Source organism: Corynebacterium lipophiloflavum DSM 44291 (assembly GCF_000159635.1).
GTDB classification, from domain to species: domain Bacteria; phylum Actinomycetota; class Actinomycetes; order Mycobacteriales; family Mycobacteriaceae; genus Corynebacterium; species Corynebacterium lipophiloflavum.
In genome coordinates this window covers 680,189-735,774 of sequence record NZ_GG667192.1, presented here as the reverse complement: position 1 = coordinate 735,774, position 55,586 = coordinate 680,189, and the positions used below count along the sequence as shown (strand labels likewise).

55 protein-coding genes and 2 tRNA genes (1 of these 57 cut by a window edge) are annotated in these 55,586 nt (G+C 65.1%); 17 read left to right on the top strand and 40 right to left on the bottom strand.

Translation table 11 applies throughout. The features are described 5' to 3' along the window. A protein-coding gene (gene cmk, locus HMPREF0298_RS06655) for a (d)CMP kinase (RefSeq protein ID WP_040422603.1) crosses the window boundary here: on the top strand, window positions 1-308 show its 3' portion. Its footprint begins 388 nt before the window's first position; 308 of the gene's 696 nt are visible here — the last part of the coding sequence; the start codon falls outside the window, past its left edge; the stop codon is at window positions 306-308. Next, window positions 305-1,798, top strand: a complete 1,494-nt coding sequence (der, locus tag HMPREF0298_RS06650) for a ribosome biogenesis GTPase Der (RefSeq protein WP_006840362.1) — start codon at window positions 305-307, stop codon at window positions 1,796-1,798. The genes cmk and der overlap by 4 nt, the downstream gene beginning before the upstream one ends. On the opposite strand, the gene HMPREF0298_RS06645 is transcribed toward der, so the two are convergent. After that, complete coding sequence (locus HMPREF0298_RS06645) at window positions 1,795-2,562, bottom strand: class I SAM-dependent methyltransferase (RefSeq protein WP_157464390.1); 768 nt, start codon at window positions 2,560-2,562, stop codon at window positions 1,795-1,797. The genes der and HMPREF0298_RS06645 overlap by 4 nt on opposite strands. Before the next feature lie 24 nt (window positions 2,563-2,586). Between HMPREF0298_RS06645 and HMPREF0298_RS06640 the strand changes: the two genes are divergently transcribed. Then, a complete protein-coding gene (locus tag HMPREF0298_RS06640) occupies window positions 2,587-3,552 on the top strand; it encodes a diacylglycerol/lipid kinase family protein (RefSeq protein WP_006840360.1) in 966 nt (321 codons plus the stop codon). Between the two features lie 38 nt (window positions 3,553-3,590). Here the strand turns inward: HMPREF0298_RS06640 and HMPREF0298_RS06635 are convergent. Then, window positions 3,591-3,664 (bottom strand) — tRNA-Pro (locus HMPREF0298_RS06635). A 190-nt stretch (window positions 3,665-3,854) separates the two neighbouring features. Between HMPREF0298_RS06635 and secA2 the strand changes: the two genes are divergently transcribed. From secA2 to HMPREF0298_RS06610, 5 genes are all read left to right on the top strand, one after another. Continuing rightward, window positions 3,855-6,146, top strand: coding sequence for an accessory Sec system translocase SecA2 (secA2, locus tag HMPREF0298_RS06630; RefSeq protein ID WP_006840358.1), 2,292 nt, complete (start codon window positions 3,855-3,857; stop codon window positions 6,144-6,146). 150 nt (window positions 6,147-6,296) lie between these two features. Then, the gene (gene odhI / locus HMPREF0298_RS06625) at window positions 6,297-6,725 is read left to right on the top strand and encodes an oxoglutarate dehydrogenase inhibitor Odhl (RefSeq protein ID WP_006840357.1); all 429 of its coding nucleotides are present in this window, start codon (window positions 6,297-6,299) and stop codon (window positions 6,723-6,725) included. Between the two features lie 45 nt (window positions 6,726-6,770). Then, the gene (ftsR, locus tag HMPREF0298_RS06620; RefSeq protein ID WP_006840356.1) at window positions 6,771-7,508 is read left to right on the top strand and encodes a transcriptional regulator FtsR; all 738 of its coding nucleotides are present in this window, start codon (window positions 6,771-6,773) and stop codon (window positions 7,506-7,508) included. A 24-nt stretch (window positions 7,509-7,532) separates the two neighbouring features. After that, a complete protein-coding gene (locus HMPREF0298_RS06615; RefSeq protein ID WP_006840355.1) occupies window positions 7,533-8,093 on the top strand; it encodes a bifunctional nuclease domain-containing protein in 561 nt (186 codons plus the stop codon). 114 nt (window positions 8,094-8,207) lie between these two features. Continuing rightward, on the top strand, window positions 8,208-8,786 hold the full coding sequence (locus tag HMPREF0298_RS06610) for a MerR family transcriptional regulator (RefSeq protein WP_006840354.1): 579 nt from the start codon (window positions 8,208-8,210) through the stop codon (window positions 8,784-8,786). A 3-nt stretch (window positions 8,787-8,789) separates the two neighbouring features. On the opposite strand, the gene HMPREF0298_RS11585 is transcribed toward HMPREF0298_RS06610, so the two are convergent. From HMPREF0298_RS11585 to gndA, 5 genes are read right to left on the bottom strand one after another with little or no spacing between them, the layout of a single operon-like run. Continuing rightward, window positions 8,790-10,196 (bottom strand): VWA domain-containing protein, encoded by a 1,407-nt coding sequence (locus tag HMPREF0298_RS11585; RefSeq protein WP_006840353.1) that lies wholly within the window; start codon window positions 10,194-10,196, stop codon window positions 8,790-8,792. Between the two features lie 41 nt (window positions 10,197-10,237). Beyond that, window positions 10,238-11,287, bottom strand: coding sequence for a hemolysin family protein (locus HMPREF0298_RS06600; RefSeq protein WP_006840352.1), 1,050 nt, complete (start codon window positions 11,285-11,287; stop codon window positions 10,238-10,240). Continuing rightward, window positions 11,284-12,663, bottom strand: a complete 1,380-nt coding sequence (locus HMPREF0298_RS06595; RefSeq protein ID WP_006840351.1) for a hemolysin family protein — start codon at window positions 12,661-12,663, stop codon at window positions 11,284-11,286. Before HMPREF0298_RS06595 ends, HMPREF0298_RS06600 begins: the two co-directional genes overlap by 4 nt. 39 nt (window positions 12,664-12,702) lie before the next feature. Then, window positions 12,703-13,995, bottom strand: coding sequence for a DEAD/DEAH box helicase (locus tag HMPREF0298_RS06590; RefSeq protein WP_006840350.1), 1,293 nt, complete (start codon window positions 13,993-13,995; stop codon window positions 12,703-12,705). Between the two features lie 41 nt (window positions 13,996-14,036). Continuing rightward, the gene (gndA, locus tag HMPREF0298_RS06585; protein WP_006840349.1) at window positions 14,037-15,497 is read right to left on the bottom strand and encodes an NADP-dependent phosphogluconate dehydrogenase; all 1,461 of its coding nucleotides are present in this window, start codon (window positions 15,495-15,497) and stop codon (window positions 14,037-14,039) included. A 91-nt stretch (window positions 15,498-15,588) separates the two neighbouring features. On the opposite strand from gndA, the gene HMPREF0298_RS06580 reads away from it, so the two are divergent. Beyond that, the gene (locus HMPREF0298_RS06580) at window positions 15,589-16,029 is read left to right on the top strand and encodes a PaaI family thioesterase (protein WP_006840348.1); all 441 of its coding nucleotides are present in this window, start codon (window positions 15,589-15,591) and stop codon (window positions 16,027-16,029) included. Window positions 16,030-16,036: 7 nt separating this feature from the next. Here HMPREF0298_RS06580 and HMPREF0298_RS06575 read toward each other — a convergent pair whose 3' ends face one another. Together HMPREF0298_RS06575 and HMPREF0298_RS06570 are read right to left on the bottom strand one after the other, a co-directional pair. Next, on the bottom strand, window positions 16,037-17,119 hold the full coding sequence (locus HMPREF0298_RS06575) for a magnesium and cobalt transport protein CorA (protein ID WP_040422599.1): 1,083 nt from the start codon (window positions 17,117-17,119) through the stop codon (window positions 16,037-16,039). Between the two features lie 121 nt (window positions 17,120-17,240). Next, window positions 17,241-18,638, bottom strand: coding sequence for an NAD(P)/FAD-dependent oxidoreductase (locus tag HMPREF0298_RS06570; protein WP_006840346.1), 1,398 nt, complete (start codon window positions 18,636-18,638; stop codon window positions 17,241-17,243). Window positions 18,639-18,766: 128 nt separating this feature from the next. Between HMPREF0298_RS06570 and HMPREF0298_RS06565 the strand changes: the two genes are divergently transcribed. Then, window positions 18,767-20,083 (top strand): SAM-dependent methyltransferase, encoded by a 1,317-nt coding sequence (locus HMPREF0298_RS06565; RefSeq protein WP_006840345.1) that lies wholly within the window; start codon window positions 18,767-18,769, stop codon window positions 20,081-20,083. Window positions 20,084-20,165: 82 nt separating this feature from the next. Here the strand turns inward: HMPREF0298_RS06565 and HMPREF0298_RS06560 are convergent, their stop codons facing one another. Next, complete coding sequence (locus tag HMPREF0298_RS06560) at window positions 20,166-20,876, bottom strand: YceI family protein (RefSeq protein WP_006840344.1); 711 nt, start codon at window positions 20,874-20,876, stop codon at window positions 20,166-20,168. Between the two features lie 2 nt (window positions 20,877-20,878). After that, entirely contained in the window at window positions 20,879-21,223 is a 345-nt protein-coding gene (locus HMPREF0298_RS12695; protein ID WP_006840343.1) for a hypothetical protein, read from the bottom strand. A gap of 109 nt (window positions 21,224-21,332) precedes the next feature. Here HMPREF0298_RS12695 and HMPREF0298_RS06550 point away from each other — a divergent pair, with 109 nt between their 5' ends. Next, complete coding sequence (locus HMPREF0298_RS06550) at window positions 21,333-21,716, top strand: RNA polymerase-binding protein RbpA (RefSeq protein WP_040422598.1); 384 nt, start codon at window positions 21,333-21,335, stop codon at window positions 21,714-21,716. A 60-nt stretch (window positions 21,717-21,776) separates the two neighbouring features. On the opposite strand, the gene HMPREF0298_RS06545 is transcribed toward HMPREF0298_RS06550, so the two are convergent. From HMPREF0298_RS06545 to HMPREF0298_RS06520, 6 genes are read right to left on the bottom strand one after another with little or no spacing between them, the layout of a single operon-like run. After that, a complete protein-coding gene (locus tag HMPREF0298_RS06545) occupies window positions 21,777-22,757 on the bottom strand; it encodes a polyprenol monophosphomannose synthase (RefSeq protein ID WP_006840341.1) in 981 nt (326 codons plus the stop codon). Window positions 22,758-22,759: 2 nt separating this feature from the next. Next, window positions 22,760-24,316, bottom strand: coding sequence for an apolipoprotein N-acyltransferase (lnt, locus tag HMPREF0298_RS06540; protein ID WP_006840340.1), 1,557 nt, complete (start codon window positions 24,314-24,316; stop codon window positions 22,760-22,762). Beyond that, complete coding sequence (locus HMPREF0298_RS06535) at window positions 24,313-24,822, bottom strand: FxsA family protein (RefSeq protein WP_006840339.1); 510 nt, start codon at window positions 24,820-24,822, stop codon at window positions 24,313-24,315. The genes lnt and HMPREF0298_RS06535 overlap by 4 nt, the downstream gene beginning before the upstream one ends. A gap of 9 nt (window positions 24,823-24,831) precedes the next feature. Continuing rightward, window positions 24,832-26,034, bottom strand: a complete 1,203-nt coding sequence (locus HMPREF0298_RS06530; protein WP_006840338.1) for a lipase family protein — start codon at window positions 26,032-26,034, stop codon at window positions 24,832-24,834. A 12-nt stretch (window positions 26,035-26,046) separates the two neighbouring features. After that, the gene (locus tag HMPREF0298_RS06525) at window positions 26,047-26,775 is read right to left on the bottom strand and encodes an SDR family oxidoreductase (RefSeq protein WP_006840337.1); all 729 of its coding nucleotides are present in this window, start codon (window positions 26,773-26,775) and stop codon (window positions 26,047-26,049) included. 5 nt (window positions 26,776-26,780) lie between these two features. Next, entirely contained in the window at window positions 26,781-27,839 is a 1,059-nt protein-coding gene (locus HMPREF0298_RS06520; RefSeq protein ID WP_006840336.1) for a M24 family metallopeptidase, read from the bottom strand. A gap of 49 nt (window positions 27,840-27,888) precedes the next feature. On the opposite strand from HMPREF0298_RS06520, the gene HMPREF0298_RS06515 reads away from it, so the two are divergent. Continuing rightward, a complete protein-coding gene (locus HMPREF0298_RS06515) occupies window positions 27,889-28,458 on the top strand; it encodes a S1 family peptidase (protein ID WP_157464389.1) in 570 nt (189 codons plus the stop codon). Here the strand turns inward: HMPREF0298_RS06515 and HMPREF0298_RS06510 are convergent. The 10 genes from HMPREF0298_RS06510 to pdxS form a co-directional block, all read right to left on the bottom strand. Beyond that, window positions 28,455-31,223 carry a DEAD/DEAH box helicase gene (locus HMPREF0298_RS06510; protein WP_006840334.1) on the bottom strand — a complete coding sequence of 923 codons (2,769 nt, stop codon included), beginning with the start codon at window positions 31,221-31,223 and terminating at the stop codon, window positions 28,455-28,457. The two genes, HMPREF0298_RS06515 and HMPREF0298_RS06510, sit on opposite strands and share 4 nt — an antisense overlap. Window positions 31,224-31,228: 5 nt before the next feature. Then, window positions 31,229-32,107 (bottom strand): twin-arginine translocase subunit TatC, encoded by an 879-nt coding sequence (gene tatC, locus HMPREF0298_RS06505; RefSeq protein WP_040422767.1) that lies wholly within the window; start codon window positions 32,105-32,107, stop codon window positions 31,229-31,231. Between the two features lie 75 nt (window positions 32,108-32,182). Beyond that, entirely contained in the window at window positions 32,183-32,440 is a 258-nt protein-coding gene (gene tatA, locus HMPREF0298_RS06500) for a Sec-independent protein translocase subunit TatA (protein ID WP_006840332.1), read from the bottom strand. 51 nt (window positions 32,441-32,491) lie between these two features. Further along, complete coding sequence (locus HMPREF0298_RS06495; RefSeq protein ID WP_006840331.1) at window positions 32,492-33,436, bottom strand: helix-turn-helix transcriptional regulator; 945 nt, start codon at window positions 33,434-33,436, stop codon at window positions 32,492-32,494. Beyond that, entirely contained in the window at window positions 33,426-34,370 is a 945-nt protein-coding gene (locus tag HMPREF0298_RS06490) for a helix-turn-helix transcriptional regulator (protein ID WP_006840330.1), read from the bottom strand. The genes HMPREF0298_RS06495 and HMPREF0298_RS06490 overlap by 11 nt, the downstream gene beginning before the upstream one ends. After that, window positions 34,370-35,761: a Pup--protein ligase gene (gene pafA / locus HMPREF0298_RS06485; protein WP_006840329.1), complete on the bottom strand. Its 1,392-nt coding sequence runs from the start codon at window positions 35,759-35,761 to the stop codon at window positions 34,370-34,372. Before pafA ends, HMPREF0298_RS06490 begins: the two co-directional genes overlap by 1 nt. 3 nt (window positions 35,762-35,764) lie before the next feature. Continuing rightward, on the bottom strand, window positions 35,765-35,947 hold the full coding sequence (locus tag HMPREF0298_RS06480) for a ubiquitin-like protein Pup (protein ID WP_006840328.1): 183 nt from the start codon (window positions 35,945-35,947) through the stop codon (window positions 35,765-35,767). Window positions 35,948-35,956: 9 nt separating this feature from the next. Next, the gene (gene dop, locus HMPREF0298_RS06475; protein WP_006840327.1) at window positions 35,957-37,447 is read right to left on the bottom strand and encodes a depupylase/deamidase Dop; all 1,491 of its coding nucleotides are present in this window, start codon (window positions 37,445-37,447) and stop codon (window positions 35,957-35,959) included. Window positions 37,448-37,508: 61 nt separating this feature from the next. After that, window positions 37,509-38,078 carry a pyridoxal 5'-phosphate synthase glutaminase subunit PdxT gene (pdxT, locus tag HMPREF0298_RS06470; protein ID WP_006840326.1) on the bottom strand — a complete coding sequence of 190 codons (570 nt, stop codon included), beginning with the start codon at window positions 38,076-38,078 and terminating at the stop codon, window positions 37,509-37,511. Further along, window positions 38,072-38,947 (bottom strand): pyridoxal 5'-phosphate synthase lyase subunit PdxS, encoded by an 876-nt coding sequence (pdxS, locus tag HMPREF0298_RS06465; RefSeq protein ID WP_006840325.1) that lies wholly within the window; start codon window positions 38,945-38,947, stop codon window positions 38,072-38,074. Before pdxS ends, pdxT begins: the two co-directional genes overlap by 7 nt. 35 nt (window positions 38,948-38,982) lie before the next feature. On the opposite strand from pdxS, the gene pdxR reads away from it, so the two are divergent. Further along, window positions 38,983-40,365: a MocR-like pyridoxine biosynthesis transcription factor PdxR gene (pdxR, locus tag HMPREF0298_RS06460; RefSeq protein ID WP_006840324.1), complete on the top strand. Its 1,383-nt coding sequence runs from the start codon at window positions 38,983-38,985 to the stop codon at window positions 40,363-40,365. Here pdxR and HMPREF0298_RS06455 read toward each other — a convergent pair. The 4 genes from HMPREF0298_RS06455 to HMPREF0298_RS06440 all read right to left on the bottom strand — a co-directional run bounded on the left by HMPREF0298_RS06455 (window position 40,343) and on the right by HMPREF0298_RS06440 (window position 45,639). Beyond that, window positions 40,343-41,578: an HNH endonuclease signature motif containing protein gene (locus HMPREF0298_RS06455; RefSeq protein ID WP_006840323.1), complete on the bottom strand. Its 1,236-nt coding sequence runs from the start codon at window positions 41,576-41,578 to the stop codon at window positions 40,343-40,345. The genes pdxR and HMPREF0298_RS06455 overlap by 23 nt on opposite strands. A 340-nt stretch (window positions 41,579-41,918) precedes the next feature. Further along, window positions 41,919-43,433 carry a proteasome ATPase gene (arc, locus tag HMPREF0298_RS06450; protein WP_006840322.1) on the bottom strand — a complete coding sequence of 505 codons (1,515 nt, stop codon included), beginning with the start codon at window positions 43,431-43,433 and terminating at the stop codon, window positions 41,919-41,921. 9 nt (window positions 43,434-43,442) lie between these two features. Beyond that, window positions 43,443-44,279, bottom strand: coding sequence for a tRNA (adenine-N1)-methyltransferase (locus HMPREF0298_RS06445; RefSeq protein ID WP_211205429.1), 837 nt, complete (start codon window positions 44,277-44,279; stop codon window positions 43,443-43,445). Window positions 44,280-44,433: 154 nt separating this feature from the next. Then, a complete protein-coding gene (locus tag HMPREF0298_RS06440; protein ID WP_006840320.1) occupies window positions 44,434-45,639 on the bottom strand; it encodes a M18 family aminopeptidase in 1,206 nt (401 codons plus the stop codon). A 26-nt stretch (window positions 45,640-45,665) separates the two neighbouring features. Here HMPREF0298_RS06440 and HMPREF0298_RS06435 point away from each other — a divergent pair, with 26 nt between their 5' ends. Further along, complete coding sequence (locus tag HMPREF0298_RS06435; RefSeq protein WP_006840319.1) at window positions 45,666-46,457, top strand: RecB family exonuclease; 792 nt, start codon at window positions 45,666-45,668, stop codon at window positions 46,455-46,457. Between the two features lie 8 nt (window positions 46,458-46,465). Here HMPREF0298_RS06435 and aspA read toward each other — a convergent pair whose 3' ends face one another. Genes aspA through HMPREF0298_RS06400 form a run of 7 tightly spaced genes read right to left on the bottom strand, consistent with a single transcriptional unit; the run spans window position 46,466 to window position 52,230 of the window. Next, window positions 46,466-47,887, bottom strand: coding sequence for an aspartate ammonia-lyase (gene aspA / locus HMPREF0298_RS06430; RefSeq protein ID WP_006840318.1), 1,422 nt, complete (start codon window positions 47,885-47,887; stop codon window positions 46,466-46,468). A 31-nt stretch (window positions 47,888-47,918) separates the two neighbouring features. Further along, window positions 47,919-48,767: an ATP phosphoribosyltransferase gene (gene hisG / locus HMPREF0298_RS06425; protein WP_006840317.1), complete on the bottom strand. Its 849-nt coding sequence runs from the start codon at window positions 48,765-48,767 to the stop codon at window positions 47,919-47,921. 16 nt (window positions 48,768-48,783) lie between these two features. After that, window positions 48,784-49,047, bottom strand: a complete 264-nt coding sequence (locus HMPREF0298_RS06420) for a phosphoribosyl-ATP diphosphatase (RefSeq protein ID WP_006840316.1) — start codon at window positions 49,045-49,047, stop codon at window positions 48,784-48,786. Between the two features lie 11 nt (window positions 49,048-49,058). Continuing rightward, the gene (locus HMPREF0298_RS06415; RefSeq protein WP_280985042.1) at window positions 49,059-49,730 is read right to left on the bottom strand and encodes an HAD family hydrolase; all 672 of its coding nucleotides are present in this window, start codon (window positions 49,728-49,730) and stop codon (window positions 49,059-49,061) included. 1 nt (window position 49,731) lies between these two features. Next, window positions 49,732-50,112, bottom strand: a complete 381-nt coding sequence (locus HMPREF0298_RS06410) for a hypothetical protein (protein WP_040422764.1) — start codon at window positions 50,110-50,112, stop codon at window positions 49,732-49,734. 23 nt (window positions 50,113-50,135) lie between these two features. Next, window positions 50,136-51,350 carry a cysteine--1-D-myo-inosityl 2-amino-2-deoxy-alpha-D-glucopyranoside ligase gene (gene mshC / locus HMPREF0298_RS06405; protein WP_006840313.1) on the bottom strand — a complete coding sequence of 405 codons (1,215 nt, stop codon included), beginning with the start codon at window positions 51,348-51,350 and terminating at the stop codon, window positions 50,136-50,138. A gap of 22 nt (window positions 51,351-51,372) precedes the next feature. Continuing rightward, the gene (locus tag HMPREF0298_RS06400; protein WP_040422762.1) at window positions 51,373-52,230 is read right to left on the bottom strand and encodes an undecaprenyl-diphosphate phosphatase; all 858 of its coding nucleotides are present in this window, start codon (window positions 52,228-52,230) and stop codon (window positions 51,373-51,375) included. A gap of 46 nt (window positions 52,231-52,276) precedes the next feature. Here HMPREF0298_RS06400 and HMPREF0298_RS06395 point away from each other — a divergent pair, with 46 nt between their 5' ends. Both HMPREF0298_RS06395 and HMPREF0298_RS06390 read left to right on the top strand, forming a co-directional pair. Then, on the top strand, window positions 52,277-53,320 hold the full coding sequence (locus HMPREF0298_RS06395) for a hypothetical protein (protein ID WP_245527450.1): 1,044 nt from the start codon (window positions 52,277-52,279) through the stop codon (window positions 53,318-53,320). Continuing rightward, the gene (locus HMPREF0298_RS06390) at window positions 53,317-54,402 is read left to right on the top strand and encodes a quinone-dependent dihydroorotate dehydrogenase (RefSeq protein WP_006840310.1); all 1,086 of its coding nucleotides are present in this window, start codon (window positions 53,317-53,319) and stop codon (window positions 54,400-54,402) included. Before HMPREF0298_RS06395 ends, HMPREF0298_RS06390 begins: the two co-directional genes overlap by 4 nt. Here the strand turns inward: HMPREF0298_RS06390 and HMPREF0298_RS06385 are convergent. After that, the gene (locus HMPREF0298_RS06385; protein ID WP_006840309.1) at window positions 54,377-54,724 is read right to left on the bottom strand and encodes a hypothetical protein; all 348 of its coding nucleotides are present in this window, start codon (window positions 54,722-54,724) and stop codon (window positions 54,377-54,379) included. The genes HMPREF0298_RS06390 and HMPREF0298_RS06385 overlap by 26 nt on opposite strands. Window positions 54,725-54,753: 29 nt before the next feature. Then, window positions 54,754-55,284, bottom strand: coding sequence for a YbhB/YbcL family Raf kinase inhibitor-like protein (locus HMPREF0298_RS06380; RefSeq protein ID WP_006840308.1), 531 nt, complete (start codon window positions 55,282-55,284; stop codon window positions 54,754-54,756). 164 nt (window positions 55,285-55,448) lie between these two features. On the opposite strand from HMPREF0298_RS06380, the gene HMPREF0298_RS06375 reads away from it, so the two are divergent. Beyond that, window positions 55,449-55,534: transfer RNA gene (locus HMPREF0298_RS06375), tRNA-Leu, on the top strand. The last annotated feature ends 52 nt before the right edge of the window (window positions 55,535-55,586 follow it).

Sequence of the window (55,586 nt, the reverse complement as noted above, 5' to 3'; positions counted from 1 at the left end):
ACCGCGCGATCGTCGAAGGCCGCGACATTGGCACCGTCGTGCTTGTCGACGCACCCGTCAAGGCGTTCATGACGGCCTCAGCGGAGGTCCGGGCCAAGCGCCGCTACGACCAGGACATCGCGGCCGGGCGCGAGGTGGATTTCGAGACCGTTCTCGCGGACGTGCAGCGCCGCGACGAGCTCGACTCCACGCGCGCCACCAGCCCGCTCGTCCCAGCCGAGGACGCGACCATTATCGACACCTCCGAGATGGACCGCGACGACGTGCTCGCCGCCCTGATCGCCCTGGTTGAAAGGAGCGCGCTGTGAGCGAGCACGAAGAATGTGAAACCGAGTTCGTCGACTCCGAGTTCAACGATTCGGAGTTCGACGACTCAGAATTCGGCGAAGCTGACTTCGGCGAGGCCGAGCTAAACGACGAGGATTGGGCCGCGCTCGAAGAGGAATTCGGCGCCGCCGGGCCCGAGATGGTGGAAGAGGCGCTCCCCACCGTTTCCATTGTAGGGCGGCCGAACGTGGGCAAATCCACACTGGTCAACCGTTTCATCGGGCGTCGCGAAGCCGTGGTCGAGGACCACCCTGGGGTGACCCGTGACCGCGTGAGTTACATCAGCGATTGGAATGGGCGCCGCTTCTGGGTGCAGGACACCGGCGGGTGGGACCCCGATGCACGCGGCCTCCACGCCGCGATCGCGCACCAGTCGGAATCCGCGATGGAGACCTCCGACGTGATCGTCATGGTTGTCGACTCCCAAACAGGCATCACGGAGACAGACGCGGTGATGGCGCGCAACCTGCAGCGCGCCGACGTTCCGGTCATCCTGGTGGCCAACAAGTTCGAATCCGAATCGCAGTGGGGCGATGTCGCGGAGTTTTACTCCCTCGGCCTCGGTGACCCATGGCCGGTCTCGGCGTTGCACGGCCGCGGCGGTGCGGATGTCCTCGACGAGATTCTGCGCCTGTTCCCGGCCGTTCCCCGCGCCGCGGACTCGATCACGGAAGGCCCGCGCCGCGTGGCCATCGTCGGGCGGCCCAACGTGGGCAAGTCGAGCCTTCTGAACAAGCTGTCGCGCTCGAACCGTTCCGTGGTGGACAACGTCGCCGGCACCACCGTCGACCCGGTCGATGAGCTGATCCAGCTCGACGGGGCGCTGTGGAAGTTCATCGACACAGCGGGGCTGCGCAAGAAGGTGAAAAACGCCCGAGGGCACGAGTACTACGCGTCGCTGCGCACGCGCGGCACCATTGAGGCCGCCGAGGTCTGCGTCGTGCTAATCGACGCCTCCCAAGAGATCTCGGAGCAGGACCAGCGCGTCATTTCCATGGTGCTCGAGGCCGGAAAAGCCATGGTGATCTGCTTCAACAAGTGGGACCTGATGGACGAGGACCGGCGCTACTACTTCGACCGCGAGTTCGACGAGATGATGGGGCACCTGCCGTGGGTGACCAAACTCAACATCTCAGCCGACACCGGCCGCGGCCTGCACCGGCTCGAGGCCGCCATGACCGAGGCTTTAGAGAACTGGGACAAGCGCATCTCCACCGGCCAGCTCAACAACTGGCTACGAGAGACGATTGCCGCGAACCCGCCGCCGATGAAGAACAACCGCCTGCCGCGCGTGCTCTTCACCACGATGGTGTCCACCCGCCCGCCGACAATCGTGCTGTTTACCACCGGGTTCCTCGATGCCGGCTACCGCAGATACCTCGAGCGCAAGTTCCGCGAGCGCTTCGGATACCACGGCACACCGATCCGGGTCGCGGTGCGCATCAGGGAGCGCCGCCAGAAACCGCGCTAGCCCGGCCTGCGGTAGACGAAGGCATCCGTGCGGTAGGGAATGGGCAACACCTGGCCCGGATCGAATCCGAGGCGCTCAAAGAGGTACCAAGAGAGGTTGGCGCGCATCTTCTCGCGGGTGGCTGCGCTGGCGCGCAGCCAGTACGAGCGCGTCGCCATGAGCTCGAAAAGTCCATCGGTGCCCATCGGCATCAGCCACGTCTCGCGGTGCTCGCGCGCGAGAGTCCACGGCGCGGCTACCTCCGGGTAGAAGCCGTCGCGCTGCACGTCGCCTGAGTGCATGATACGGCTCAGGCGCAGCACCCACGGGTGGCGCACGTCAAGGGTGTTCCAGCACAGCAGCAGTTCCCCGCCCGGGGCAATGACGCGGTCAGCCTCCCTACTCGCGGCGTGTGCGTCGACCCAGTGCCACGTCTGGGCGCAGGTGAGCGCGTCGACGGAGGCGTCGGCAAGCGCTGTGGCCTCGGCGGTGGCGCGCCACACGGGGACCTCCGGCAGGCGCGCGGCGAAGACCCGGACCATGTCGGCCGAAGGATCGCAGGCGAAAACGCGTCTGTCAGGGCCGAGGAGCGTTTCAGTGAGTTTGCCGGTGCCGCAGCCGATATCGGCGACGGTGGCGGGGGTGCTCACAAGCCCGGCGATTGCCGGCGGGTAGCTTGGGCGAACGTCGTCGTACAGAGCCGCACCCTGGGAAAACGCGTGCGCCGCGGCGGATCTGTGCGCTGCGTCGCGAAACGTAGGAGACTCTTTCCGGCTGGGCTTCATGGCTAATAACATATATTGGTCTGTGTGGACTCCCAGCACCGAGACAAGGCCGTCGTCGTGTACAACCCCGCCAAGGTGAACGAGCGCGCGCTGCGCTCGCTCGTTTCCACCCACGCGCCGGCAGACATGCGCATCGAATGGGTGGAAACCACCCCGGAAGATTCCGGTTACGCCCAGGCAACCGCCGCGGCGCAGGCGGGTGCCTCCGTTGTGCTCGCCGCAGGTGGCGACGGCACCGTCCGCCTCGTCGCGTCCGCCCTGGCGTCGACCGGTGTGGCGCTGGGCATCATCCCCGCGGGCACGGGAAACCTGCTCGCCCGGAACCTGGCGCTCTCGCTCGATCTGGAGGATTCCGTCAAGCGTGCCTTCTACGGCGCAGACAACACCATCGACATCTGCGAGGCCAGGCTGCACTGGGACAACTTCTCCAACGACGTGATGCGGTTCGTTGTCATGGCGGGGGTGGGCATCGATGCCCAAATGGTCGAAAACACCGATGAGAGCTTGAAAAAGCGCATCGGCCAGCTCGCGTACGTGCCGGGAGTGCTGCGCTCGCTCAGGGGCGGCAACAGCGTGAAGGCGACTTTTACCTTCGATGGTGAACGCGTGGCGAAGAAGCGTCTGCACACGCTCATCATCGGCAACTGCGGCGATGTCTTCACCAACGTGCCCCTGTTGCCGCACGCCGTCCCGGACGACGGCACCCTCGACCTCGTGGCGATTGCGCCTCGGAGCCCGTGGGGCTGGGTCCGCATCGGCGTCGGCATCGGCGTCAATACGCTCGTGCGCTTGTGGAACCGCGACCCGCGCAACGTCGACAATCAGATGAACGTTCCGCGCCCCCCGAACGCGCTGACCTACGAAAAGGGGGAGCGGGTGACGGTGAAGTTCGCGAAGCCGGAAATGTTCGAAGTCGACGGCGATCCCGTCGGACTCGTGCGCGCCGCAGAGATCGACATCAAGCCCGGCGCGCTGAAGGTCCGGGTATGAAAAAGCCGCACCCTGGTAAAAAGAGTGCGGCCGATTTGTCGGGCTAACAGGATTTGAACCTGCGACCCCTACACCCCCAGTGTAGTGCGCTACCAAACTGCGCCATAGCCCGTGGTCATAGATGCGTCGCGGTGTGCGCGACAACGTCAACAAGGTTATCTCACGGGCGCACGGAAGAACTAATCGGCAGGTAGTGACCCCGCAGGGTTGCGGTGACGTACAGTCGAGCGAGGGAATTTTTCTTCAGCTTGGCGACGAAATGGTCGGCGGAAGTGTCGGCGGAAAGGTTTCGGTGTAGGCGAATGGGCACATTCGACTGGTTCTGGAAGGCGATGGGCTCGACGAATGGGCGCAACGACAAGAAGTCCAAGGGCATTGTCGATCGCGCAGGCGCACTGGCCGCCGACCTGAGCGCGCGGCCCGACAACGAGGTCGTTGCCGCCGTTCGCTCGGCGGTGTCCAACCAGGGCATTGAAGACAAGCCCCTGTTTCTCGCCGGGCTCTCCGAAGCGGCGACGCGAACGTTGCGTATGGCCCCGTTTCACGTGCAAAGCCAGGCTGTCTTGAGGCTGCTCGAGGGCGACGTCATTCAGATGGACACCGGCGAGGGTAAAACGCTGGTCGGCGCAATGGCCGCGACGGGTTTCGCGCTGACCGGCAAGCGCGTGCACCTGATCACGGTGAACAACTACCTCGCGGCCCGCGATGCGCAGTGGATGCGACCGCTTGTGGAGTTCTTCGGGTTAAGCGTGGCGGCGGTGACGGAGGCGTCGACACGCGACGAGCGTGTTGCGGCGTATCGCTGCGACGTCGTCTACGCGCCGGTCGCCGAGGTCGGTTTCGATCACCTGCGCGACAACCAGATCACCCACCGCAGCCAGACGGTCCAGGCCCCAGCGGACGTTGCGCTCGTCGACGAGGCGGACAGCGTGCTTATCGACGAAGCCCTGGTCCCGCTCGTGCTCGCCGGCAACGTGGGCACGCAGCAGGCGACCGGTCAGATCACCGAGGCGGTGTCGCACCTTGTCGCCGAGCGCGACTACGTCATCGACGCCGAGGGCCGCAACGTCTCGCTGACCGACGACGGTGCCCGCAAGGTCGAGCGCGCCCTGGGCATCGATTCTCTTTACGACGCCGAGCACGTCGGCGACACCCTCGTGCGCGTCAACCTCGCGCTGCACGCTAAGGCCCTGTTGATCCGCGACGTGCACTACATCGTCGACGAGGGCAAGGTTTCGCTTGTCGACGCCTCCCGCGGGCGCGTCGCCGAACTCCAGCGCTGGCCGGACGGGTTGCAGGCCGCGGTGGAGGCGAAGGAGGGCCTGACCGTCTCCGAGGGCGGCCGAATCCTCGACTCGATCACCTTGCAGGCGTTGATGCGGCGCTACCCGGTCGTCTGCGGCATGACGGGCACCGCCGTGGACGCCACCGACCAGCTGCGCACGTTCTACGGGTTGGGGGTGTCCGTAATCGAGCGCGCGACGCCGACGAAACGTTTCGACGAGGCGGACCGGATCTACGCCACCGCCGAGGAGAAGAACAGGGCGATCGTCGACGAGATCGCGAACCTCAATGCCAGCGGACAGCCCGTGCTTGTGGGAACCCACGACGTCGCTGAATCGGAGGCGCTGGCGGATGCCCTTGAGCGGCGCGGCATCGTGACCAGCGTGCTCAACGCCAAAAACGACGCCGAAGAAGCGCGCATCATTGCCGAGGCCGGCGATGTCGGCCGGGTTACGGTGTCGACGCAGATGGCGGGACGCGGCACCGATATCCGCCTCGGCGGGGCCGACGAGTTGGCGCGCGACCAGGTGGTCGACCTCGGCGGGCTCGCCGTGATCGGCACTGCGCGTCACCGCACCTCGCGGCTGGACAACCAGCTGCGCGGCCGGGCGGGGCGCCAAGGAGACCCCGGTCTGACCCTGTTCTTCGTCTCCTTGGAGGACGACGTGGTCGTCGCGGGAGGGGCGGACAGCTCCGTGACCGCGCGACCCGCCGCGGACGGGCGCATCGATGATCCGCGGGTGCACAGCTTCGTGGAGCACTGCCGGCGCGTCACCGAAGGGCAGTTGCTGGAGATCCACGCCCAGACGTGGAAGTACAACAAGCTGCTCGCCGACCACCGCGACATCCTGGACGCCCGCCGCGCGGACCTTTTGGACACGCCCACCGCGTGGGAGGAGCTCAAGCGCCGCAACCCACAGCGCGCCGCTGAACTGGATCACCTCCCGGATCACGTGCTGCACCAGGCCGCGCGCGAGATCATGCTGTACCACCTCGACACCGAGTGGAGTGAGCACCTCGCGCTCATGGACGATGTGCGCGAATCAATCCACCTCCGCGCCGTCGCCCGGGAGACGCCGATTGATGAATATCACAGGATCGCGGTGCGCGAGTTCAAGGATCTCGCGAATCGGGCCGTCGATAAGGCGGAGCAGACTTTCGCCGAGGTCGTGATCGATGAAGCCGGTGCGCACCTCGCCGACGCCGGGTGGAAGCGACCCAGCGCGACCTGGACGTACATGGTTAGCGACAACCCGCTTGCGGGCAGCGGAAACTCCTTCATTTCAGGCGTGGCCAACATGTTTCGCTAGCGGTTGAGTTCGGCAGCGAGCCACCGCGGCTGTAAGCTGCACGTGTTGCGCAACGAGTGCCATTGCCCCCGCCATGGACGTGATGCCGGTACTATGGCAAGCAGTTGTTTAGAAATCCGCAGACATTCACAAACAGCGTCAGGAGAGATAATGAGCGAGAACACTGGTGCGCCGGAGACCCAAGTAGAGACCACTTCGGTTTTCCGCGCAGACCTGCTGAAGGAAATGGAATCTGGCGCGGCATCGTCGAATGCGGCCACCGGCGCCGAGAACCTTCCTGAAGGCGCTGCACTGCTCGTTGTCAAGCGCGGGCCCAACGCCGGCGCGCGCTTCCTCCTCGACCAGGACACCACCACCGCTGGTCGCCACCCGGAGGCCGACATCTTTCTCGACGATGTCACGGTCTCGCGCCGTCACGCCGAGTTCCGCCGCAACGACGGTTCCTTCGAGGTAGTAGACGTGGGCTCGCTCAACGGCACCTACGTCAACCGCGAGCCCCGCAACTCCCAAACCCTCGCCGCCGGGGACGAGATCCAGATTGGTAAGTTCCGTCTCGTCTTCATCTCCGAAGACAAGTAAGCCCCGCCTTCAACCGTCCGAGCCTGAGTACGAAGTTTGAGCACCGTGAGCGCAATTCGCAAAACCTCTCCGCAGCAGCCCGCCACCGCTGCTAAGCCCGCCAAGACAATGTCCATCGGCGTTGTTTTGGAGCGCCTGCGTGAAGAGTTTCCCGACGTCACGGTGTCGAAGATCCGCTTCCTCGAGTCCGAGGGGCTGATCACCCCGCAGCGCACCACGTCCGGCTACCGCCGCTTCACCGTCGCCGACGTCGACCGGCTGCGCTACATCCTGGTCACCCAGCGCGATAACTATCTGCCGCTCAAAGTGATTCGCGAGCAGCTCGAGGCGATGGACTCCGGCCAGATCACCGCCATCGTCTCGCCGGCTGAGGCCACGCCGATGATTTCCCCGGAGAATTTCCGTGCGCCGGTTGCGACCAAGCTCACGGACGTCGATGTCGCCGAGCAGGCGAAAGTCGACGGCGCTGTCGTGGACCAGCTGATCGCGACGGGCCTGATCGCGCCCGATGCGGCGGGACACTTCACGGCAGATGACGTCCACATTGCGTCCACCGCGGCCACTCTCGCGGAGTTTGGATTCGACGAGCGGCACCTGAAAACGCTGCGCACGACAGCGGCCCGCCAGGCGGACCTGATCGCGCGCGTCACCCAGCCGGTGGCGAAGTCGCGCCAGCTCAGCGCGCAGCAGAAGGCCGAGGAGATCGGCCAGCAGCTCACCGCGCTCGTGGTGTCCCTGCACGCATCCTTGGTCAAAAACGAGCTCAACAATTACGGCAAGTAGCGCCGTACAAGGGAGGATCCGTCCGTGGCGCTAGCGCACTTGGCGGGAGTTTACCCGCTTGGCCCGGAGGAGTACCTCTGCGCAGTCCTCGTCGTCGAGGGCACGTCCCGGTGTCTGCCGGTCTGGTTGCCGCCGGTTGAAGGCGCGCGCCTGGTTGCCCGCGCGGCGGGGTGGCACCCGAACCGCCCTCACGCCACGGACGCACTCGTCGAGCTGGCCCAAGCCGTGGCTGTGGGGCCCGAATCCGTGGAGTTCGCCAGCTACCACGAGGGCGTGTTCGCCTGCGCCCTTTCCTTTCGGGACGGAACCTCCGTGGAGATGCGCCCTTGCGACGCGCTCACGGTGGCGCTCGAGCTGGATCTAATGCTTGAAGTCGACGAGTCCGTGGTCTCGACCGCGTCGTTGTGGCTGTCGCCGGAGGACGCGGCGCAGTTGTTTGACCTCGAGCTTGCCGACGACCGCCTCGACGTCGAAGTGGCCGCACCGCAGGGTGATGATGAGTTTGAGCAGCTCATGCGCAACTTGGGGATCGACGAGGATGACCTCGGTGGGGGAGATGTGAATGGTGTGACAGATGAACCCTAAATGTAAACTTTGGGTTTAAAGTTCGGCGTGTTGCACCCCTGGGGCTTGACCCCAGCCTAAGCTTGGCATTTAATAAACCTTAGGCCCACATCCAAACTTCATGGGAGTAATTACGTGAGCGAGAACTTCGACACCCAGCCTCAGGGGACTGCCGACGCAGCCCCGATCCAGGAGACCTTGTTCGACGTGGGTCCCTCCGACGAGGTGGGCTACCGCGTACCCATCGCCTGCCAGGTCGCGGGCATCACGTACCGCCAGCTCGACTACTGGGCCCGCACCAACCTCGTGCGCCCGTCGATCCGCGGCGCCAAGGGCTCTGGTTCACAGCGCCTCTACTCCTTCAAGGACATTCTCGTGCTCAAAATAGTCAAGCGTCTGCTTGACACCGGCATCTCTCTGCAGAACATTCGACTCGCGGTGGACAAGCTGCGTGACCGCGGGGTCAACGACATCGCCGAGATCACTCTCGTGTCCGACGGCACCACCGTCTACGAGTGCCGCAGCAGCGAGGAGATCATCGACCTCCTCGGCGGGGGCCAGGGCGTTTTCGGCATCGCGGTACCGCAGATCATGCGCGAGCTGACCGGCACCATCTCGTCCTTCCCCTCGGAGCGCATTTCCGAGGACACGGCCGAGGCCGGCGTGTACTCCATCGACGAACTCGCCGCCCGGCGCCGCCGCAAGACCTCCTAGGCTCTAGGGCGTAAACCTCGCCGCCGCCTTGATGGCGTCGGCAACCTGCTCCTGGCGTGGCGCGTCGGCGGCGGAGGAACTCACCCCGCGAAGTGCCTGGTCCTGCTGGCCCTCCCCGACGTGGACAACGGAGACGCTCACGTCCGCGCCCGCCGCGTCAGTCACTGCCCGGGCAAACGCCTCATCATCCCCGCCGTCCGCCGTGCCGGTGGTAACCACCACCACGCGGCTCGGCAGCTGTGCTTCCGCCGCCTGACCCACAGCCGCCGTCACAGCCTCCCTAGTCTGCGGCTGGCCGCCGGTGAGGAATCGGTTGACCGATTGCACGACCTCGCCTGCGTCCGGGGTGAAGGTGACGTTGCGGCGGTAGCCCAGTGTCACTCCCGGGGACAACGGTGAGGAGTAGTTCCACAGCGCCACCTGGTGGCCTGCGCCTGCGACCGATTGAGCTGCCGCCGCAATGCCCTCGGCGGCCACGTCGATGTAGGGTGCCATGGCCTCGGAGGTGTCAAGCAGAAAGAGCGTGTTCGTTGGCCCGCCGTCGGCAATCGTCGCACCTGTTTCAGTGTTGCGGGTAATCTCCTCGCCACCGCCCGGAGTCGCCGCCGCCCAGACGAGATCCGAAATAGTCGGTTGATCCACCGGTTGCGCGGAAAAGTTTTCCGCGGCGACGCGAACGAAGTCTTGGCCGGCTCGGGATTGCTCCTCGGTGACGTTGTCTCCCTGGTTGAGCGGGATCGCGGAGTAGACGATTGAGGCGTCCAGCGGGCTGAAGCTCAAGCCTTCGGGCACGCTGCTTTCCGTTGTGGCAATGTACTCGGCGCTTTCTTGGGCGTCGTCGAGCGTGGCGACGCGCTGGTTGGTCAGCGCGTTGACCGCGTCCTGGTCGCTTGCAGCCAGCGCGGAGGCCACGAGAGCTGAGGCGGAGGGCTCGTCGTCGACAGGGAAGGCGACCGCGCCCAGTTCCACCGAAGCTGCCGACTCGGGCGCCTGCACGCCAGCGAGGCCGACCTTCTCGGCGTAGATGGGGCTCGGCTCGGACGTCGCGGCCGTTCGGTTCTCGGCGGCCAGTTCCTGGTGCGCCACGGGGGTGTTGGGGGCAATGTAGACAGCCGCGTCCGCGATCGACTCAACGAGGGTGGGTGTGATGCAGAAGTCGCGAACGACGGGATTGGCGCTGGCGTAGGCGTCGATAAGCGAGGTGGCGACAGCCGCATCCGTCGCGGCGACCGGGAGGGAGAGCTCGCCCGCGACGCATGCGGGGGACTCATCGACCGCGACGGCGTCGCTCTCACCGCGGGTGGCCACGAACGCGACCAGGGCGCCGATGAGGAGCACGGCGGCAACGAGCGCCGCAATGACCCCGCCCGAGAGCGCGTAGTTGTTCTTGCCGGATGCGTGCCGAGCCATAAGTGACCACCCTTTCAGCGTGAAAGCTAACGAAACCTATCTTAAGACTCGTGCGTCCAGTCGGACACCGTACCGACGTACTCCTCGATGATGTCCTCGAGCGCGAGCACGCCGATCAACTCGCCGTTGTCACGAACCTGAGCCATGTGCGCGGAGCGGCGGTGCATGGACGTCAAGGCGTCGTCAAGCGAGCCCGCGCCGTCGACGATGCTGAGCCGGCGGATCCGCGAGACCGGGACCACCGGGTCGGTCTCATCAGACTCCATGAGGTCCAAAATATCTTTGACGTGCAAATACCCGACGAGAGCGCCGCCCGGACGCTCCACCGGGAAGCGGGAGAAGCCGGTCGTGCGCACAGCGTGCTCGATAGCAGACAGCGAGATACCGCGCGACGAGTAGGGGATAGTGGTCAGCTTCTCTAGCGGGATCATCACTTCCTTCAAGCTGCGGGACTCGGAGCGCAGGGCTTTCGCCAACCGCGCGGTTTCCTCCGCGTCGAGCAGGCCCTCTTCCCGCGACTCCATGATCATGTTCGCCAGCTGCTGCTCATCCACCGTGGACTCGAGCTCGTCGCGCTGCTCAATGCCGAACGCCTTGAGCGTGATGCGCGCGATCCAGTTCAATGCCCGGATGACGGGGCCGGTAATGGTCACCCACAGCTGCATCGCCGGCGTGAGCCACAGCGCGAGCTGCTCGGGACCCGCGATGGCGATATTTTTCGGCACCATTTCACCGAACAGGATGTGAAGCCAGGAGATGATCGCCAGCGCGATGACGAACGCCACCGGGTGCAGCAGATCCGCCGGCACGCCAAGGGCCATAAACGGCACCTCGATGTAGCGGGCGATCGCCGGCTCAGCGACCTTACCCAGGATGAGCGAGCAGATTGTGATGCCGAACTGGGCGCCGGCGAGGTAGATCGAGAGGTGCTCTATCGAGTGGATGACCCGCTGCGCCTCCTTCTTCGCCTGCGCCGCCATGGACTCGAGGCGGTCGCGTCGCGAGGAGACGAGTGCGAACTCCGCCGCGACGAAGAAGGCGTTCAACGCCAGCAAGACCACAATCAGGAACAGGGCGAGCCAGATGCTCATGAGGTGGCCTCCTTTGAGGCGGACGGCACGGGTGTCAGGATCGCCTTGTCCACGCGGCGCTCATCCATCACTGTGACGTGGGCGGTCCAGCGGCCCGCGTTGCCGGATTCGAAGTCTTCCTGGAACCCGCCACCGGTCTCGGGGAGCACGACCTTATCTCCGAGAACAGGGACGCGGCCGAGAGTGGCCATGATCAACCCTCCCAGGGTCTCGTAGGGGCCCTCCGGGGCGGTGTAGCTTAGGCGCTCGCTCAGCTCATCGAGCCTGACCAGTCCCGAGACCTCCCACGAGGATCCGAAACGCTGGAAGTCGCGCTCGGATTCGCGGTCGTCGTACTCGTCGTAGACCTCGCCGAGGAGCTCCTCGACGACGTCCTCAATGGAGACGAGCCCCTGGGTTCCGCCGTATTCATCGGCGACGAGAACCACCTGCGAGCCTGCCGAGCGCACCCGGTTGAGCACGGAATCTCCGTCGAGGGTGCCGGGGATGAAATGCACCGGGCGCGCCAAGTCACCGAGCTTGACGCTGCTCCTGAGCTCCTTGTCCACGGAGAAGGCGTCCTTGATGTGGACGACGCCGACGGTGTCGTCGAGGTCGCCGCGGCGGACGGGGAAGCGGGAGTGGCCCGACGCGCGTGACAGCGCGATGAGATCGTTGACGGTGTCGTTTACATCCAAGGATTCAATGGTCGAGCGCGGTGTCATGAACTCCTCGGCGGTCGACTCGCCGAACTGCAGGGAGCGGTCGATCACGCGGGCGGTTTCAGCGTCGAAGCTGCCCGCCTCCACGGAGTTTCGCACCATCGCTCCGAGCTCTTGGCCCGAGCGTGCCGACGCCAACTCATCCGCCGGCTCAATCCCGAGCTTGCGCACGAACCAGTTGGCGGAGCGGTTGAGCGACTTAATGAACCACTTCAGCGCCGTGTTAAACGTGTTGACGGGCGGAACGACGAACCGCGCGGTGGCCAGTGGCTCGGTAATTGCAATATTCTTCGGAACGAGTTCCCCGAACACCATGGACAGGAACGTGGCTACGATCAGCGCCAAGATGAGCGCTACCGTTTGGCTTGCGTTCGCGTTGAGGCCGACCAGCTCGAGCAGGGGGGTGAAGAACTGGCCCAGCACGGGCTCAGCGAGATAACCCGCGGCCAGCGTGGTCACGGTAATGCCGAGCTGCGCACCCGAGAGGACGAAGGAGAGGTTCGAGTGATCCCTCGCGACGGCTCGGGCGGTGCGGTCCCCCTTGGCACGAACATGCGCATCGACGGTGGAGCGCTCTAGTCCTGTCATGGCGAACTCGATAGCCACGAACAAGCCCGTTGACGCGGTCAGCGCGACGAATCCGACTAGGGAGAGGATGGATATGAATATGTCCATGTCTGTGAAAAAGACGCCGTGCGTGCACCCGGGGGTGCGTTAGCCGCGTCCGCTACTCCTTCGTGGGCGGCGCCGCGAGGGACGCCCTGCGGGGTTCGATGGTTTGCCGTTGCGTGCTGCGGCGGGCCGCTTTGCCTGCTGCGGTTGCCCGGGCGGCGGCAGCGGCGCGCCAGAGGGTTCACGTGCGCCCGTTATCTTAGCCAACTCGTCCGACTCTGCGGTGACCCGAACCGGTGTCGCGCTGACCCCGGCCTTGTTCATCAGCTGCTGGACTTCCTTTTCCTGCTCGTCGAGCACGAGCGTGACGACGGTCCCGGACGACCCCGCGCGAGCCGTACGCCCCGCGCGGTGCAGGTAGGCCTTGTGCTCGGCGGGAGGGTCGACATGCACGACCAGAGAGACGTCGTCGACGTCGATACCGCGCGCGGCGATGTCGGTCGCGACCAGGACGGGCGCGGTGCCGTCGCCGAAGCCCTCGAGCGCGCGGGTACGCGCGCCCTGGCCCTTGTCGCCGTGCAGGCCCTGGGCGTTAATGCCGGCGCGCCGCAGCTTCTTTACCTGCCGATCCACGCCGTGCTTGGTGCGCATGAACATGATGGTCTTTCCCTCGCGTGCGCCGATGTGCAGCACCACGTCGCTGCGCGCATCGCGGTCGCCGACGAGGAGCCGGTAGTGCTCCATCGTGTTCACTGAGGCCTGGACGGGCGCGGTCGAGTGCGTGACGGGGTCAGACATGTAGCGTGCGATCAGCTTTTCGACGTCCCCGTCCAGTGTCGCGGAAAACAGCAGGCGCTGGCCACCTTTCGGCGTGCGGTCGAGCAGCTTGCGCACCTGCGGCAAAAACCCCATGTCCGCCATCTGGTCTGCCTCGTCCAACGCGGTGATCTCGACGTGGTCGAAGAACAGTTTGCGCTGGCTGATCAGGTCCTCCGCGCGTCCCGGGGTGGCCACCAGCACATCGACGGGCGCGGCGAGGGAGCGCAGGTGGTTGTTGATGTTAACGCCGCCGACGACATCGAGCAGGCGCAGGCCGAGCGCGGCGGCTAGGTCGTCGAGACGCTCGCGAATCTGGGTGGCCAGCTCGCGAGTCGGCGCGAGGATTAATCCCCTCGGGTGCCCCGGCTTCGACGGGGCACCGGCGAGTCGAGCCAGCATGGGAAGGCCGAAAGTGAACGTCTTCCCGGAACCCGTAGGGCCGCGACCCAGAACGTCGCGCCCGGCCAGCGCGTCAGGGATTGCCTCTTCCTGGATGGGGAAGGGTTGGGTGATGCCCTGCTTGGCTAAAACGTTGACAATGGGGCGGGGGAGGCCGAGGTCGGCGAAAGACGTCATTACTGCGATACTACCTGCTCGGGGCCCTGGCACCCTAAACGCTAGTAGCTCAGCTCCTCGCGATCGCCCGACCACGCGGTGTGGAACGTGCCTTCCATATCGACGCGGCGGTACGTGTGGGCGCCAAAGAAATCGCGCTGGCCCTGAATCAACGCCGCCGGGAGGCGCTTGGAGCGCAGAGAGTCGTAGTAGGACAGCGAGGAGGCGAAGACCGGGATCGGGAGACCGAGCTGGGTGGCAACGGCCACGACGCGGCGCCACGAGTCGATCAGGCCACCTTCAAGCTCGGCTTTGAAGTAGGGGTCGAGCAGCAGGGAGGGAAGCTCCGGGTCGTTCTCGTAGGCCTCAGTGATGCGGTTGAGGAATTTTGCTCGGATGATGCACCCGCCGCGCCAGATCCGGGCCAGGTCGCCCGGCTTGATGTCCCAGGAGTACGCCTGGGAACCGGCGTTGATCTCGTCGAAGCCCTGAGCGTAGGCGACGAGCTTGGAGGCGTAGAGCGCGCGGCGCACGTCCTCGATGAACTGTTCCTTATCCGCGCCGAGGTTTTCGAGGGTGGTCAGATCGCCGGAGGGCAGGCCGATGCGCTGGGCGGCCTCCCGCTGCGCCAGCGCCGACGACAGGGCGCGGGCGAAGACGGCCTCGCCGATGCCGGTGACCGGAACGCCGAGGTCGAGTGCTTCCTTAACGGTCCAGCGGCCGGTGCCCTTCTGGCCGGCGGCGTCGACGATGACATCGATGAATGGCGTGTTGGTCCGTCCGTCGACTTGGCGCAGGATTTCCGAGGTGATCTCGATCAGGTAGGAATTGAGGTCGCCCTGGTTCCACTCGGCGAAGATGTCGGACATCGCCGCAGGCTCGATTCCGGCTGCGTAACGCAGCAGGTGGTAGGCCTCTCCAATGACCTGCATGTCGGCGTACTCGATGCCGTTGTGCACCATCTTGACAAAGTGTCCCGCGCCGTCGGATCCGATGTGGGTCACGCAGGGCTCGCCGTCGACCTTGGCGGAGATGTCCTCCAGCAGCGGCCCCAGCGTTTCCCACGATTCCTTCGGGCCGCCGGGCATGATCGACGGCCCGTTGAGCGCGCCCTCTTCGCCGCCGGAGATGCCGGCGCCGACGAAGTGGCGGCCGCGCTGCGCCATCTCCTGCTCGCGGCGGATGGTGTCGGTGAACAGGGCGTTGCCGCCATCGATGATGATGTCGCCGTCCTCCATGGCGTCGGCAAGCTGCTCAATCACCGCGTCCGTCGCGGGGCCGGCCTGGACCATGATGATGGCCTTGCGCGGGCGCTCGAGGGATGCGACGAAGTCCTCGATGGTCTCCGAGGCGATGAAGTTGCCTTCGTGGCCGTGCGCTTCGATCACCGCGCGGGTCTTCTCCGGGGAGCGGTTGAAAATGGCCACGGTGTGGCCCTTGGAAGCGAAATTGCGTGCGAGGTTTGAGCCCATAACGGCCATCCCCACGACGCCGATCTGAGCAAGCTTGTTACCGGTAGTCATGGGTGAGATACTACGCTGCGCCGAAACGTTGCGTGATAGTTTGCTGGTACTTTCGGACACTTTTTAACAGTGTTAAACGTATAATGGTGGCATGGATCACAGATTTGGCAGCGAGCCGATTACCTCACCCTTAACCGACGACGAGCTAGAAGGCATCAACGCCGTGAATCAGGGGTTGGCGAACACCCTTGGGATCGCCATCACCTACGTCTCGCGGGACCGCACGGAGGGCTACGTCGACGTCACCCCGCAGCACCACCAGGTCACGGGAATCGCCAATGGTGGCTTGTACTGCTCGATTGGAGAGACGCTTGGTTCCATCGCCGCGGTGGCTTACTCCGGCGCCGGGGCGGTCGGCATGAGCAACTACACCGATTTGCTCGGCAGCGTCGAAGACGGCCGCATCGACGCCGTGGCGCTGCCCGTCCACACCGGTCGCACCACCCACTTGTGGCGCGTGGAGATGTACCACGAGGCCAAGCTCGTGGCCACCACAAACCTCAAGCTCATGATCCTGCGCGAGGGCCGATAGCAACCCCTCACAGCCAGTGGTTCTTGCGGAACCACCAGTACATGACGATCATCACGGTGGCCATCAGGATCAGGACCGCCGGGTACCCCCAGCGCCATGCGAGCTCCGGCATGTACGCGAAGTTCATGCCGTAGATTCCGGCGATCATGGTCGGAGCGGCAGCCATGCCAACCACCGCGGAAATCGTGCGCATGTCGCTGTTCTGCTGCATGTTGACCTTCGCCACGGAGGCGTCGAGAAGCGACGACAGCCGCTCGTCGAACCCGGAGACGTGATCGCTGACAATCATCGCGTTGTCTTGGACGTCGCGGAAGTACGAGCGCAGCACCTTGCGCAGCATGTCCTTGTTGTTCATCAGCCCAGCGCGCAGCGCGGGCCCGAGCGGGTCGATCGCGTGGCGCATCTCCAAGATCTCGCGTTTGTACATGTAGATCTTGTCAATGTTGATGTCGCGCCTGGGCGTGAACACCTCGTTTTCCAGCTCGTCCACGTCGCGTCCCAGGGCAGTGGCCACCTTAAGGTAGTTGTCCACCACGTGGTCGAAGACTTTCCACGCCGCGGCCGGCGGGCCAAGGATTGCGAGTTCCTCATCCTCCTCGAGTTCGCGGGTGAGATCGGGCAGGGGAGCCTTGTGGCGAATCGTGATGGCGAACTTTGGCCCCAGAACGACCTGCACCTCGCCGGTGGAGATGATCTCGCGGGCGTCGGCAACTTCTTCGTCGTCGCGGTAGTAGACGGAGCGCACGACCATGAACAACTGGTCGTCGTAGCGCTCCATCTTCGGGCGCTGGTGGGCGTCGACGATGTCATCGACGATGAGGTCGTGCAGGTCGAAGATCTCGGCAATGCGCTCCATCTGCGTCGTGTTTGGCTCGCTGAGCGACAACCACAGAAACGCGTTCTCGTGTTCTTCGACCAACTTCAGCGCCTGGGTCACCCGTGTTTCCCCGGGCAGCTTCTTGCCGTCGAGGAAGATGCGGCAGAAGTCGACGTTGCGCTCAATCGGAATCGGCAGACTCGTTGAAGAGGGCGCGGGCGCGCCGTCGGGGCGTTTGCCGCGTTGCAGCGACAACGGTAGGCGTGGCGGCATGGTGTGTAGGCCCCCTTCGTACGAAGCTCGAGTAGTAACTGAGTGTGAAAGAATGATACGCCATGGCGTGCAACAGCCCGGCTCCGCGAGCGGAAGCCGGGCTGAGGGCGCGGGGGAGGAACTAGTTCTCGCCGTTGGTGTCGCGTAGCTCCGGCACTCCGTCTTCGGCCGCCGCTTTCTCGCGCAGCTTCAGCAGCGCGGTGCGGCCGTGCATCTGCGACAAGGTGGTGGCCAGGTTGTGGCGCTTCGGAGTCAGCGCGTTGGTGAACCAGGACACCATGGTGACGAACTGGTTGCGCGCGCCGGCGAGGAAGGAGACGTGGACGGCGAGCCACATCAACCAGCCGATGAAGCCGCTGACCTCGACCTTGCCCATCTTCACCACGGCGTTGAAGCGGGAGACGATGGCCATGGAGCCCTTGTCGAAGTACTCGAAGTCGTCGCGGGCCTCCGGGGCAACGTCGTGCTCGACCTGCTCTTTGATAACGCGGGCGACGTACTGGCCGGTCTGGATGGCGACCTGGGCGACACCCGGAAGGCGGTCGCGGCTCATCATGTCGCCGATGATGAAAACGTTCGACTTGTCACCGACGGTCAGGTCGGAGTTGACCGGAACCTTGCCGTTGCGTTCGGCTTCGACGCCGACCTGGTCGGCGATCAGCTTGCCGAGAGGGGAGGCCTGGACGCCGGCGGACCAGATCTTGGTCACCGACGGGATCGTGGTTTCCTGCTCGGTCTTGGTGTCCTTGTAGGTCACCGATTCCTCGTCGACGTTTACCACCATGGAGTTGAGGACTACGGTGACGCCCTTCTTCTCCAGCTCGCGCTGCGCGCGCTTGCCGAGACGCTTACCGAAGGGGGGAAGCACCTGGGGCAGGCCGTCGATAAGCACAATCTTTGCCTGGGAGGGAACGAAGTTGGAGTAGCCGTGCGCGAAGGAGCGGTGCGCCATCTCGGCGATCTGCCCGGCAAGCTCAACACCGGTCGGGCCGGCGCCGACGATGACGAAGGTGAGGAGGCGGTCGCGCTCCTCGGCGGTCTCAGCGACCTCAGCGCGCTCGAAGGCGGTGATGATGCGGGCGCGGATTTCCAGCGCGTTGTCGAGCGTCTTCAGGCCGGGAGCGAACTCCGCGAAGTGATCGTTTCCGAAGTAGGACTGGCCGGCGCCCGCTGCGACGATCAGGGAGTCGTAGGCGTAGGTGCGGGAAAACTCGCCCTCGTGAGCAGTCACGGTTTGGGCCTCGACGTCGATGTCAGTAACATCGCCACGCACCACGTCAACGTTGTCCTGGCCGGAGAGGATCTGTCGCACGGAGGTCGCGATCTCGCCGGTGGAAAGGATGCCGGTTGCCACCTGGTACAGCAGCGGGACGAACAGGTGGTGGTTGGTGCGGTTGATGATGGTGACGTCGACATCGGCGTCAGCAAGCTCGCGAGCTGCGAAAATGCCGCCGAACCCGGCGCCGATAATGACGACGTGGTGGCGGTTACCTGACGGGCGTAATGCTGTTTCAGCCATAGGTGTACCTTCCTTGCGGGACGTTGTTGAGTATCGCCCGCCATAATACGCCTCCGTGCAGTTCCCGTTGACGCAAGCCCCGCCGCGCCTGCCGCTTCAGGCGCGGAAAAGCCGTTAAAGTTGTCCGCGTGTTAACCGCCCCGGACGTACCCGAACACCTAGCAACGGTGGATACCCAAGCCTGGCCAGGGCTGCTGGCCGTGCCCTCGGGCCCGGCGGCGAGGATTGGAGCGCGGGTCGCGGAGGCGAAGTTCGCGAGCGCCTGCGCGGCAGCAGAGATCGAGCTCGACCCGCAGCGTGACGCGCACCTGGTAGTTGAGCACGACATGTTGTTTCGCCGGATCGCCGACAGCGGCTGGGTGGGCCTCGCGGAAGGGTTCATGGCGGGGGAATGGGCCGCAGCCAGCAGCGAAGCCCTCGTCGACGTCTTGGTTAAGCTGCTCCAGTCCGGATACCGGCCCAAGACCCCGACGATCAGTCCCAAGCATTTCGACGGCGGCGGGGAAATTCCGGCGGAGCTGGTGCAGCACTTCGCCGGGGATGGGATGAGTGGGTTTGCCGGCCATTTCGCCACGGGAGTGCCGACGACGCAGCGGGTGCGGGTGAAATCCCAGCAGGCGCGCGCAGGCAGGGCATCCGCGGGGACGTACTTTGTCGATGTGACGGAGTTTTCCGAGCCGATCGATGCGTCGAGGGGGGATTTGAGCGACGTCCAGCAACGCTCGGTGGAGATGCTTCTCGACGCCTGCGCGACCGGCCGCGGCACCCATGTGCTCGAGTTCCCGTCCTCGGGCGGGGCGGTTTCACTCGCGGCTGCACGCCGCGGGGCGGTTGTCGATGCCTGGGCCGCCGACGAGCACGCCGCGGGCGCGCTGCGCGACCGGGTGGTCTACGCGGGTGTCGGCGGCGCTGTCCACGTCGCGCTGCTGGCGCCGGAGTGGACGCGCGCGAACAAGCGGCGCAGCGACTATGACGCTGTAGTTAGCGTGGAACGCCTAGAGACGCTGGCGCCGGCGGGCAAGGCGCAGTACCTGTCCGCTGTGGGCCACCTCGTGGATCCAGGTGGCAGGGCCGCGCTACAGACAGTGATGCGTACCGAGGCTTTCACGCCGGCGGCGGACGCGGCGCTGCAGTCGCTGCGGGCTTACATTTGGCCGGGGCTGAGCTATTCGACGCCCGAGGAAGTGGTGCGCATCGTCGACCGGCGAACGCCATTGCGTGTTGTGGCGCAGACACGGGCACCGGCGCACCTCGCGGCGTCGTTGCGCCTGCAGCGAGAGATGTTTGACAGCCGTTTGCGCGAGGCCGCTGCCGACGGGTTCGATCAGGTGTACCGACGGCTGTGGCAGTGGCAGTTCGCGCTGCGCGAGGCCTTGGCGCGGTTGGAGATGCTCGACGTGGTCCAGGTGACCCTGGTGTCGCGCGACAGGCGGGGGCGGCGCTAGAAGACTTTAGTTGACATAATGTACATTATCGGACAATCCGCTACGCAGGGCTGTTAGCCCTCAATTACGTTACGTGACGTTTTTAGCGCACTTTCGTCAGATTCAGGCGGACATTCACTTCGCCCTCATCGGCGATCTTGGCGGCCACCAACTCGGGAGTCTCCACGCCGTAGTCTTCGCGGCTGATCGGAATGTCACCCGCAACGACGATGTTGTCGCCCGTGCGCAGCGCCTCGAACTCATGGGTCACACGGTTCGTTTCACCGCGAATGGTAAGATCACCTGTCAGCGTCACCGTTCCCACCGAGCCGTCAGCCGGCAACTGGCTAACGTCCGCGGGCTCCGTCAGGCTGAACGTCGCCGTCGGATAATCATCGGTGCTGAGGATCGACCGCCGCACGTTCACGTCGCGCCGGTCGTTGTCCGTGGCAACGCTCGCCATATCCACCGTGATCTGCCCGGCGGTCACCGCGCCCGACTCGATCTGCACCTCACCCTCGACCTCGCGTGTTGAACCGGACGTCACCTTGCGCTCAGCCGGGAGAATCTCGAAGAAGGTAAATCCCGCGGAAGTTTGGTTCGGGCCGAGCGTGTCGGTGACGTCCCACACCCCATCGACCTCCGTTGCCGCCGGTCGCGCGCCCTCGGCGTTGATGCCCTCGGTTTTCACACCGTGATCGCCGAAAAGCAAGGCGTAGATGACCGGCACGATTGCCAACGCCGCCAACGCGAGAATGAATATAATTGCCCCAATAAGGACTGGCTTGGGAATCTGACGCTGCCTGTTCACCATTCCTACCTTAGTCTTTCGACGCGTTTGGCCATACTCACCAATTCCTCGCACAGCTCGGCAATCTCTCGCTGGTCCGCACCCTCGCGGTGCGCAGTGGCAATATCTTCTGCCGCACAGCGCAACTGGAACAACTGATCCCGCAAGTCATCGGCCCGCTCAGGGGCCAAAATGACCGCCTGGGCGGGGATAGAAGTACCACTGACCGACGCGCGCTGTTCGTAGGCGCGTTGCTTGCACGAGGAGCTGCAAAACTTCCGCTTGCGCCCTCTCCCCTCGTGCGGGGGCAATTCGACACCACACCACTGACAAGTTGGCGACATCGTGGACATGGCGCAAGCGTAATACATGGCTCGACGACCAACACCCACAGAGTTCGCACTGGGTGGCGGGAACATTTCGTGGCGGCCAGTCGTTATAATAGGGCGACTATTAAACGAGGGAAGGGATTCACACAGCATGGCTGATCGCGTATTGCGCGGAAGTCGGATGGGTGCAGTCAGTTACGAAACTGACCGGGACCACGATCTGGCGCCGCGCCGCATGGCTAAGTACCGCACCCCTAACGGTGAGGTTTTCGACGTCCCCTTCGCCGACGAGGCTGAAATCCCCGAAGAGTGGATGTGCAAGAACGGCCAAATCGGCACGCTCATGGAGGGCGAGGGCGTGGAAGCCAAGCCGGTCAAGCCTCCGCGCACGCACTGGGACATGCTCCGCGAGCGCCGCACCATCGAAGAGCTCGATGTGCTCCTTGAAGAGCGCCTCGACCAGCTGCGCAAGCGTCGCCGCACCGCGGCGCGCCTCGCGAAAGAGCAGGAGCAGCAGGCCAACGCTGGTTCCTAAGCAGCACAAAAGCCCGGCTTCACGACGCTCTGTTCGTGCGGCCGGGCTATTTCTTGTCTTCTATGCGCGGTTTTTCTCGTAGTCCGCGATTTTGAGACCCTCACGGATCAATTCGACGACAGAATCAGCGGCGCGGGCGGCCTTCGCCGGCAGTTCACGCACCCCGGAGTGGTTCAGCTGGTAGCGGGCCAACTTGGCACCCTCCCCGATGACGTTGACGATGAACTCCGGGGCCTGCTCGAGCTCGCGCTTCCACTTGGGCAGGCTCGTGTGGTCGAGCTCGTAGCGGGCGAATCGGCTCGCCTCTTTGGCCCCTTCGCGCAGCAGCTCGGACTTCTCGGCCGCCGCCCACCTGCTGACCTCAGCCAGCGACTGCGCGGCAAAACTTGCGTCGAGCTTGGATTCCCCGAGGGTGCGGTCGGTGAAGGTGACTGGCACCTCGCGCACGTCGTAGCCTGCCTGCAGTGCGCGGTGCGCGATCTCCGCCTGGAAGATGTATCCCTTGGTGGATAGGGAATCGAGGTCGAGGGCCTCGAGCAGCTCGCGGCGGAACGCGCGGTAGCCGGCGGTCATGTCAGCGATGTCGTCGCCGAGCACGAGCGAAATGTAGCGGTTTCCCGCCTTGGAGAGGAAGTAGCGCTCCCGGGGCCAGTCCTTGACCTCGCCGCCTTCGACGTAGCGGGACCCGATGACGAGGTCTGCGCCGTTGTCGATCTCCGCGAGTAGCAGCTCGAGCTCCTCGGGCGCGTGCGATCCGTCGGCATCCATCTGGCAGATCACTTCGTAGCCGTGCTCGAGTGCCCAGGTAAAGCCGTCTCGGTACGCCGCGAGCAGGCCTTCTTTACCCGCGCGGTGGACAACGTGGACCTCGTCGTGCGCCGCAACCAGCTCGTCGGCCTTGAGCCCGGTGCCGTCGGGAGAGTTATCGTCGACAATGACGACGTCGACGGGCGACGTCGTGCTGAGGACCCGATCGACGATCAGGGGGAGGTTTTCCACCTCGTTGTAGGTCGGAATGATCACGACGGTGTTGTTCGCCACGGCTACAGCTCCTTGGGGTGTTGATTGTTGGGACGCTTCTTCGCATCATACCCGCGTCGTGACGCAGCCCACGCGGCGATCATCGCGGCGAAGCCCGCTGCGACCGCGATCCATTCGAGGTATCGCCCGATCAGGACGGCCGGGGTGCGCGTGTCTTTGAGCGGAAGATCCTCGGTGAGGTGCGCGGGAGTAAAAATGTCCGTCTGCTGGGAGACGCTGCCGTCCGGGTGGACAATGGCTGATACGCCGGAGGTGGCCGCCACGATGACGGCGCGGTCCGTTTCTATGGCGCGCATGCGGCTCATCGCGAGCTGCTGGTACGTCATGTCCGTAAACCCGAATGTCGCGTTGTTCGTCGGGGTGGCCAGGATGGTGGCGCCATTTCTCACCGCGGTGCGGTAGGCCTCGTCGACGGCGACTTCGTAGCAGGTGGCGATCCCGACCCTGATATCTCGCATGTCGACAACGCCGTTGCCGTTTCCCGGCTTGAAGTCGCCGGCCATGTCGACGTACTCGGAGAAGTTGCGGAAGAAGTCGCGCATCGGCATGTACTCGCCGAACGGCTGGAGGTACTTCTTGTGGTGGTAGTCCCCCGCCCCGGTGTCCGGGTCGAAGACAACCATGGTGTTGCGCTGCCCCACCTCGTCGCGCGTCAACGTGCCGACCAGCACGGGGGCGTCGATGCGTTGCACGGCGACGTCGATCAGCGCGGCGGCCTCGGGGTCGGTGAACGGATTGACGTCGGAGGAGTTCTCGGGCCAGATGACGATGTCGGGGTTAGCGCCGGATTCCGCGAGCGCGATCGTCTCGTTGACGTGGTTGGCCAAAACGGCCCGGCGCTGGGCGTTGAAATCAAGACCCATCCGGGGGACGTTGCCCTGCACCGCGGACGCGGTGACTTCGTCCACTACTCCCCGCTCGGTGCCGACGCCAATCTGCGCCAGAAGCCCGAGCGTAAGCGGTGCGATCACGGCCACCGCGCCCGCCACACGGTGGCGAAACAGCAGAGCTACTACGCCACAGCCCACCAGCATGGTCGCCAGCGTGACAAACGCCGGCCCGCCATAGGCGGCGAGGTTGGCCAGCGGTCCGTTGATCTGGCCCCACGCGAGGCGCACCCACGGAAAACCGCCGAAGGGAAACGATGAGCGCGCCCACTCGACGGCCAGGTAAATCAGGGGAAACACTGCGAAACCCCACCTGTGCCTCGCGGCGAACACCCCGAAGATGCCCGTGGGGATGGCGTAGACGGCGCAGGCGATCGCGAGAGCCACGTACGGCATGGTGCCGACGAACTCGCCGATCCACGGCAGGAGGTAGAGGTAGCAGAACAGCGCGTGGGTGAAGCCGAGCAACGCGCCGAAGCCACCGCTCGGTCCAGGTCGGGCGCCGCTGGCGGGCCCGATCCAGCGACTCCACGTACTCGGCCAGGGAGCCAGGGCGAAGGAGAAAAGCGCTATCCCGATAATCGCCGCAAACCACAAGCCGTGCGGCTCGTAGGAGTAATAGACGGCCGCTCCGGAAGCTGCGGCGAGCGTGAAGCGAAAAAAGGCTCTCACTGGTCGCGGCCTTCCGGTGCGTCACCGGGTCGGCGATGCGGGTCGACGCTGTCCATTCGGTAGAGTTTCTCCAGCTCGTCGGCGTCGATTGGCGCGGCAAAACTGCCGTAGGAGTCGTGCACCTGCGACATTGGCGAAACGGTGTAGGCGCGCACGCCAAAATCCTCTACGGCGCGCTGCACCTTTGCCGAAAGCCCGCGGCGCAGCAGCGCCCGGGTCGGGCCGAAGACCATAATCAGGCCGATGAGGGAGGACACGAAACCCGGCACGATCGTGAGCACCCAGCCGGTGACGAGAATCGCGGAGTCGCCCGCGAGTGCGCCCAGGCTCGAGCGCCCCTGCGCCGCCTTGCGCAGCGAGTTGCGCAATGCGGCGTTGGCGGCTAACCCACCGAGGATCATGAGCACGAAGACGGCAACGAAGGCCCAGCCGATGCCGATCAGCTTTGCGACGCCGAGAAACGCGAGGACCTCGACCAGAAAGTAAGCGAAGAAGATCAGGCGCATGCGGCCAGACTACCCGCCCAACTGTCTCAGAAGCCATTTCACGTCACGCGGCGCGTTGGCGAAGTACGGCATGAAATGATTCAGCCCCATCCGCCCCGGGATCTTCGGCCACCGGTGGTTGTGCAGCTGCACTCCCCACTTCTCGGCGAGCCGCTCGGAGCCGCTGAACGGGATCACGTCGTCGTTTTTCGATCCCCACAACCGCACCGGAATGCGCGCGGGTTTTCGGTTGCCCAGCGCCATGCGGTCGAGGAACTCGCTGGATGCCGGGTTGCGGTCGAGCAGCTCGGCAAGCGGGAGACCAGACGCGGTCCACTTTTCGGTGCGTGTGTAGCGGTATTTCAGCACCGCGCCTGGGCCGCAGACCTGCGAACCGAACGCGATCGCGGCGAGGCCCTCGTCGGTAAGCTCCGGCGTGAGGTCGGCGAAGGATTCTGGGTCGGCGGCGAGCATGCCGGCGACGGCATAGAGGATCACCGCCGCAGGCATCGCGCCGTCAATGTGCTTGAGCACTTCGGCGAGATCCGCCGGCGGGGAGCCGACCACAGCGGCCAGCGGTTGCAGTTCGGGGGCGTATTCCGGCTGCTCTAGCCACGCGCCGATCGCGCCCCCGCCCTGGGAAAACCCCCACAGCCCCAGGTTGTCGATACCCACGCCCAAGCTCGTCGACGCCCGCACCGCGTCCGCCAATGCCCTCGCGCCGGAGGCGTGGTCGCAGTACAACTGCACGTTGCCCTCGGGGTGGCGCGGGTAGTCCGTGAGCACGACGTTGCATCCGAGCGCGAGCATGAAGTTGATCACGGGCTGCTCGTGGGCGGCGATGACGTCGAACGGCCGGGTGCGCAGCCCGACGCCGACCGTGCACGAGTACGAGGGATCGCACCGCGGCGCCACGCCTTGGGTTGACGGTGCAAACGCGATGGTGGGTCGAGGCGTGTTCTTCGCCCACGGCACGCGCGAGCGGTACACAGCGCCTGTGGCGGTCAGGATGCGCTGCCCGGAATCGCTGGTGGTGTAGTCGATGCGCCACGCGGAGGCGTCGTTAAGCCTGGTGCCCAACCCGACCGGCGAGATCTCGACGGCGTTGAGCAGCGTGCCCGGAGTCATGCCGCTGACCCACGTAGCCTGGCCAAACTCGGGGTCGGTGCGCGGGTTGAGGTTGACGGCGTCGACGACAAACGGCGCAAGTGCGCGGGCGAGCTGGGCAATCATGGTGACGAACTCCTATCGGGGCATGCGGCGCCAGATGGGTCGCGGCACGAGCGCCATTATGGCGGAAAGTAGTGCGAGTCGGCGCGGGATCCACAGCGTCGCGCTCTTGGATGCGGCCGCGGCGGCAACGACCGCATCGGCGACATCGGCTGGGCGCACGGACATTGGCGCCGGCGTCATCCCTTCCGTCATGGAACCGATGACGAAGCCTGGTCGCGCGGTGATCAGGTTGAGCTCGGTTCCGTGCAGCCGGTCGGTCAGGCCCTGGCAGAACGCGTCGAGCCCGGCTTTCGTGGAGCCGTAGACATAGTTGGCGCGCCGCGCCCGCCAGCCCGCGATGGAGGAAAACGCGAAGATTTCGCCGCGGTTCATCACGTCGGCGAGGACTGTCAGCGCGTTGACCTGGGCGAGGTAATCGACGGTGGCGATGCGCGCCGCTTCGCGCTCGTCTCGTTCCGCGAGCTGCTGGTCGCCGAGGATGCCGAAGGCGACGATCGCGGTGGTGACATCACCGGCGGCCTCGATCAGCGGGCGGTGCGAATCGAGGTCGGTGGCCTCAAACTCGTGAAATCGCACCTCGCGGGCCCCGGCATCGAGCAGCCGCTTCTCGACGCCCAACGCACGCGCCCGGTCGCGGCCCGCGAGCACCACTTCCCTGCCCCGGCACATCCGCACCGCGATTTCTCCCCCGATATCGCTGTTCGCCCCGAGCAGGAGCAAGGTTCCTTCCTTCTTCGGCATCGGACCTACCCCAGTGCCCTTGGGCGGCGGTTGAGCTGTTCGCATCCATCCTCAGTGACGACGACGATGTCCTCGATGCGCATCCCCCACTTACCGGGAACGTAGATGCCGGGTTCGACGGAAAACGCCATGTTTTCTTCGATTACCTGGTCGTTTCCAGCGATGATGTAGGGCGCTTCGTGGGTGTCGAGGCCGATGCCGTGGCCGGTGCGGTGGAAAAAGTTTTCCCCGTAACCGGCGTCCTCGATCACGCGCCGCGCCGCCGTGTCGATCTCGGCGGCGGCGACACCGGGACGCACCGCCGCGATTGCGGCGTCGAAGGCTTCCTCGAGCACGGCGTAGGCCGTGGCGAACGCCTCCTCGCCAACGCCCGGCACTTGGTAGGTGCGGGTGCAGTCGGAGCGGTATCCGGAGGCCAGCGCGCCGCCGATGTCGACAACGACCGCGTCGCCCGGCTCGAGCACGCGCGAGGAGAAGTCGTGATGGGGGTTCGCGCCGTTCGGCCCGGAGCCGACGATGACGAAGTCGACGCTGGCGTGCTCGGCAGTGATGAGTTCGCGCAGTTGCGCTGCGACGTCCTCTTCCGTGCACCCCGCTACGAGAAGCTCGGGCACGCGGGCGTGGATACGGTCGATGGCCTCGGCCGCGGCCCGCAGCTGCGCGATCTCCTCTGGCTCTTTGACCATGAACAGCTCCGCCAGCACATCTTGGGCAAGCACCGTGCGCGGCGCAAGCGCCTGCATCCTCAACACATGGTCCGCCGTCAGCGCCGTGCCCAGCCCGAGAACGCCTTCACCGGTGATCTGGGTGCAGAGCCGGTACGGGTCCTCGCCGTCACGCCAGGAGACGACGGGCAAGGTGGTGGAGATGCTTGCCGCATCGGTCGCCGGGACAACGAGGCTGACTTCGCCTTCGGCTGGCACGACCGGCGCCGAAAGCCTCTCGTGGGAATTGATGCGTAGCCCCGTGAGGTAGAAGAGTTCGGTGCCCGGGCCGACGACCAGCCCCGCGAGTCCCGCCTGGGCGACAAGACGCTGTGCTTTAACCAGTCTGAAATCGCTCATTGCTCCACGCTACACTCTCCCCATCTCTGCCCGTCTACACTCGGTGCACGTGCGTACCCACCTCGTTGCCAGGCTCGCCCACCCGAGCGGATACTGTTCCGGGACCCTGCTCTCGCCGACTACGGTGCTCACCTGCGCCCACTTCTTCCGCGGTGTGGATCGCCTGGTCAACGTCTACGTCGCCGGCACCCGACGCCGGGTCAAAGATCTCGAGGTCATCGCCGGCACGGACATTGCGATCGCCTACGTCTCCCCGGTGCGCGTCGACGCGGACACCGTCTTTCCCACCTTCGGTGCGGCGCCGCCGACATTTGCGCCCACCGCGACGTTCGGTTTCGGCGGCAAGCTACGACACCCCGCAGCCCGCGATGGCCGTTTCCTCAGCACGATGCCGTTCGCGCTGTCGCGCAACCTGCGCACCGTCGTCCAACCCGCCGGCGTGATTTTCAACACCACGCCGGCCGTCAAGGGTGACTCGGGCGGGCCGGTTATCGCCAACGGGAAGGTCTTCGCCGTCCAGTCCCTCATCCTCGATCCCTTCGGCATCAACCTGGGCGTGGCCACAGTGTCGCTGATCGACGAGCGCGTGCGGGAGAGCGTCGACAAGCGAGCTCGCTAGCTGCCGATCGCCACCACGCCGCGGCGGATGGCGTCGATCGCCTTGTTCGCCGCGTGGCGGATCTCCGGGTTGTAGCCGGTTTTCGCCACTTGTTCCAGGAGGTCAATGGCCTGGCGGCACCAGCGTACGAAGTCGCCCGGTGTCAGCTCCGCGCCAGATTCTGCCGCGGCGGCGAGGCAGTAACCCAGCGGTGCGCCGGCCGTCCACTGGTGCACCGACAGGCTGAAACTGGCGTCCGGCATCCGCGAGACCGGCAGCTGGTGGCGCTGCTCGTCGGCGACCAGCTCGTTGTAGATGCGCATCGTCGAGTTCATCGCCGCCGCCATGTTCTCCGTGGGCACCTCTGCCGAACCCATTGTTGCCTTGCGGTTTTCGAACACGCACATCGACGCCACGCCGGCGAGCTCGGCGGGGTCGAGAAAGTCCCACACGCCTCGCTTGAGGCACTGCGCGACCAGCAGGTCGGCGACGCTGTGGATGCTGGCGAGGCGCTCGCCCTCCTCGGTCACTTTGGGTTCGCCGTCGACGATCTCGACGTAATCCATCTCCGTGAGCAGGCCGATGATCCGCTCAAAGGTACGGCCGAGCGAATCGGTCGAGGAATCAACCGTCCGCTGCAGCTTCTGAAGGCGGCGCTGCTCGCGCACGAGCTCCTCGCCCACGCGCGCGAGCATCTCGCGGTCGGTCGCGGGCCAGGCGTGCACGGGGTGGTCGCGGATCGCCTCGCGCAGTGCCGTGACGCGTTTCGACGGCCTGACCCGCGCCTGCTCCTTCAACTTCCGCGGCGACGTGAAGGTGCCGCGCTGGATCAGGCTGACGACCTTGCGCGCGTGGCGGCGCGGCTGGTCCGCGAGGTGGCGCGGGATCTTGACCCGGCCGACCACGACCGGGGTGTTGCGAAACGCGGAGGCGTCGATCCTTCCGGACCAGCCACGCTCTGTGGTCACCCACGGCCGCGGGTCGTCGTGCTTGCCGGCTGCCTGGACCACGGCTGCGAGCTCTGGCTTCTTCTTGCCCGGTAAGGCAATGACCTCCCCCACCTGTAGGCGCGCCAGCAGCTTGACGGTTTCCGTGTGGCGGTCGGTAATGGCGGAGGCGCGGGACTCCTTTTCGGCCTCGGTGAGGTCGCGGCGCAGTTGCAGGTAATCAACGAGGTCCGTGGCGGGGTCGTCCGACGGCGGTGCGAAGGATGCGATGTCGCGCTCGAGCTGCCCGCGCAGGGAGTCCACCTTCGCGCGGAGCCGCTCGATCTCGCGCACCTCGCCGACGACGGAGCGATCGGTCTGGAACTGGGCGAAGGATTGCTCGACGAGGCGGATCGAGGCGTCGAAGCCGTTCATCTTCAGCATGTTGATCGCCATGTTGTAGCCCGGCGTGAACGGCGAGATCAGCGGGTAGGTGCGTGTCGACGCCAACCCCGCGACCTCCTTCGGATCCATCGCCGGCGCCCACTGCACCACGGCGTTGCCGATGTGGTCGATGCCGCGGCGCCCGGCTCGACCCGTGAGCTGCGTGTACTGCCCTGGCGTGAGGTCGACGTGCGCCTCGCCGTTGAACTTGACCAGCTTTTCCAGCACCACGGTGCGAGCCGGCATGTTGATGCCGAGGGCGAGTGTCTCGGTGGCAAAAACGACGCACACAAGTCCCTGGACGAACAGCTCCTCGACGATGTGCTTGAACGCGGGCAGAAGTCCGGCGTGGTGGGACGCAAACCCGCGCATCCAGGCGGTGCGCAGCTGACGGTAGTTGAGTACCTGGAGGTCCTCGTCGGGGATTCCCTCGATGCCCTTGTCGACGATCTCCGCGATGCGCTGCTGCTCCTCGGGTGTGGTGAGCTCCTTGCGCGAGCGCAGGCATTGGAACAGGGCGCCGTCGCAGCCGGCGCGGGAGAAGATGAACACGATCGCCGGGAGCATGTCGCGGCCCTGGAGCGCGGAGACGACCTCGGGGCGGCCGACAGGCTTGATCCGATCGATGGGGCGCTCGCGCCCGGAGCGTCGGCCAGCGGTGCGCGACCGAAAGCCCCTGCCCTCCTCGAAATCGCGGCGGCCCTCGTCGGCGCGGCCGGACTCGATGCGCTCGATGGCGTCCTCGAGATCGCGGTTGACGCGGCCGTCGGTGCCCGGCTCGAACAGCGGAAACACCTTGCGGCCGACCATCATGTATTGGCTCAGCGGCACAGGACGGTGCTCGGAGACGATCACCGCAGTATCCCCGCGCACTGTGCCGAGCCATTCGCCGAACTCCTCGGAGTTGGATACCGTGGCCGAAAGGCCGATCACGCTCACGGAATCGTCGAGGTTCAAAATCACCTCCTCCCACACGGCACCGCGGTCGCGGTCCGCGAGGAAGTGGATCTCGTCCATCACCACGTGGGAAAGCCTGTCGAGCTGGGGGGATTCGGCGTAGATCATGTTGCGCAACACCTCGGTCGTCATCACCACCACTTCCGCGGAGCCGTTGATGCTGACGTCGCCAGTAAGCAACCCGACCGCTTCCTCACCGTACTGGGCGACGAGGTCGTGGTACTTCTGGTTGCTCAGCGCCTTGATCGGGGTGGTGTAGAAGCACTTGGTGCCGCGCGAGATCGCCAGCGATACGGCGAACTCGCCGACGACTGTCTTGCCTGAGCCTGTCGGCGCGCAGACGAGCACGCCGCGGTCTTGCTCCACGGCCTGGCAGGCCTCCACCTGGAAGTCATCGAGCTCGAAGCCCTGGTTGGCGCGAAACTCGTCGAAATGGGTCTGCGGTGAAGGCGTTGACATGCCCTCTACAGTACGTCTTTGAAGTGGTCCTCTTCAGGTGGGGCGACGGGTGTGGCGCTGACGGGGGCTGGTTGGGCGATGGGGCCGGACGCTTCCTCGTCGTCAAGGTCCATCCACTCTGGCCGCTCGGTCTTGCTGCGCTTGTCGTCGATGCGGCAGAACTGGAAGGCGAGCTCGACGAGCACCACCATGGCGGCGGCGAGCGCGAGCATGGAGAACGGGTCCTGGCCGGGAGTCATGAACGCGGCGAAGATGAATAGGCCGAGGATGATGATCCGGCGCTTGTCCTTGACGTGGTCGTAGCGCAGGATGCCGGCGAGGTTGAGCATCACGATGATCAGCGGTAGCTCGAAGCTCACACCGAAGATGACGATCAGCGAAAGCAGGAAGTTGTAGTACTCTCGGCCTGTCAGTGCCGCGACCTGCACCTCGTCGCCGATGGACATGAGCACGTAGAGGCCCTTGTCCAAAACGAAGTAGGCCAACAGCGCGCCCAGCACGAACAACGTCACGGCGAGGGAGACGAACGCAAAGGTGTAGCGCTTCTCGTTGCGGTGCAGACCCGGGGTGATAAACGCCCAGATTTGGGTGAGCCAGATCGGCGAGGAGAGCACGATGCCGGCCAGCGCGCCCACCTTCAACCGCAACATGAACATCTCGAACGGTGTCGTCGCCAGCAGGCGGCACTGCCCGTCGCCGGTGAAATCGGCGCGCACGTCTTCCGGCAGGTTGCAGTACGGGCCGCGGATAATCTCGCCGAGCGGTGCCAGGCCGAATGGCGCGTTTTGGTACCAGATGAAGCCGATCACCGTTCCGACGAACAGCGCCGCCAGGGATATGACCACTCGGCGCCGCAGCTCCTTGAGGTGCTCCATCAACGGCATGCTGCCGTCGGGGTTCTTCGCCTTCTTCCGCTTCGCCGGGCGCTTGCTGCCGGTTACGACACGTGCCACGACTACTTAGTTCTGCGGGCGGGGTTGGTTATCGGCGATCTGGGTCGCGCTCTGTGCTGCGCTCTGGGTCTCAGGAGCGGCCTGCGGGAGCTCGGCCTGGGCGGGCGCGGGCTTGTCGTCGTTACGCATTTCGTTGACTTCGCTCTTGAAAATACGAGCGGAACGGCCCATCGAGCGGGCGAGGTCCGGCAGCTTGTTCGCTCCGAACAGCAGCAGGACGATCGCCAGGATAATGAGGATTTCCGGCCAACCTAAGCTAGGCATGGGGTTCCTTTCAAAGATGTCGCTGTCGCCTCTGTGGGCGCCGTTAGGGGTTTAGCTTAACCCATCCATGCCGGTTTGAGCGCGCCGAACGACCTCGTGTGCCAGATTCCCAGGTTCGACCAAGCGGACACGGTCGCCCTGGCTCAGGCAGAACCGGATGAGCCAGTCGTCGGAGCCGTACGCCATGGTGGCGCGCACCCAGTAGCCGCTGCCGGGGTCGGAGTCTAGCTCGATCTCGAAGTAGTCGGCCAGCCACGTCGCCTCGCGGCGGATGGAGAGCACCGCCCGGTGGCGGGTGGAGAACCCGAACGGGTCGTTCGGGTCGAAGCCTGTGGGATTGCGCGGCGCGTTGGAGGGGGCGTCGATAAGCTGCGCGCTGACGATGCGATCGAGCCGGAAGCTCTTCGCCTCCGTGATCCCTTCCTCGTACGCGCGCAGGTAGGTCTGCCCGTTCTGGTGGAAGATCGAGGCCGGCGAGACAGTGCGCGTCGACGTCGTGCCCGAGGACGCCGAGTAGTAGACGATCTCCAGTTGGCGCGAGCGCGCGATCGCGTCGGTGAGGATGTGCACGTTGCTTGTCGACGCCCCCACCTCCGGCACCGTGTCGTCGACGCTGTGGCCCTTGATCGCCGCGCGCAGCTTCGCTGCCGCCGATGTCACGGCGGCCTGGTCTACGAGGCCGGGCATGGTTTCGAGCGATTCGAGAGTCAGTAGCAGCGCGTTCGCCTCCGTCGGCGTCAAGCGCAGGGGCTTGTTCAGGCCCTGGTCGTCGATGACGGTGATGCCGGTCCAGTTGGCCACGAGGTCGATCAGCTCGCCGGGGCCGCTGCCGACGCCGGACATAGACAGCCTGGTCAGGTCGCGCATCACCTCCTCGTGGGAGTAGCCGAGGTCGCGTGCGATCTCCATCGGCGTGGCGTCGCGGTGGCTGTGCAGGTACGGGATCAGGTTCAGCGAACGCACGAGACCCTCTAGCTTGGCGGGGCTATCCTTCATTGCTGTCCTCCACGCTCGCTTTGAGCAGCTTTATCACGTCGCGGCGCACGTCTTCGGGCTCGATTGTAAACACGTGGGGCGCGGCGCTGGCGACGGTGCGTACCAGCCAGTCGCGCTCCACGCCGACGAACTCGACGATGTCGCCGACGCGCGTGCCCTTGGTTTCCAGCTCGAAGGACGCGGAGGCGGAGACCCCGATTCGGGCGTCGGTGACGGGCCCGCGCAGGACGTCCTTGACAACGTCGGCCAGCGGGCGGGACGCCTCATGGAATTGCTCGGCGCTGGTGACACGCACGTTGCTGACCCGCATCGCACGAAACGCCCGCTGCGCCTCCCTTTCCGCGTCCCATCCGACGACGTAGGCGCGGTTGTTCAGCGCCACGATCCCCCACGGGTCCATGACGCGGCGCTGCACGTTCGCGGCCGGGGCCGGGGCGTAGTCGAACACCATGCGCTTTTTCCCGCGCACGCACGCGGTGACGTTTTTGACCGTCTCCGCGTCGAGCCGCATCACGTCGTTGTCCACGCTTGCCAGCGCGGGGCTGTCGAATGAGCGCGTTGCGCCCGAGGCCGCCAGTTTGGTCCACCCGGAGCGCGCGAACGCGCCGAGACTGCGCTCGCGTCCCAGGTCACCGGCTAGACCCAGCACCGTCGCTTCCTCGTCGGTGAACTCGATGGGAGGCAACGTGTAGGCATCTTTGTCCACCCACACGAGGCCGTTTTCCATCCGTGCCGGCACCCCTGCGCGCCGAATTGTCTGGATATCGCGGTTGAGCTGGCGGTGATAGGAGGCCCGGCCCTTCTCGGATTCGTCGTAGCCCTTGTAGCCCTCGACGCGCCCGCGCACCCACTCATAGTCGCGAGGGCGCTGCGCCCCGAGCAGGGCAAAGGTCAAGTTGGTTAACCGGTCGATCACGGGGTCGTCGTTCGCCATCAGCCCTCCTTGCGGTCCTTGAGCATGTATTCAATCAGCTTCTCGACGTCCTCGCCGGCCTCGCCGCCCGTGGCGAAGGGATCGAGCAGCGCCACCGTGCGCGGCTCAGGGTGGTTGACCTTCAGGTGCACCCAGTCCACGTTGACCGACGCGCCGCTTCCCCGCGCCGCGGCGAGAAAGCGCCCGCGCAGCGCGGCCCGGGTGGTCTGCGGGGCCGTGGTTGCCGCTTGCTCAATGGCCTCGTCGGTGGTCCAGCGCTTGACCAAGCCCTTGCGCTGCAAGTGGTAGAACAGCCCGCGCTCGCGGCGGATGTCGTGGTAGGCGAGGTCAATGTGGGCGAGCTTCGGGTGGTCCCAGTCGCAGTCGAGCCGTTCCTTGAACTGCTCGAGCAACGTGCGTTTGATCACCCAGTCAATCTCTTGGTCCACGCCGGCGAAATCCTGCGTTTCGATCGCGTCGAGGACGCGGCCCCACAGGTCCACCACCCGCTCCATGTCGGTGTTGGGGGTGCCTTCGTCCGGGCGCTCGGCCAGCCAGGCGCGGGCGGCCTCAAAGATTCCGCGCTGGACCTCGAGCGCGGTTGCCGCGGAACCGTCCTTCAGCCGCAGTACCGTTGCCCCTGTCGGGTCGGCGGAGATGTCCCGGATGTGATCGATCGGATTATCTAGCTCGAAGTTGGGCATGGCGAAACCGGCCTCGAGCATCTCGATGACCAGCAGCGTGGAGCCGATTTTCAGCGCAAACGTCGGCTCGGCCATGTTCGAGTCGCCGACGATGACGTGCATGCGCCGGAACCGGTGCGAGTCGCCGTGGGGCTCGTCACGCGTGTTGATGATCGGCCGGGTGCGCGTCGTCGCGCTGGACACACCCTCCCACACCTGATCCGCGCGCTGCGAGATGACGAAGCGGTTGTTCTTGATCAGGCCGGCGCCGCAGATCAGCTGGCGTGTGATCATGTGCGGCATGAGCTGCAGCGAGAACGGCTTGAGCGCGAGCTCGCGGCTGATCAGGTAGTTCTCGTGCGCGCCGTAGGAGTTGCCGCGCGAATCCACGTTGTTCTTGAACAGGTAGATCTCGCCGCCGATGCGGTCCGCGGCCAGAGCCTCCTCGGCGGTGCGGGAGAGGCGATCGAAGATGAGCTCGCCAGCCTTATCGCTGTTGAGCAGCTGGGTGATGGAGTCGCACTCCGCCGTGGCGTACTCGGGGTGCGCGCCGACGTCGAGGTAGAGCCGCGAGGCGTTGTCGACGAAGATGTTGGAGCTGCGGTGGGCGGACACGACCGGCCGAAACAGGTAGCGCGCGACCTCCTCGGGGCTTAAGACCTGCGAACCGCCGCGAAACGCCGTGACCCCGAACTCCGTTTCCACACCCATGACGCGGCGCGTGAACATGGGCTACTCTCCGCCCTTTTGCACGTAGGAGCGAACAAACTCCTCGGCGTTGTTGTCCAACAATGCGTCGATCTCGTCGAGGAGGTCGTCGGTGCCGCTCGTGTTGAGCTGCGCCTGGCCCGCCTCGAATGCTCCCTCGTCCTCGCTACCGTTGCCGGATCCGCCGTGAATCTGCTGCTGTGCCATGTTTAGAGCTTAACGGTTCGCAGCCTTCAGGGCGGCAACGAGCTCGTCGACGCTGTGCGCGGATTCGATGAGTTCTCCGACGTCGGCGCGCGTGAAGCTATCGACGTCGTCGATGCGCACCTTGTAGGGACCCTGCTGCGTGTCAAACAGCACGGCCTGCCAGTTCGAGGCGAGGATGGAGTCGCCGAACGACGTGCTCACCGCGCCGCGGAAGTAGGCGCGCGAGTCCGCCGGCGGTACTGTGGCCGCGCGCTGGATTGTCTCGGTGCTGACCAGCGTGCGCATCCTGCCTGTGCGCACCAGGGCGTGGTAGAGCGATGTGGAGGGATCGATGTCGGCGTACTGCAGGTCGAGCGCCTTCAGCTTCGGGTCCGCGATGTCTACGCCGCGCTTGAGGTAGGCGCCGACGAGGGCCCATTTCGCCGTCCAGTCGAGTCGGTCGGCGGTGCTCAACGGGTCGTGCGCGAGGTCGTCGAGAAGCTCACCCCACAGCTCGAGCACCTGCTTGTCGACGTCGCTCGAGGCGACCACCCGTTCGCGGTAGACGCCCAGGATGTCGATGGCGCTGGCGCGGCGGCCGTCGACAAGCGAGAGCTCGTGCGTGCAGCTGGGGTCGTGCGAGACGGCCCTGATTTCCGCGACCGGGTTGGTGAGCGCGAGGTCGGAAAAGTCGACCCCGCCCTCGATGGCGTCGAGAACGAGCTTGGTCATCCCGAGTTTGAGGAAATTCGAGTACTGGCTCATGTTTGCATCACCGACGATGACGTGGAGGCGGCGGAAGTGCTCCTCGTTGGCGTGCGGTTCGTCGCGGGTGTTGACGATCCCTCGATTCAGGGTGGTTTCCAGGCTGATTTCCTGCTCGAAGTAGTCGGCGCGCTGCGAGATCTGGAATCCTTCGCGCTCTCCTTCCTGGCCGATACCGACGCGGCCGGCGCCAGTGATGACCTGGCGGGTGACGAAGAACGGGATGAGCGCCTTGGCGAGCACCCCGAAATCGGTGTGGCGCGAGTACTGGTAGTTCTCGTGGCTGCCGTAGGAGGCGCCCTTGCCGTCGACGTTGTTTTTGTAGAACTTCAGCGGCGGGCAGGGTTCCTTGCCCTTGAGCACGCTCACCTGCTGCTCGTGCAAGTCTTTGATGTTGGCGGCGGCATCGTTTAAGACGATATCGCCGGCGGCGTCGTAGATCATTGCGTCGAATGCGTTGGACACCTCCGGCGAGGAGTATTCGGGGTGTGCGTGGTCGACGTAGAATCGCGCGCCGTTGGAGGTTACCACGTTGGCCACGCCTATCGCGTTGGCGTCGACAATCGGCACCGTGTGGTAGCGGCGCAGGTCAAAGCCCCGGGCGTCCTTCAGAGGGGCCTCGTCCTCGTAGTCCCAGCGCGCTCGCGCTCCGGTGTGCAGCGCCGCGTAGGCGACCACGGCGTGGGTGGAGGTGACGATGGGGCTCAAGCTCGGATCACTCGGCGAGGTGATGCCGTATTCGGTTTCGGTGCCCATGTAGCGAACTGCGTTGTTAGTCGTGTCTGACACCTAACTAACAGTACGGCAGTGGGAGGTTCTAACCGCGCACCTTTTCCAAGAACCTCGCGTGAATGGTCGTGTCGCCTGTGAGCTCCGGGTGGAAGCTCACCGCCAGGGCGTTGTCCTTTTCCACGCCGACGATGCGCTCCCCTTTCGTTGCGATGACGCTGACTCCTTCGCCGACGGCGAGAACCTCAGGTGCGCGGATGTACGCGGCCTTGACCTGGCCGTACGCGCTGTCGATGACTTCAACGGCACTGTCGATCTGACGGCCGAAAGCGTTGCGGCGCACCCGCATCGGAATGATTCCCAGGCTGCGCTGCTCCGGGGCGGGATCGACGATCTCGGTGGCCAGCGTGATCAGGCCGGCGCAGGTCCCGAGGACGGGCGTGCCGTTTCGGAGGGCGGTGCGCAGGGCGTCGTCAAGCGAGAAAATGCACAAAAGCCGGTCGATGGTTGAAGACTCCCCGCCCGGGATGACGATCCCGTCGAGACCCTCGATCTCGGCCGCGCGGCGCATAAGCGTCACCTCGGCGCCGAGGCTTTCGAGCATGTCGACGTGCTCTCGCACCCCGCCCTGCAGCGCGAGGACCCCGACCTTCACCATCCGCGTTCGGCGAGGCGGTGCGGCGCGGGCACGTCGCCGACGTTGATGCCCACCATGGCTTCTCCCAGACCACGCGAGGCTTCGGTGACCACGGCGATGTCCTCCCACGCGGCGGTCGCTTTGACGATCGCGGCGGCGCGCGCGGCCGGGTCGCCGGACTTGAAGATGCCGGATCCGACGAAGACACCGTCGGCGCCGAGCTGCATCATCAGAGCGGCGTCGGCGGGCGTCGCCACGCCTCCTGCTGTGAACAGCACGACCGGCAGCTCGCCGTGCTCGGCGACGTGCGCGACGAGGTCGTAGGGCGCCTGGAGTTCCTTGGCGGCGACGTAGAGCTCGTCGCGGCTGGCGGACTGCAGCTTGGCGATCTCCGCCTTGATGGTGCGGATGTGCTTGGTGGCTTCGGAGACGTCGCCGGTGCCGGCCTCACCTTTGGAGCGGATCATGGCTGCGCCCTCGTTGATGCGTCGCAGCGCCTCGCCGAGGTTGGTGGCACCGCAGACGAAGGGCACGGTAAAGGGGCGCTTGTCAATGTGGTTGACGTAGTCTGCGGGGCTCAACACCTCGGACTCGTCGATGTAGTCCACGCCGAGGTGTTCGAGGATGCGCGCCTCGACCGTGTGCCCGATGCGTGCCTTGGCCATGACGGGGATGTCGACGGCCTCGATGATGCCCTCGATAAGGTCCGGATCCGACATGCGGGCGACTCCGCCCTGGGCGCGGATATCGGCGGGCACCCGCTCGAGCGCCATGACAGCGACCGCGCCGGCGTCTTCGGCGATGCGCGCCTGCTCGGGCGTGACGACGTCCATGATCACGCCGCCTTTGAGCATCTGGGCGAGCCCTGACTTCACAGTATTTTCACTCATGTAACCATGGTGGCCCGCTAACTGGTAGATTTCCAGTGCCACTTATCACCTATTTTTTTGGACCAGTTCTGTTTCACGTCGACCGCCACCACCCCACCAGCATCCCCACGCAGATCGCATCTGGGATGCGGGGACTCGTCGCGTCCGGGCAGCTTGCCGCAGGCGACCGGGTGCCGTCCACGCGCGAGCTCGCCGGCCAGCTCGGCGTGTCTCGCGGCAGCGTTGTTACCGCATATGACCAGCTTATTTCCGAGGGATTGCTGAAGTCTTCGCAGGGCGCAGCCACGGTCGTCCACCCTGAGCTGCGCCGCGTATCGACGCCCCCACCCACGCGCACCACCCTCGAGCGCTCACGCACGGATCGCCCCATCTCTCTCAAGCCGTCCGCGGGTACAGCAGGTGCGATCCGCCCGGCCGCGTGGCGTCGCGCGTGGCGCGAGGCGGCCTCTCGTGCTCCGGCGGTGCTCGATCGTTCGGGCCAGCCCGAGCTCAGGCATGCGATTGCCGAGCACCTTCGCCTCGCGCGCGGGCTCGTCGTCCATCCCGACAGTGTGCTCGTCACCGGCGGGTCACGCGAAGGTCTGCTGCTCATTCTCATGTCGCTCGGGCGCACGCTCAACGTCGGCGTGGAAACGCCTGGGCACCCGGGGCTGCGCAACGTCATTCCACTCGCCGGACACACCGCGGTGTCGTGCGAAACCGACGATAAGGGGCTCGTCGTTTCGGCTTTGCCCGAGGGACTGGACGCGCTGCTGGTGACTCCTTCCCACCTCTACCCCATCGGCGGTTCCATGCCCGCGACCAGGCGCGCGGCGCTGCTTGACTGGGCCGCCGAGCGTGGCGTTGTCCTCATCGAGGACGACTTCAACAGCGAGCTGCGATACCGTGTCTCGCCTCTGCCTACCCTGGGCACTTTGCCCTCGAAGGCCAGCGTGATTGCTCTGGGCACCTTTTCTACTCTGCTCACCCGACAGCTCAGCGCGGGCTACGTTGTGGCCGACGCCGCAACGAGCGACCGGCTCCGGGAAACGCGAGACACCCTGGGCATGCCGGTCTCGCCCGTGACCCAGTACGCCATCGCGCACCTGCTCGAAGGGGGATTCGTGCGACGCAACACCAAGTCGACGCATAAGCGACTCACCGAGCGCAAAGGAACATTGGGCAGGTGCGTTCTTCCCGCGTTGCGTGCATGTGGGGCCGTGGCAATCCAGCAGGAGCATTCGTTTGGTGTCGACCTCGTCGTCAAATTCCCTGACGCGCCCGCGCACGACGCGTTCGTTGCGTGGCTGGCTAAGTGTGGCGTGGTGGGAGCGTCGATAAGCGATGGGCTCCTGTTGAGCTTCGGGCACTTGAGCGAGGCCGATTTTGAGCGTGTAGTGGGCATCTTTTCGGCAGCTAACACCACGCGGCCGAGTTGAACTCATCGAGGGTGAGCGCGTCGTCATCGCGCACCGGCAAGGCGCGGTTGTGACTGACGTACCTGGTGCCGTCCGTGAAGACGAAGTGGATATCACCCAGTTCCTTGCGGACGATGATGGCCCCGTCGCTGACGAGGCTGTGACAGAACGAGCACAGGGGCAACAAGTTGTCCAAGTCCGATACGCCGCCGTCGGCCCAATCGTGGATATGGTGCATCTCGATGAAGCGCGTGTGAGAGCACCCCGGCATCGCGCAACGACCGCGCCACATCAGCATAAGGGCGTTGACCTGGGCATCGTTGGCCAGGCGGAACGCTCGGCCCGTATTGAGGACGAGACCCTCCCCATCAACCCGATTAACCCTGTAGGACGCGTTGCTCAGGAAATTCTTCACCGCATCCGACGGGGCGCCGGGGTTGTTGGGGAGATAGGCGCCACCGTCGGTTGTCATCACCACATTGACGTGCGCACCAGGCGCGCGCAGCGGGTTCTTCGGTCGCGTCAGAGCGATATTGACGACGCCCATGAACGCGCTGACCAGGGCCTCACCCAGGGGCAGGCCGAACCCTGAACAGCCGGTGTTGCGCTGCTCAATTTCGGCATCGACTAAGTCGTCATCGATCTGCCCGCTGGGGTCCCTCAATGCCTCCCAATCCACTTCGTGCCACGCCAACTCGCCGACTTTCATCGCCGCCATCACGCGCGCACCCTCCGCGGCGTTGAAGTCAGCCCACAAACCTATTCTTCCGTCGCCTCGCGCCTTCAGGCGCACATACGACTTGCGCGCAGGGCTGTCACCCTCTTTGCGGTAACGCAGCAGCGCGAGCTCTAGTTCGTGATAGGTCATCGACTCGGCGAGCTCCACCAGTTCCGCTTCATTATCTGCGGTCAAATGCGGGAGGATCAGACGCACCTTGGAATAGGAAATACGTCCTTCCAAAAAGGCGCTCGACAACAGGTTGTACTCCAACATTGCCCTGGCGACCTTGACGTACTCGTGTGCCGACGAATTCGACAGCGAGAGCGTCCGAACCATCCACTGCGCAGTGGAGGGCGAACCGTAGCGGGTTGCGAGATTAAGCGCGTCGAAGAGCGCGACTGCCATTAGCACCGTGGCTTTCTTGCGTGTGAATGACCCGAAGCCCTGCTGAATCGCTTCAACGATTGCGGACGGCGATTGATGTTGGCTGAGTTCGGTGGTCGGTGTTGACATGTTTCCCCCAAGGACTAGATCAACTGTTCGATGTGGTTATGCGCGTACCGTATCAAGTGCCTGCGACATGTACTGTGAGCTGGGGAAATTCGTTTCATAGCAATGGCTATAATGTTCAGTGAAAGTCCGCATTGCGGACTTTTTCGAGTGTCATGCTGCAGGTGCGATTGGGAGGTGAATGTCCGCATTGCGGACTCTGCAAGCCACCGGGCTAGTCCGCATTGCGGACTCCGTAAGCCACCCCGCTAGTCCGCATGGCGGACTCTGCAAGCCACCGGGCTAGTCCGCATTGCGGACTCTGCAAGCCACCGGGCTAGTCCGCATTGCGGACTCGAACCGACTACCCCACGACCTCCGCGGAGACGACGCGTCGGCCCTGTCGCCCGGTGATGCGCGCCCATTCGTCGGGGTTTGCAGTGTTCGGCAGGTCTTCGTTCTCGTCCTGCTCCGCTCGAACCGCGATGCGCAGGTGTTCGGCGCTCAAGCCACTAGTCGACGCCCCCGATGCATGGTCCTTAATGGCCAGCTTTTTCGCCCTGGCGACGATGTTCGCGATCATCGCCCCGGAGACGAAGTCGTGGTAGTGGAGCATTTCGGTGGAGCCGTCGACAAGCTCGAGTCGGACGAACGGGCGCGGGGCGAAGAGGGCGTCGACGGCGGCGTCGATAAGCGAGGGCACGGGCTCCGCGTGGGGGACGGATTCGGTGAGGTGGCGCGCAAAGATGTCTTTGGCCTCGTCCTTTGTGGGGCGGGAGACGCGGATTTTGATGTCGAGGCGGCCCGGGCGCAGGATTGCCGGGTCGATGAGTTCTTCGCGGTTGGTCGCGCCGATGACGATGACGTTAGCGAGGCCCTCTACGCCGTCGATCTCGGTGAGCAGCTGCGGCACGACCGTGGTTTCCATGTCGGAGGAAACCCCGGAGCCGCGGGTGCGGAAGATCGATTCCATCTCGTCAAAGAAAACGATCACCGGCCGGCCCTCGGAGGCGAGCTCGCGGGCGCGCTCGAAGATCAGCCGGATGCGGCGCTCGGTCTCGCCGACGTACTTGTTCAGCAGTTCCGGGCCCTTGACGTTGATGAAGTGGGCCGAACCGCCCTCACCGATCCTGCTGGACAGCGAGTTCGCAACGGCTTTCGCGATGAGTGTCTTGCCGCAGCCGGGCGGGCCGTACAACAGCAGGCCTTTCGGCGGAGCGAGGTCGTAGGCCTTGTACAGCTCCGGGTGCACGAACGGGAGCTCCACCGAGTCGCGGATCGTTTCGATCTGGGTGGACAGCCCGCCGATGTCGGCGTAGGTCACGTCCGGCACTTCCTCCAACGACAGCTGGTTGACCTCGGTTTTAGGCACGCGTTCGTAGGCGAAGCCAACGCGGGGGTCGAACAAGAGGGTGTCACCCGAGCGGGCGGTGTCGAGCAGGGGCTGGGCGAGATGGACAAGCGACTCGCCACCCTGCTGATCGGCGACAACAGCACGATCCGTGCCGATGCGCTCAACCATCGTCCCGAGCTGGCCCGCGCTGTCGAAACCGCAGGCCTCGACGATCACGGTGCCGTCGCCAAGCCGGACAAGCGTCCCCGGAACCAGCGAGCCGGGGGCGACGTTCGGCGAAACCTTCACGCGCATGCGCCGCCCCGAGGTGAAGATCTCAGCCTCCATGCCCTTGCGCGACCCAGACAGGTAGACACCGTAGGGGTTAGCGGGCTCTTCGAGAGACTCAAGCTGGGCGTACAGGTCGTTGAGCTTGTCGCGGGAAGCCTTCAGAAGCTCCGCGAGCTGCTTATTGCGGGCGCCCATCGCCTGGTTCTCGCGCTTGAGTTCGCGCAGCTGCGGGCCGAAAGCGTCGTCCTCAATCATAAGCCCACCCTACCTGCGTGCTTTGCGCTGCGGACGCGGGGGCGTAACACCGTCGGCAAGCCTGCGGGTCCACACCAGGAAGGCCGTGTGGGCGTTCATCCGATGCTCGGGGCGTGTCGCCAGCCCCTCCACCTTCCATTCGCGCAGCAAGGTTTCCCACGCCCTGGGTTCCGTGAAGCACTTCGCTTCGCGGATCGCCTCCATGATGTTCATTAGCTGCGGCACCGTGGCCACGTATGTCATGAACACCCCGCCGGGAATGAGGAGTTCCTTGACGGTGTTGATGAACAGCCACGGCTCGACCATGTCCAGAATGATCCGGTCGACGGGCCCGCCGAGATCCTCCTGCGTCACTTCGCCGAAGTCACCCAACCGCGGCTCCCACCAGGCGGGTTCCGCACCGAAGTATTCCGCGACGTTGTCGCGCGCGAACGCGAAGTGGTCATCGCGGATCTCGTAGGAGAACACCTTTCCTTCTGGGCCGACGGCGCGCAGCAGAGACATGGAAAGCGCCCCGGAACCGGCGCCAGCTTCGAGGACGCGAGCACCCATGAAAATGTCGCCCTCGACGAGGATCTGTGCGGCGTCCTTGGGGTAGATCACTGCAGCTCCGCGCGGCATGGACAGCACATGGTCCACGAGCAGGTGGCGGAAGCACAGGTAATCGGATCCCAGGGAGGAGCGAACCACGCTGCCCTCATCGATGCCGATGATGTTGTCATGCGCGACGATGCCTTTGTGCGTGTGAAACTGCCCGCCCTCCACCAGCTCGATCGTGAAATGACGGCGCTTGGCGTCGGTGAGCTGGACCTTGTCGCCAGCTTGGAACGGTCCTGAGTACATCAGATCTCCTTGGTGCATAAAGTTCGTCTGTCCGGTTGCGTGACTGATCGTCCACTGATAGAAAATAAGGCGAGACTAGGAACCGGAAAAGCAAGAGGTCACACTGTAAACGCGCCCGCCGCCGTGGGGGTCGGCGGCGGGCGCACGGTGCAACTGCCTAGTCTCCCCGCAAGAATGAGGTTAGTGCCTCAGTAAACCAGGCAATGTCTTGGACGCCTACTTGCTCGCGCGCCGAATGCATGGACAAAAGAGGAACACCGACATCGACCGTTGGGATGCCCAGCCGTGTCGACGAAATCGGACCGATGGTCGAACCACACGGGACGTCGTTGTGGCCCACGAATGTTTGCACCGGAACGTTCGACGCCCGCGCTGCCCTGATCCACGCCGCTGACGTCACCGCGTCCGAAGCGTAGCGCTGATTCGCGTTGAGCTTGAGTACCGGGCCTTTGCCCAGCAACGGGCGATGGGTCGGGTCGTGCTTGCCCGGGTAGTTCGGGTGCACCGAATGCGCGGCATCTGCCGACACCGCCAGTGAATCGGCGTAGAAGCGCAGCGGATCGCCGACGCTTGCCGCGATGCGCGCCAGAAGTCTTTCGAGCAACGGTCCCCCGGCACCCGTCGTCGACGCCGAGCCCACTTCCTCGTGGTTGAACGCCGCGAGCACAAGAAAGTCCTCGGCGTCGTCCTGCGCCCGAAGGAGGGCCTTAACGGAGGCGAACACGCTGGACAGGTTATCGAGGCGTCCGGACATGATCGAGTCGCCGACAACCGCGGCCGGCTGCGAATCCGCCGAGATCAGTTCGTGCGCCACAACATCGCTCGCAGTAACCCCGGCGGCGTGAGCGACGAGCTCGGACAACGGCAGGTCCCCGCCCAAAATGGGCTGCAGGTGGACCTGCCGGTCAATGTCGGAGTCCGCGCCCCGTGTCAGGTGGATGGCGAGGTTCGGCACCCGCGCCACGGCGCCGGTGTCCACCAGGGACACCGAGCCATCCTTGGTCACCACTCGTCCCGCGAACCGGATGTCACGGTCGAACCAGCTCGACAGGATCGGGCCGCCGTAGACCTCGACCGCCACCTGCGAAAACCCCTCGCGCACGAAATCCGGATCCGGCTTGACCATCAGCCCCGGAGAGTCTGTGTGCGTGCCCACGATGCGCACCCGCGGGTTCGGGTTGTGCGGCACCCACCACGCCAGCACCGCACCTCCGGCAACGGCCACGTGCCCGCCGGGGGTGAGCTCGGAATCCGGGGCGTAGCCGGCGTCGACAAGCAAGCTCTCGACGTTGCTCGCGGCGTGGAAGGCTGACGGGCTGGCGTCGAGGAACTTCAGGAAGTCTGCGGTAACGCTTAGTGTCATACCTCCACTCTAAGATGAGTGGCACAATGACTTCTCGACCACTCGCCCTTTCCCCTTCCCGCGCCAGCGACTACAAGCAGTGCCCGCTGCTCTACCGCTTCCGCGCCATCGATCGCCTCCCCGAGCCCAAAACTGAGGCCCAAGTCAAAGGCACGCTGGTCCACGCCGTGCTGGAGGAAATGCACAGCTGGCGGCGCGAAGAACGCACCTACCCCGCCGCCGTGAAGGCGATCGTGCCGGCGTGGGAGCGTCTTATCGAGCAGGACCCGGAAGTCGCCGAGCCCATCAGCGACCGCCAGCAGCTGCTTGTCGACGCCCGCACGCTGATCCGCGGCTACTTCCACATGGAGAACCCGCTCGGCTTCGACTCCACCGAGCAGGAAATGTACGTCGACGGGGTCTTGCCCAACGGCGTCCCCGTGCGCGGCTTCATCGACCGCGTCGACGTCGCACCCACCGGCGAGGTGCGCGTCGTCGACTACAAGACGGGCAAGAAGCCCCTGCCCCGCTACTCCGCGGACGCGCAGTTTCAGATGCGTTTCTACGCGCTGGTGTACTGGCGGTTCTTCGGTGCAATCCCCACCCAGCTCCGCCTCATGTACCTCAAAGTGGTCGACTCGATGATCTTGACCCCATCGCGCGAGGAGCTGGAATACTTCGAGCGCGACCTGGGCGAGCTGTGGGCGAAAATCGAGGCAGACGGGCGCGAGGGCCGATTCCGGCCGCGTACCTCGAAGCTGTGCAACTGGTGCCCCTTCCAGGACATCTGCCCCGCGTTCGACGGAACCCCGCCCGACTATCCCGGCTGGCCCGGCTAGACGGGAAATTAGTCGTCGAGGTACAGCTTGCCGCGGAACTCAGGGTGCATCAGGTTTTCTTTACTGAGCGCCCGGTTGAGCTCTTCTTCTGTGAGTAGGCCCTTTTCCAGGACCAGCTCGCGCACCCCGCGCCCCGTGCGGGCGGCTTCCTTGCCCACCAGGTCGCCGTTATGGTGTCCGATCAGCGGGTTGAGGTAGGTGATGATGCCTATCGAATTGGCCACGTATGACTCGCAAACCTCGCGGTTGGCCGTGATGCCGGTAACGCACTTTTCACGCAGGGTCGCCGACGCATTGCTCAAAAGCTTCACGGAACCGAACAGAGATTGGGCGATCACCGGCTCCATCACGTTGAGCTGCAGCTGGCCGGCCTCGGCGGCCATGGAGACGGTGATGTCGTTGCCGAAGACCTTGAAACACACCTGGTTGACCACCTCGGGAATGACCGGGTTAACCTTCGCCGGCATGATCGACGAACCTGCCTGACGCTCCGGGAGGTTGATCTCGTTGAGGCCGGCGCGCGGGCCAGAAGACAGCAACCGCAGGTCGTTGCAGATCTTCGACAGCTTCATCGCGGCGCGCTTGATTGCAGAGTGCATCATCACGTAACCGCCCGTGTCGGACGTGGCCTCGATCAGGTCCGGCGACGCCTGGATGTCAAGGCCGGTGACTTCGCGCAGCGCCGCGACCACCTGGTCGCGGTACCCGCTCGGGGTGTTGATGCCGGTGCCAATCGCCGTGGCACCGAGGTTGATCTCCAACAGCGCGTTCGCGGCGCTGGAAATCGTGCGCTGCTCCTCCGCCAAGTTAGAGCCAAACGCCGTGAACTCCTGGCCCAGCGTCATGGGCACCGCGTCTTGAAGCTGGGTGCGACCCATCTTGATGATGTCGTTGAACTCGTCGCCCTTGGCGCGAAACGCCCTCTGCAGCTCGTCGAGCTGGTGCAACAGGCCCTGCACGGAGTAGTAGAGCCCGAGGCGGAAGCCCGTCGGGTAGGCGTCGTTCGTCGACTGCGACATGTTGACGTCGTCGTTGGGGTTGATGATGTCGTAGGAGCCCTTCTCCTCGCCGAGGTGCTCCAGCGCGAGGTTGGCGATGACCTCGTTGACGTTCATGTTCACCGAGGTACCGGCGCCGCCCTGGTAGATGTCAATGGGGAACTGATCGAGGCAGCGGCCGCGTTCGGTAATCTCGTCGCAGGCCCACATGATGGCCTCTGCCTTGGATTTTGGCAGGACGTGCAGGCGGCGGTTTGCCATCGCGGCCGCCTTTTTCACCTGCGCCATGCCGCGGATGAAGTCGGGAATGTCGTTGATTTTGGTGCCAGAAATTTGAAAGTTGTCCACCGCGCGAAGCGTGTGCACGCCGTAGTAGACGTCCGCGGGGACTTCCATGGTGCCGAGCAGGTCTTCTTCAATGCGAGTAGCCATACCCGTGAGGATACCCACCAAAGGCGGGCGACTAGAGGCGCGCGATACGAAGCTCCGTGGCCAGGATGCCTTCCGCGCCTACCGCGGCGAGCTCGTCCATCGTCTGGTTGGCCTTCTTGCGCGGCACCATCGCGCGCACCGCCACCCACCCCTCGCGCGACAGCGGGGAAACGGTGGGACCGGTAATACCCGGAGTGATGGCGGAGGCGCGCTCGAGGTTGTCGCGCGCGATGTTGTAATCGACCATGAGGAAATTCTGGGCGTTGAGGATGCCCTGGACGCGCTTGAGCAGGACGTCGTGATCCGGCCCGCCAGCATTACCGCGGCGGCGGATGATCACCGCTTCACTGCTAATCAACGGCTCGCCGAAGGGGGCGAGCCCCTGCTGGCGCAGCGTGGCACCGGTGGAGACCACGTCGGCGATGACGTCGGCCACGCCGAGCTTGATCGCGATCTCCACCGCCCCGTCCAGGCGCGTAACGTCACTCGGCGAAATGCCGTGCTGCGCGAGATAGTTTTTCACAAGGTGCGGGTACGAGGTGGCGATGCGCTTGCCCTCTAAGTCCGCGACGCTCCACTGCTGATCGGAGGGGGCCGCGAAGCGGAACGTGGAGGAGCCGAATCCGAGCGACATGACCTCGTTGACGTCGGCACCGGAATCGGCGGCCAGGTCGCGCCCCGTGATGCCGAGGTCAAGGTGGCCCTGGGCGACGTAGATGGCGATGTCTTTCGGGCGCAGGAAGTAGAACTCGACGCCGTTTTCCTCGTCGACGACGTTGAGGGACTTGTTGATGCCGCGGCCCTTGTAGCCGGCCTCCTTGAGCACCTCGAGGGCTTTTTCGGACAGCGAGCCCTTGTTGGGCACTGCAACCTTGATCATGGTGATCCGTTCTTGTTTAGAGGTACTTGTACACGTCGTCGGGGGTCAGGCCGCGCTTGAGCATCATCACCTGGGTCCAGTAGATGAGCTGGCTCAGCTCCACGGCGAGCTCCGCGTCGGACTGGTACTCGGCCGCGATCCATACCTCGCCGGCCTCCTCGATGATTTTCTTGCCAATGAAATGCTCCCCCTTCTCAAGGGCCTTGACGGTCCCGGAATCAGCCGGCCGGGATGCGGCTTTGGCGGAGAGCTCGGCGAATAGTTCATCGAAGTTTTTCACGGGGGTTTACTCTATCGCACCGGCTGCACAATCTCCGCGTACCACCGCGCAACGTCCTCTAGCGCGGCTCCGACAAAGTTGGCGGGATCAAAACTGACGACGCCCTCCGGCACCGTTTCCGCCAGACCGAGCACGCGGCACCCCGCGGCGGCGGCCGCGCTCATCCCCGCCCAGGAGTCCTCGAAGACCAGGCAGTCGCGGGCGTCGAAACCGACCCTGCGCGCCGCCTCCAGGTACATGTCGGGGGCCGGTTTGGTGCGCTCGACCTCGTCACCGGTGATCGAGCCGACGAAGAAATCGCGGCCGACGGCGTCTATGAGGGCGTCGGCAAGCACGCGCTCGGTGTTGGTGGTCACCAGCATGGGCACACCCTTGTCGCGCAGCGAGGCGAGCAGGCCCTGCACCCCCGGGTTGGGTGTGAGGTCGCCGGAGGTGAGCTCGGCCATGCGCTGGTACATCCATGTCCTGTACCGCTCGTAGTCGCCGGCGCCGAGCTCGACACCAGCGTGGGCGGCGCAGATCGCCAGCGTGTTGCCGAAGCTGCCGCCGATGGTCTTTTCGCGCAGCTCGGGGGTGAGCCGACGGCCCAGTTTTTCGGACAGCTCGTACGTGGCCACGCCCCACAGCGGCTCCGTGTCGACGAGGGTGCCGTCCATGTCCCAGAAAATCGCAAGAGGTAGCACGCTACTCCAGCTCGGGAAGTTCGTTCAGCGCCTCATCGTCGGCGCCGGTGGCAGCGGCCGCCTGGAACACCAGCGACTCCAGGTCGGCCTTCTCCTCCGGTTCCAGCACGGCGTTGGCGTGCGCGGCGTTGAACTCGCTCAACGAGGCGTAGAAGGGCACGACGACTTTCTTCAGGTCCTCGCCGGCGGGGTCGTCGCCAAGCAGCTCGAGGGCGTCGAGAAAGCCCTCGATCTTCTGCTTCAGCTCAGGAAGGACTTTCGGGTCGAAGGGCTCGTCCCACAACTCCTTGTCCTCATCGCGCAGGTAGGAGCCAGTGGCAAAAGTGGTGAGGTCGGAGATGAATTCGTCGACGTCGTCTTGGAACTGCTCGCGGATGGTCATGCTCATATTGTGGACGAAAACGCTTAGACCCGCACGCCAAGCAGCCCATCGATGGCGCGCGCGATGGCGCCCTCGTGATCTCCCGCAGCCTCGTCGATGATGCGCAGCGCGGCTGCGGTATCGAGATCGTCGGCCAGAGCAGCGCGCAGCTTATCGACGACCACCGCAGCGTCAACCTGGCCCACCGGGCGCGCCAGGTTGTCGCGCCACCGGGCCAAGCGCTGCTCGGCGGCAACGAGGATTGCGTCGGAGAAATCGCGGTCCGTGCGGTAGTGCTCGGCAAAAACCGCCAGCCGGATCGCGCTGGCCTCGTGGCCTTTTTCGGTGAGCTTGTGCACGAAGACCAGGTTTCCCAGCGACTTCGACATCTTCACCCCATCGAGGGCGATCATGCCGGCGTGGACGTAGTGCGTTGCCATGCGCCGCTGGCGGTAGGCAGCCTCGGCGTGCGCCGCCGAAAACTCGTGGTGCGGAAACGCGAGGTCGGAGCCGCCGCCCTGAATGGCGAACGTGGCGCCGAGGCGGTTCGTCGCAATCGCCGAGCACTCGATGTGCCAGCCGGGCCTGCCGGGGCCGAAGGGGGAATCCCAGGCGGGCTCGCCGTCGCGGTGGCCGCGCCACACGAGCGCGTCCAGCGGGTCTCGTTTACCCGGGCGTTCCGGGTCGCCGCCGCGTTCGGCGAAGTATGTCTCCATCTCCTCGCGGGAGTAGTTCGACTCGTAGCCGAACTGGGCGGTGGCGTCGATGGACGCGTAGATGTCGCCGTGGTCGAGGCGGTAGGCGGCCGAGGCGTCGAGAAGCTTGCCCACCATCTCAATGACCTCGTTGACGGACTCAATCGCGCCGATGTAGTCGCGAGGCGGGATGACGCCGAGGATTCCCATGTCGGAACGGAACAAATCGATCTGGCTTTGGCCCAGCTCGCGCCAGTCCACGCCGTCGCGCGCGGCGCGCTCGAACAAAGGGTCGTCGACATCGGTGATGTTTTGGACGTAGTGGACGCGGTGGCCGTTGGCAATCAGCTGGCGCTGCACCAGATCGAACGTCAGGTACGTCGCCGCGTGGCCCAGGTGCGTGGAGTCGTAGGGGGTGATGCCGCAGACGTACATGCCTACTTCGCCGTGAGCGTTCGGGGTGGTGTCGACCGGCTTGACCACCTGATCCGCGGTGTCGTAGAGCTTCAGTTCGACCGGGGTTCCGCTCACCGCGGGTACCTCAGGGGTGGGCCAAGAATGCATGGGAACTACCCTACATCCACCCTTAGAAGGGGCTCATCACTTCCGCCCCGAGCAGCGCCATCACCAAAAGACCCAGCGGAATGCGGTAAGCGGCGAACCAGGCAAACGAGTGGTTGGCGACGAACTTCAGAAGCCAGGCGATGGAGACGTAGCCGAGCACGAAAGCCACACCACTGCCGACGAGCAGCTGCATGCCCGTCGCCGCCTGGCCGGCCTGCGGAGCGAACGCGTCGGGCAGGGAGAACAGCCCAGAGGCGAGCACGGCCGGGATGGCGAGCAGGAAGCTGAACCGGGTTGCCACCTCGCGGTCCAGGTTGAGGAAAAGGCCGCCGGAGATGGTGCCGCCGGAGCGCGACACGCCGGGGATCAGTGCCAGGCATTGCCAAAGGCCCATGATGACCGCGTCCTTCATGGTCAGCTCGTCGTACCCGCGGGTCTTCTTGCCGAATCGTTCGGCGAGGATGAACACCAGCGAGAACACGATCAACACCGTGGCTGTGATCCACAGGTTGCGAAAGTTCTCCCGGATCAGGTCTTTGAGCAGCACGCCGAATAGCGCCACCGGGATCGTTCCGACGATGACCATCCACCCCATGCGGTAATCGAAGCCCCGCTTGTCCTTGTTAAGCAGCCCCACGAACCAGCCGGTCAGGATCTGCCAGATCTCCTTGGCGAAGAACACCAGCACAGCCAGCTCGGTGCCGAGCTGGATCACGGCGGTGAAGCTCGCACCGGCGTCCTCGCCCCAGAAAAGTTCCGAGACGATGCGCAGGTGTCCCGACGAGGACACGGGCAGGAACTCGGTGAGCCCCTGCACGACTGATAGGACGATCACCTGGAGCCAGCTCATCTGCTCCGCGGCGGCGGTTGCTGCGTTCATGAGCATTCAGGCTACCCCCGGGTACCGGTTGCTAGAGTCAAAAGGCGTGATAACCCTACGACGTTGCGCACTCGCCGGCACCCTCATCGCCTCAGCTGTGGGCCTTTCAGCCTGCCAGGGCGCCACCGGAGGTGACGTCGGGGACATCGGTGAGCTGACAGTGAACATGGGCAACGCCGTGGCGCAGCCCTCGCCGCCGGCGACTGACCCGGCCGGGCGCGTCGTCGACTTCGCCGCGGTAGACGATCTCGACGCCACTGGGGACACACTTGCGGTGCGCAGCGGCGACAGCCTGACCGTCGGCACCCTCGAGCAGGTTTTAGCCGGTGCGGCCACGCAGTATGCGCTGGAGGCGGACTGCGGCGACGCCTCAGCAGGAGCCGGCAGCTTCGTCGTCGCCTGCGGCGGGCGGGTGCGCATTTTCGATTCCTCCGGTGAGCGCAGCTTCGACACTTCCGCACCCGCTTCCGTCGCGACGATGACTGATTCCGGGGATGTGGTGACCGGATCTTCGCGCGATCGCACAGCGCGCATGTACCGCGACGGCGAGGAGGTGAGCTCCTTCGGAGTGGCCCGCGAGACCGACCAGCTGCTGACCGTGCCACGAGAGGGTGCTGCGGACACGGCCGTGCGCGTGAACCATTTCGACACGACGATTCAGGACCTCGACCTCGAAAACGCCCGGCAAGGAGGGACGCTGCGCGTGGGTCTCGGTGTGGGAGGGGTTACCACCGCCAGTGACGGTCTCGTGCTCGCCGCCGACAACACCGGATCCCAACTGCTGGTCTACACCGTCTCCGACATCATCCGGCTGCAGCAGTCCGCCCCCGTTGCGCCGAGCCCGTGGGCTGTGGCGTGGGACGCCGAGTCCGCGCTTGCCTGGGTCACCTCGACGGCGACGAACACCGCCGAGGGTTACGACATTTCGCAGGGCGTGCCCTTGAAGGCTGCCGAGGCACGCTCCGTCGCCGACGCGCAGAACATGGTCACGCTTGACGACGGCACCCTGGTCATCGCATCCGCCTCCGGCGACGGCCTGCAGATCATCGCGCCCGAGGAAAAGAGCACTTTGAAGGAGAAAACGTCATGAACCTCTACGACGCCGCGCTGGCCGTCATGTTCCGCGTTCCCGCCGAGCGCATTCACGGCATCATGGGGGGTGCCCTGCGGCTGCTGCACGTCGCCGCGCCACTGAACCGAACCATGGAACGCGTGGTGCGCGTCCACGACCCGGTGCTGGAACAGTCCCTGTTCGGCGTCACCTTTCCCGCACCACTGGGCCTGGCTGCCGGGTTCGACAAAAACGCCCGAGCGGTCAACGCCTGGCCCGCAGTGGGTTTCGGCTATGCGGAGGTAGGCACGATTACCCCGAAGCCCCAGCCGGGCAACCCCGCCCCGCGGCTTTTCAGGCTGCCGCAGGACAAGGCGATCCTCAACCGGATGGGCTTTAACAACGACGGCGCGCTCGCCGCTGCATCCAGCCTTGACGAGCGCGCACCACACAGCGTCGTCGGCGTGAACATTGGCAAAAACAAGGTATCCACCGATGCTGTGGCGGACTACCGTGCCGGGGCAACGGTGCTCGGCCCGCTGGCGGACTACCTCGTGGTCAACGTCTCCTCCCCCAACACCCCCGGGCTGCGGGACCTGCAGGCTGTCGAGGAGCTGCGACCCATCCTCAGCGCCGTCGCAGAGGCAACCGACACCCCCGTTTTAGTGAAGATCGCGCCAGATTTGAGCGACGAGGACGTCGACGCGGTGGCAGACCTCGCGCTGGAGCTCGCACTCGACGGAATCGTGGCGACCAACACGACCATCTCCCGCGCCGGGCTTGCCACGGATCCGGCGGAGGTGGAGGCATTGGGCGCGGGAGGCATCTCGGGAGTTCCTCTCAACGATCGCTCGCTGGAAGTCCTGAAACGGCTTCACGCCCGCGTCGGAGATCAGCTCGTGCTGGTCAGTGTCGGCGGCATCTCAACTGCGCAGCAGGCGTGGGAGCGCATCGCAGCCGGAGCGAGCCTGCTGCAGGGGTACACGCCGTTCATTTACGGCGGCCCGGGCTGGATCCGCCAGATTCACCGAGGCCTCGCGGCGCAGGTCCGGGCCCACGGCTTGAGCTCGATCAGCGAGGCTGTGGGCAGTGAGCTTACGTGGCGCTCTGGCGCAAAATAAGGGCGCACACCACCGCGGCTCCGGCCCACAGGAGCAGCCAGTAGGTCGGGGTGGCCAGCAGCGCGGCTGAGGGCAGTAGTACTCCGAGGATCACCAGGCCCACGGCGACGACGAGTGCGGTCACCTGGGCTCTCGAACGACTTTGGCCACGCACGAACGTGGCGTTGGCTCCGAAGAGAAGCGCGGCGGCCGCGATCGTGAGCACCTGCGGGGTGATCTCGAAGACCGCCTGGCCGCGGAAGAACGCCACGGCGGCGTAGATCACCAGAACGACGGCGAGGGCGAGAAACGCCCCACCCACGCGAAGTTGAATCGGAATCATAGCCGTCAGAGACTACCGGACGCGTCCGGTTAGTTCTCGTACCATCCCCATAAGATTGCGCGACCGATGGAGTGGAAGTAGAGGTTGAAGCCCAGCTGCGTCGGGTTGGCGATCTCGTCGGCCGGCAGCTCCTCGACGTCGACGGCGTGCACCGCGAACAGGTAGCGGTGCGGCCCGTGGCCCTCCGGAGGGTTCGCTCCGTAAAACGCTGTGACGCCGGAATCACCCGCCAAGGTCACCGCCCCAACGCCCAAATCTTCCGTGGCGCCGGCGCCGGATGGCAGCTCGGTGACGTCGGCCGGGATGTTGAACACGGACCAGTGCCAGAACCCGGAGCCCGTGGGGGCGTCGGGGTCGAAGCAGGTCACCGCCAGGGACTTGGTGCCCTCAGGAAGGCCGGACCATGCCAGCTGCGGGGAGGTGGCGTCATCGCCGACCTGCGCCTCGCTGAGCTTTTCGCCGTCGGCGATGTCGGTCGACGTCAGCGTGAAGGTGGGAAGGTTCTTCAGCGGGGCGTACGGGTCGGGTCCGGGGAAACGGGAATCTGTGTAGTTGCTCATACGTCAATTCATACCGAAATATGTTCGGCGGGTAAATGACACCGGTGCAATACCGGGTCGGCGGGTGGGGCGTCGACAAGCGCGATGAGCTGGCGATTTGTGCGCAGCGCGAGGCTGGCCCTATAGTTATCCAGGTGCCAAGCCGAAAGGCTTAGAAACACCCGGCCCGGGTGGCGGAATGGCAGACGCGCTAGCTTGAGGTGCTAGTGTCCTATTAACGGACGTGGGGGTTCAAGTCCCCCCTCGGGCACAACCTACCGGCTCCTCTGGGAGCCGGTTTTTGCATTGGAAGGATCCAATGA

Bases quoted from the DNA above. Each gene is read 5' to 3' on its own strand.
- HMPREF0298_RS06645 (WP_157464390.1), bottom strand. From the start codon at position 2,562: ATGAAGCCCAGCCGGAAAGAGTCTCCTACGTTTCGCGACGCAGCGCAC.
- secA2 (WP_006840358.1), top strand. From the start codon at position 3,855: ATGGGCACATTCGACTGGTTCTGGAAGGCGATGGGCTCGACGAATGGG.
- odhI (WP_006840357.1), top strand. From the start codon at position 6,297: ATGAGCGAGAACACTGGTGCGCCGGAGACCCAAGTAGAGACCACTTCG.
- HMPREF0298_RS11585 (WP_006840353.1), bottom strand. From the start codon at position 10,196: ATGGCTCGGCACGCATCCGGCAAGAACAACTACGCGCTCTCGGGCGGG.
- HMPREF0298_RS06600 (WP_006840352.1), bottom strand. From the start codon at position 11,287: ATGAGCATCTGGCTCGCCCTGTTCCTGATTGTGGTCTTGCTGGCGTTG.
- HMPREF0298_RS06595 (WP_006840351.1), bottom strand. From the start codon at position 12,663: ATGGACATATTCATATCCATCCTCTCCCTAGTCGGATTCGTCGCGCTG.
- HMPREF0298_RS06590 (WP_006840350.1), bottom strand. From the start codon at position 13,995: ATGACGTCTTTCGCCGACCTCGGCCTCCCCCGCCCCATTGTCAACGTT.
- gndA (WP_006840349.1), bottom strand. From the start codon at position 15,497: ATGACTACCGGTAACAAGCTTGCTCAGATCGGCGTCGTGGGGATGGCC.
- HMPREF0298_RS06580 (WP_006840348.1), top strand. From the start codon at position 15,589: ATGGATCACAGATTTGGCAGCGAGCCGATTACCTCACCCTTAACCGAC.
- HMPREF0298_RS06575 (WP_040422599.1), bottom strand. From the start codon at position 17,119: ATGCCGCCACGCCTACCGTTGTCGCTGCAACGCGGCAAACGCCCCGAC.
- HMPREF0298_RS06570 (WP_006840346.1), bottom strand. From the start codon at position 18,638: ATGGCTGAAACAGCATTACGCCCGTCAGGTAACCGCCACCACGTCGTC.
- HMPREF0298_RS06560 (WP_006840344.1), bottom strand. From the start codon at position 20,876: ATGGTGAACAGGCAGCGTCAGATTCCCAAGCCAGTCCTTATTGGGGCA.
- HMPREF0298_RS12695 (WP_006840343.1), bottom strand. From the start codon at position 21,223: ATGTATTACGCTTGCGCCATGTCCACGATGTCGCCAACTTGTCAGTGG.
- HMPREF0298_RS06550 (WP_040422598.1), top strand. From the start codon at position 21,333: ATGGCTGATCGCGTATTGCGCGGAAGTCGGATGGGTGCAGTCAGTTAC.
- HMPREF0298_RS06535 (WP_006840339.1), bottom strand. From the start codon at position 24,822: ATGCGCCTGATCTTCTTCGCTTACTTTCTGGTCGAGGTCCTCGCGTTT.
- HMPREF0298_RS06530 (WP_006840338.1), bottom strand. From the start codon at position 26,034: ATGATTGCCCAGCTCGCCCGCGCACTTGCGCCGTTTGTCGTCGACGCC.
- HMPREF0298_RS06525 (WP_006840337.1), bottom strand. From the start codon at position 26,775: ATGCCGAAGAAGGAAGGAACCTTGCTCCTGCTCGGGGCGAACAGCGAT.
- HMPREF0298_RS06520 (WP_006840336.1), bottom strand. From the start codon at position 27,839: ATGAGCGATTTCAGACTGGTTAAAGCACAGCGTCTTGTCGCCCAGGCG.
- HMPREF0298_RS06510 (WP_006840334.1), bottom strand. From the start codon at position 31,223: ATGTCAACGCCTTCACCGCAGACCCATTTCGACGAGTTTCGCGCCAAC.
- tatC (WP_040422767.1), bottom strand. From the start codon at position 32,107: ATGCCGTTGATGGAGCACCTCAAGGAGCTGCGGCGCCGAGTGGTCATA.
- tatA (WP_006840332.1), bottom strand. From the start codon at position 32,440: ATGCCTAGCTTAGGTTGGCCGGAAATCCTCATTATCCTGGCGATCGTC.
- HMPREF0298_RS06495 (WP_006840331.1), bottom strand. From the start codon at position 33,436: ATGAAGGATAGCCCCGCCAAGCTAGAGGGTCTCGTGCGTTCGCTGAAC.
- HMPREF0298_RS06490 (WP_006840330.1), bottom strand. From the start codon at position 34,370: ATGGCGAACGACGACCCCGTGATCGACCGGTTAACCAACTTGACCTTT.
- pafA (WP_006840329.1), bottom strand. From the start codon at position 35,761: ATGTTCACGCGCCGCGTCATGGGTGTGGAAACGGAGTTCGGGGTCACG.
- HMPREF0298_RS06480 (WP_006840328.1), bottom strand. From the start codon at position 35,947: ATGGCACAGCAGCAGATTCACGGCGGATCCGGCAACGGTAGCGAGGAC.
- dop (WP_006840327.1), bottom strand. From the start codon at position 37,447: ATGGGCACCGAAACCGAATACGGCATCACCTCGCCGAGTGATCCGAGC.
- pdxT (WP_006840326.1), bottom strand. From the start codon at position 38,078: ATGGTGAAGGTCGGGGTCCTCGCGCTGCAGGGCGGGGTGCGAGAGCAC.
- pdxS (WP_006840325.1), bottom strand. From the start codon at position 38,947: ATGAGTGAAAATACTGTGAAGTCAGGGCTCGCCCAGATGCTCAAAGGC.
- HMPREF0298_RS06455 (WP_006840323.1), bottom strand. From the start codon at position 41,578: ATGTCAACACCGACCACCGAACTCAGCCAACATCAATCGCCGTCCGCA.
- arc (WP_006840322.1), bottom strand. From the start codon at position 43,433: ATGATTGAGGACGACGCTTTCGGCCCGCAGCTGCGCGAACTCAAGCGC.
- HMPREF0298_RS06440 (WP_006840320.1), bottom strand. From the start codon at position 45,639: ATGACACTAAGCGTTACCGCAGACTTCCTGAAGTTCCTCGACGCCAGC.
- HMPREF0298_RS06435 (WP_006840319.1), top strand. From the start codon at position 45,666: ATGACTTCTCGACCACTCGCCCTTTCCCCTTCCCGCGCCAGCGACTAC.
- aspA (WP_006840318.1), bottom strand. From the start codon at position 47,887: ATGGCTACTCGCATTGAAGAAGACCTGCTCGGCACCATGGAAGTCCCC.
- hisG (WP_006840317.1), bottom strand. From the start codon at position 48,767: ATGATCAAGGTTGCAGTGCCCAACAAGGGCTCGCTGTCCGAAAAAGCC.
- HMPREF0298_RS06410 (WP_040422764.1), bottom strand. From the start codon at position 50,112: ATGACCATCCGCGAGCAGTTCCAAGACGACGTCGACGAATTCATCTCC.
- mshC (WP_006840313.1), bottom strand. From the start codon at position 51,350: ATGCATTCTTGGCCCACCCCTGAGGTACCCGCGGTGAGCGGAACCCCG.
- HMPREF0298_RS06400 (WP_040422762.1), bottom strand. From the start codon at position 52,230: ATGAACGCAGCAACCGCCGCCGCGGAGCAGATGAGCTGGCTCCAGGTG.
- HMPREF0298_RS06390 (WP_006840310.1), top strand. From the start codon at position 53,317: ATGAACCTCTACGACGCCGCGCTGGCCGTCATGTTCCGCGTTCCCGCC.
- HMPREF0298_RS06385 (WP_006840309.1), bottom strand. From the start codon at position 54,724: ATGATTCCGATTCAACTTCGCGTGGGTGGGGCGTTTCTCGCCCTCGCC.
- HMPREF0298_RS06380 (WP_006840308.1), bottom strand. From the start codon at position 55,284: ATGAGCAACTACACAGATTCCCGTTTCCCCGGACCCGACCCGTACGCC.